This is a genomic window from Pseudomonas sp. (assembly GCF_036404235.1).
Taxonomy (GTDB): Bacteria; Pseudomonadota; Gammaproteobacteria; order Pseudomonadales; family Pseudomonadaceae; genus Aquipseudomonas.
In genome coordinates, this window is record NZ_DASWOT010000014.1 from 1 (window position 1) to 57,671 (window position 57,671).

Below are 57,671 nucleotides of genomic sequence, written 5' to 3' on the forward strand. Positions count from 1 at the left end.
CCCGACTTACAAACACCGATTGCCGATCCTAACAAGTTGAGCAACTACACCCAGACTTACAGCTACGACGCAGGCGCAAATCTGCTGCAAATGCGGCATGTCGGCGCCCAGTCATTTACCCGCACGATGAAGGTGGCGACGGACAGTAATCGCAGCCTGCCCGATGGCGATACATCGCTGGATTTGACTACCGGCTTTGACGCCAACGGCAATCTCCAGGAGCTTGTACGCGGCCAGTCCTTGACGTGGGATTTACGCAATCAACTGCGACAGGTGACCGCCGTAAAACGCGAGCAAGAGCCGGACGATACCGAGGTTTACGTGTACGACGGTGCAAACCAACGCTGTCGCAAAATACGCTCATCCCAAACCAGACACCGCACGTTGATCAGCGAAGTGCGGTATCTGCCGGGACTGGAACTACGCAGCGAACCCGATGGTGAAATCCTGGATGTCATCAGTGTCTCGGCTGGACGCCACGCTGTGCGGATTTTGCATTGGCAGGCCGCAAAGCCGCCGGAAATCGCCAACGATCAAATTCGCTACACCCTTGATGATCACCTGGGTTCTTGCACACTGGAACTCGATCAAGCAGGGAAGTTAATCAGCCAGGAAAGTTACTACCCGTTCGGCGGCACAGCCTGGTGGGCGGCGCGCAGCGCGATTGAGGCGAAATATAAAACTGTGCGTTATTCAGGCAAAGAGCGTGATGCGACCGGGCTTTATTACTATGGGTTTCGGTATTACGCACCTTGGTTGCAGCGGTGGGTCAGTCCGGATCCAACGGGAGATATGGATGGATTGAATCGATACCTCATGGTAGGAAACTCCCCCATCAGCCATGTGGACTATCAGGGATCCATTGCAGTCCCTTTCGACATCTTGGTCACCGATGTGGTGAACGTCATGAACGCATCAATCGGCACCGGCGAGTTTGAAGAACTGACATGGAACGACAACAGCAAATCATTAAGCAGTACAGGAACGGTGTACACACGAAACATGACGCAATTGGTAGACGCAACCCCCAGTTGGCAACCCTCAGAATATGGCAGCGCTGCGGCTATTTTTCGGGATGCTGACAATCGCCTGAGATTTTTCGTTAACGAGTACCAGCAGCACATGGGCATTCAACCGGGCATGGGGCTACCGCTGGCGGCAGGGGTTTTAAAAACAGATGTGCTCGACCCGAACCGTTTGGTCTTTGAGAACCATTCGGGGCATTACAAGCCCCCTTCGTCCATCGACGTCAGCGGTCTACTAAACGAATTTTCGCAACAGGCCGCAATCCGCTACCAGTCACTCAGCGAATTTGACACCGCTGAGCAGGTACTCAGAATTGACTCCATTGAATCTCCAGAAGCTTATGCCCAGCTAGTCGATAAATACAAAACCCAGGACAAGCACAAATTCATTGGTTATTTAAAAAACGTAGGCATTTGGGAGCAGGCTTTAGAACAGGGGGTGAGTTTTTACAGCTTTGAAGTGCTCAAGACGATGGAACCAGACAAAACAATGACCGCTGCGGCTGCAATGAATTTAATGTCAGGTACAACAGTCATCGCTGTGCCAGGCCCAATAGCACCAACCCCTGGCACATCAACTCGGGTTAAAAGAAACGCGATGGATCCATCTTTCGTATGGCCATCAAAACCACCATCACGAAGTTTGGCTAAAAGAGTCAGTGCTTTCTTTTCGCGCTCGTCCAAATAATGACCTCTTGGTATTTACTTCGCCTATGAGCGATCAGCACAGCCCTACACCCGCGTTGACGCGCCGCACACGTTAAAAGCAGCAGCCGTTGGTCACGTGCTCGGTCACAAGCACTGCGCAACACCCTGCGCCATCTAAACTCAATGGCGTGAACAGACAAGGAAGTCGCCTGCGTGAGCCTGCATACCCAAACCCCTCAACTGCACGTTATCGATCCCCGTGCCCTCCTCGTACGCCACGTCGCTTATTGCCGTGCGCAGGAGGGTGCAGTTGCCGAAGAACGCATCACCGGACATACCTGGGATGAGGCAGGTCGGCATGTCGCCGATCACGATCCGCGCTTGTGGAACATTGCATCGCTTTCCAACACCACCACCATTCACTCGTTAAGAAGCGCGTCACTGCGGCAAGAGAATGTCGACGCTGGGTGGAGGCTGACTCTGCGCAGCGCTGACGGGCAGTCACTGGACAGTTGGGACGGCAGAGGCAGTTTCAGTCACCTCGATTACGACGAGTTGCTACGCCCCGTGGCATTGACTGAAAAACTGGCCGACAGCCAGCAGCCAGTGATCGTCGAGCGCTTTATGTATGGCGACAGCTCGGCTGCATCAGCGCTGCACAATCAATGTGGCCGCCTGATCCGTCATGATGATCCCGCAGGCACCTCACAGGGACACGAATTCGGATTGGCGGGCGGTGTGCTCGTGGCCAACCGGCGATTCCTCCTGAGCGTGGAACTCCCCGACTGGCCACAGGATGTAACACAACGCGAACAACTGCTCCAAAGCGGCGAAGGCTATACCAGCTCAACCGCTGTAGACGCGACGGCAAGTGTCATTGAGCAGACTGACTCGAGGGGTAACCGGCGTACACCGTTGTATGGCGTTAGCGGCCAGCTTAAGGAAACCAGCGTTCAACTGGCTGGCGCATCCAGCGCTCTAACGCTAATCAGCGAGATCACCTACAACGCCAGCGGCCAAGTGGAAATAGAGCGTTTTGGTAACGGGGTGATTAGGAAAAGTTTCTACGATGCGGCAAGCGAACGTTTGACGCGGATTCTGGCTAACAAGCCCGATGGCACGCCGTTGCAGGATTTGAACTATCACTACGACCCGGTCGGCAACATCGTAGACCTAGAGGACGCCAGCCTGCCGACCTGCTTTGCGGCCAATCAAAAAATCGAGCCGATTAACCGTTATGGCTACGACAGCCTGTATCAGCTGATCCAGGCCAGCGGATGGGAAGTCTCGATTGGCCCCAGTCACGGGCCCGCCCTGCCCGACTTACAAACACCGATCCCCGATCCTAACAAGTTGAGCAACTACACCCAGACTTACAGCTATGACGCAGGCGCAAATATGCTGCAAATGCGGCATGTCGGCGCCCAGTCATTTACCCGCACGATGAAGGTGGCAACGGACAGTAATCGCAGCCTGCCGGATGATGATACATCGGTGGATTTGACTACCGGCTTTGACGCCAACGGCAATCTCCAGGAATGGGTCCGCGGGCAAACCATGCAGTGGGACTTGCGCAACCAGTTGAGCCTGGTCACGACAGTGCAGCGCGAGGCTGGGGCCAACGATGATGAAGTGTATATCTATGACGGTGGTGGGCAACGTTGCCGCAAGATCAGCAGTGTACAGACCGGGGAGCGAACACTTGTGTCCGAAGTCTCCTATCTACCGGGCCTGGAAATCCGCAGCCAGCCAGACGGAGAAATCCTTGAGGTCGTAACCATTCAAGCGGGCCGTGACAGCATGCGGATTTTGCACTGGTCAGCAAACAAACCAGAAGGTATCGATAACGATCAGGTGCGTTATGACCTTGGCGATCATCTGGGTTCAAGCACGCTGGAGCTGGACGATCAAGGTGGCGTGATCACTCAAGAAGGTTATTACCCGTTCGGTGGAACTGCCTGGTGGACAGCGCGCAGCGCGGTTGAAGCCAAATACAAGACCATTCGTTACTCCGGCAAGGAGCGTGATGCCACAGGGCTTTATTACTACGGCTTCAGGTATTACGCACCGTGGTTGCAGCGGTGGATTAATCCTGACCCGCAGGGCACTGCCGACGGTTTGAATGTTTACTGCTTCGTCGGCAATACGCCCATCAACAGAATCGATGCAAACGGATTGATCGGAATGGGTCCGCAAGAGGCCGCAATGGCCAGGTGGGTTGTCAGCAAATGGAGAGCCCCCATTAAAGTCAAAAGACTCACTGACAGCATCGTCAGCGTATCGATCAAAGGCCACAAATCTGTATTTGAAAGCGTCGGTATTAATCTTGATCGCGCAACAAAAGTGCCTAGAGAACTCACCTATCTCGCCCTGGATAACCGTCTTCAAGGAAAAGTATCGGGAGGAGACGCGCTGATAAAGCTCGGTGCTGCCAGCGGCGCCGAAGTTGAATCAGTTAGCGGCTCGATGCCGGCAGCCTATATAAACGGCGGCTACTTCAACATGGGCAGAAAAAAACCTAATGAAACGATTGCAGAGCATGCTTCGGTAGGCGAAAACTTGATAGATAACAGACAAAAACCGTTTGTTTTACCGCCTGATGATTACGCAGCAAAATACTCAAAGATTACGTTATCCGACGGATCGTACATTCATGTAGCCCCGAAACTTTCGATGAGAGGCATCCCTCAATTTTCGCGAAAAGACAGCCTTCTGGAAAAAAACATATATGGCGAAGAGACAAGCCATGTCGGCGCATTAGGCCATGCAAGTGATCCGAACGCACGCTCTGGCATTAGCCTGGCGGAGAACGACACAGCAAAAACTCGCCTGGCCGTAGTACTCAACCCAGGCAGAGGCACCTTTAGCAAAAATACCGATGAGCCTGGTTTCACCATGCTTGAATGGACGATAGTCATGACCCGCCTGGACAATCTTAATCCCAAGGACGAAGAAGGATTTCCTGCGGCGTCGTCCTGGAACCTCGATGGTGGCGACTCGTCAGTACTCGGGGTGCTTGATGAGACCGGAAAACACTTATTGAGAGTCAACACGTTGAAACTCGGGAGAGGCGTTAAACCCGCAAGACCCATCGGCAACTTCCTGTCATTCCACTAATACTGAAATGCAGTTGCTATTGAGAGTGTGGTCAACATAGCGCTACCCCCGCCGATCCAGCACATTGACCACCAACCGATCCAGCCAGCCCCACACCCGTTGCTGTATCCGGCGCCACAGCGGCCTGGCCTTCCAGTCTGCAAGGCTGACCTCGGTGCTGACGGTAAAGTCTTTTTCGAAGCTACGGGCGACGGCCAACGTCAGTTCGGGGTCAAGGGCTTCGAGGTTAGCTTCCAGGTTGAAGCGCAAGTTCCAGTGATCGAAGTTGCAAGAGCCGATACTCACCCAATCGTCAATGAGCACCATTTTCAAGTGCAGGAAACACGGCTGGTATTCGAAGATTTTCACCCCAGCCTTGAGCAAACGTGGGTAATAACGATGGCCCGCGTAGCGCACTGAAGGATGATCGGTGCGCGGCCCGGTCAGCAGCAAGCGCACGTCTACGCCTCGGGCAGCAGCACGCCTGAGTGCGCGACGGACTTTCCAGGTCGGCAGGAAATACGGCGTCGCCAGCCAGATGCGTTGCTTGCCGATGCTCAGCGCCCGCACCAACGATTGCAGGATGTCGCGATGTTGCCGGGCGTCAGCGTAGGCCACTCGCCCCAGGCCATGGCCGGTTACGGGCGCTGGGGGCAAGCGCGGCAAGCCGAAGTTTTGTGCCGGACGCCAGGCTGTGCGCCGTGGATTGGCGTGAAACTGTCGGTCGAACAACGCCTGCCAATCGAGCACCAGCGGACCGCGAATCTCGACCATGACCTCGTGCCACTCGCTGGTGTCGTGGTCCGGACGCCAGAACTCGTCGGTAACACCCGTGCCGCCAACCACCGCAAGCTCTTTGTCCACCAGCAGTAGCTTACGGTGATCGCGGTAGAAGTTACGGATGCCGCGTCGCCACCTCACCTTGTTGTAGAAGCGCAGAATGACACCGGCTTCAGTCAAGCGATTACGCAAGCTGAGCGTGAATGCCAACGCGCCAAAATCATCGAACAGACAGCGCACGATCACGCCGCGCCTGGCCGCATCCACCAGAGCCTGAACAACCGCTTCAGCGCACAACCCTGCTTCCACCAAATACAACTCAAGCTCGACTTGCAACTGCGCGCGCTCGATGGCGGCGATCATGCGCGGAAAAAACGCAGGGCCGTCGATCAGCAACTCAAAACGGTTGTCTTTGCGCCACGGGAAAATCGCGCCGGCCATATCAGCGCGTTGCTACTGTTGAAAAGAAATCGGGGCCCAGACAGGCAGGCGACGCGCTCGGCTGCGCAGACAGCGACACGGTGTCTGGCAGATCCAACAGCAGGCGGGGGAACGTGAGCATGCGAACTCCAGTTGAACGATTGGGGCAACCTTATCCGCCTGTCTGACCGCTGGCAAACCGCTATGTTCGAGCTGACCACAATCAAAACGCAGGGGCATGCCCCCGCCCCTTTCGCCAGCGACCGCCGCGCGTCATTAAGCGGCTGAGTCGGACCCGATATTTCCCACAGTGTTTCGTTCGCCGATGCCCCCTCATGAGAAGGCGCTTGCTCGCGACGATGTCGACGCAAGCAGCGCGCCTGCACGCTGTCACGCAACCATCACCAAAGCTTAACGTTGATGACACCCCCTCTAAATAGCCTGCCTAAGTGAAGCAATGGTTCAAACCATACAGTCGACCAGCCCCTAATCCATGGCTGGCCCACGGAGACTACGCATGACTCAGATCGCACGCATTCGAGACACCCGCTCCGAACGTCGCCTCCAAGCCGAACGCCTGATCGGCACAAAAGCCCTGCAGCAAGCCCAGGCTTTACGCTTCAGCGTGTTCAGTGGCGAGTTCAACGCCAAACTCAAGGGTGCCGAGCTGGGTCTTGATATCGACGATTACGACATCCACTGCGCGCACATTGGCGTACGGGATCTGGCGACCGGGCAACTGGTGGCAACCACTCGCCTGCTGGACCACAACGCCGCCAGTACGTTGGGCAAGTTCTATAGCGAAGAAGAATTCAGCCTGCACGGACTTGGCCATCTACAGGGGCCGATCCTGGAACTGGGTCGCACCTGCGTCGATCCGGCCTACCGCAACGGCGGCACCATCGCCGTGTTGTGGAGTGAACTGGCGGAGATCCTCAACGAAGGGGGTTACAGCTACCTGATGGGTTGCGCCAGCATTCCAATGCAGGACGGGGGGATTCAAGCCCACGCGATCATGCAGCGTTTGCGCGAGCGTTACCTGAGCACCGAACACCTGCGCGCCGAACCGAAAAATCCGCTACCCACTCTGGATCTGCCCAACAACGTGATTTGCGAAATGCCGCCGCTGCTCAAGGCGTATATGCGCCTGGGCGCGAAAATCTGCGGCGAGCCCTGCTGGGACGAAGACTTTCAGGTGGCCGACGTATTCATCCTGCTCAAGCGCGACGAGTTGTGCCCACGCTACGCTCGTCACTTCAAGGCAGCGGTGTGATGAGCACGCTGCGCAACTATGCGCGAGTCGCACGGGTCTTGTGGGTCATTGCTCTAGGGCTGACCATCGCTGGCACATTTACCCTCATGGAACGCCTGAAAATCGGCCACTCAATGGCCCGCCGGCAACGCTGGAGCAGTTGGTTCATGGCGCATTTGAGCGCTGCGCTGCCGTTTCGCGTGATTATCAGTGGGCAACGCCCGACACGCCCGATGCTGTGGGTCAGCAACCATGTGTCATGGACCGACATTCCATTGCTGGGCATGCTGGCGCCACTGTCGTTTCTGTCCAAGGCTGAAGTGCGCACCTGGCCAGTAGCCGGTTGGCTGGCACTCAAGGCAGGCACGCTGTTCATTCGGCGTGGTTCGGGCGACAGCACGTTGATCCAGAAGCAGATCGGGCAGCACTTGCTGGGCAACCATCCGTTGATGATTTTCCCGGAAGGCACCACCACTGACGGCCGCGCCCTGCGCACCTTTCACGGGCGTCTGCTGTTGAGCGCGGTAGAAACCGGGGTGCCATTGCAACCTGTGGCGATCCAATACCTGCGTAACGGCAAACCTGACCCTATCGCCCCGTTCATCGGTGACGACGATCTGCTTTCGCACTTGCGCCGCCTATTCGCCAACGAACAAGGCGATGTGCATATCCAGTTACTGACACCGATCGAAACACAGGGCAAAGAGCGCGCGGCATTGGCCTATGAAGCCCAACAAGCGGTTCAGGTGGCGTTGTTTGGTGCAGTCGATCCGGCGGTCGAGTCACGTCCGTCAGCCAAAGCGGCCTGAGCGAAGGCCTGTACCTGTGGATAAAATTCGCTGAAATCCTCGCTCAAAGGCTGGTACAGGCCGCGCAGTTCCTGCATCGCGCCTGCCAGCCCTTCGGGACGTGACAGGCGCCGGGAAATACCCGCCAACGCGTCGCCCACCACCTCAAAATCCCGATAAGAACCCAGCCAATCCTGAGCCGCCATGCGCGGCGCGATCAACGCCAAACGCTCCGGCAACTCAGGCTCGTCTGCCAGTACCCGGTAGACGTTCCCGGTGAATACATCCAGCGGGACGTCGGCATAACGCTCCCAATCGCGCCCCAGGCAGTGATCGAAAAACACATCCAGCACGATCCCGGCATAACGACGACGCCCTTGCGGGAAGCGACTCACCGCACGCTTGATCAGCGGATGTGCATCGGTGAACGCATCGATACGGCGGTGCAACCGTATCGCCGCTTCTATCTCTGGCGCAAAGCGGCCTGGCAACAGCCCTTTGACGAAATCGCCATACAAGCTGCCAAGCAGTTGCGACGGACGCTGGCCGCCGAGATGAAGATGCGCGAGATAATTCATGGAGATGGGTTACCTTTCCAAAACTGCCGACTGACCCACTGGCGAATATAAATCAGGTGGAACGCCGCCCGGCCTCGCTCCAACAGAATCTCTATTGACAATAAATACTGCGCCCGAGCCTACGCCCATTTGCGAGGTACGCCTATATCGATATAACCCGATATACCGTTTTACGCTGTCTTCAGCACGAAATCATATTTGTATATCGCGAAATACAAATATAAAGTTCGCTCCATCACGATATAGCGTTAAACCTCCCTATTGAGAACGACATGCCTATCGACCTCGACGAAATAATAAAAGCACTGGCCCATCCGGTTCGTCGCCAGATCCTCGGGTGGCTGAAAGACCCCCATACCTGCTTTCCCGATCAGGACCACTCGCTGGAAAACGGCGTCTGTGCCGGTCAAATCGACCAGCGCGCCGGTCTGTCCCAGTCGACTATTTCCGCTCACTTGGCGATCTTGCAACGTGCTGGGCTGATCAGTAGCAAAAAATACGGTCAGTGGCACTTCTTCAAACGCAACGACGACACCATTCAGGCGTTTTTGAAGGAACTGTCCGAACAGCTCTGACTCCACCATTGCTATTAAGGAGCGCCCCATGCCTCTATCGCTACTTATTCTGGCCCTGAGCGCCTTCGCTATCGGAACGACCGAGTTCGTCATCATGGGCTTGCTGCCCGATGTTGCCACCGACCTGAACGTTTCGATTCCTGGTGCCGGCTGGCTGGTCACAGGCTACGCACTGGGCGTGGCCATCGGCGCACCTTTCATGGCCCTGGCCACTGCGAAACTACCGCGTAAAGCTGCGCTCGTGACGCTGATGGGGATCTTCATCATCGGCAATCTGCTGTGCGCCCTGGCCGCCGATTACAACATTCTGATGTTCGCCCGCGTCGTGACGGCGCTGTGTCATGGCGCGTTCTTCGGTATCGGCTCGGTGGTCGCTGCTGGCCTGGTCCCGGACAACCGTCGCGCCTCTGCCGTGGCGCTGATGTTCACTGGCCTGACCCTGGCCAACGTACTTGGTGTACCGCTGGGTACCGCGCTCGGCCAGTACGCTGGCTGGCGCTCGACCTTTTTTGCGGTAACCGTGATCGGCGTCATCGCGCTGATGGGTCTGATTCGCTTCCTGCCGGCCAAGCATGACGAAGAAAAGCTCAACATGCGCGCTGAATTGGGTGCGCTCAAAGGCGTCGGAATCTGGCTGTCGCTGAGTATGACTGCGCTGTTTGCCGCCTCAATGTTTGCGCTGTTTACCTACGTCGCGCCGCTGCTGGGCGAAGTCACTGGCGTCTCACCAAAAGGCATTACCTGGACGCTGCTACTGATCGGTCTGGGCCTGACAGTAGGCAACATTATCGGCGGCAAACTGGCTGACCGGCGTCTGGCGGCAACGTTGATCGGGGTGTTCATTTCGATGGCCGTGGTGTCCACCGCACTCAGTTGGACCAGCGTCGCGCTGATCCCCACTGAAATCACGCTATTCCTCTGGGCCACCGCGGCCTTCGCTGCCGTGCCTGCTTTGCAGATCAACGTGGTGACGTTCGGCAAGGCGGCGCCAAACCTGGTTTCGACGCTCAATATCGGCGCCTTCAACGTCGGTAATGCGCTGGGGGCGTGGGTCGGAGGCTCGGTCATCGAGCAAGGTTTGGGCCTGACCCGAGTCCCACTCGCTGCGGCTGCGCTGGCTGTCGTCGCACTGGTGGTCACGTTGATCAATTTCCGCCAGCGCGATGAGGCCGAACTGGCTGCGGCAACCCACTGATTTCCAGCAATGCCCATTCTCACACTGACTGTTTCCTGAACTGACTGTAAGAGGACTTATCCGATGCCTACTATTTTTGACCCGATCAAGCTGGGCGACCTTGAACTACCTAACCGCATCATCATGGCTCCGCTGACTCGCTGCCGCGCCGACGAAGGTCGTGTCCCGAACGCAATGATGGCCGAATATTACGTTCAGCGTGCCTCGGCGGGGCTGATCATTACCGAAGCCACCTCGGTCACTGAAATGGGCGTCGGCTACCCCGACACCCCTGGCATCTGGTCCAACGATCAAGTGCGCGGCTGGAGCAACATCACCAAGGCCGTTCACAGCGCAGGCGGACGAATCGTTCTGCAACTGTGGCACGTGGGTCGTATCTCTCACCCTTCGTACCTGCACGGTGAAACACCGGTCGCCCCGAGCGCCATCGCCGCTAAAGGCCACGTCAGCCTGATGCGTCCACTGACCGACTACCCGACCCCACGCGCACTGGAACTGGCGGAAATCGAAGACATTGTCGACGCCTACCGCACGGGTGCGGAAAACGCCAAGGCGGCAGGTTTTGATGGCGTCGAGATTCACGGCGCCAACGGTTACCTGCTCGACCAATTCCTGCAAAGCAGCACCAACACCCGCACCGACCAATATGGCGGCTCGCTGGAAAACCGCGCTCGCCTGATGCTGGAAGTGACCGACGCGGTACTGGAAGTCTGGGACGCAGGCCGTGTCGGCATGCACCTGGCACCGCGTGCCGATGCCCACGACATGGGCGATGCCAACCTGGCCGAAACCTTCACCTACGTCGCTACCGAACTGGGCAAGCGCAAAATCGCATTCATCTGCTCGCGGGAACGTGAACTGGACGACAGCCTGGGCCCACGCCTGAAACAAGCGTTCGGCGGTGCATACATCATCAACGAGAAGTTCACCAAGGACAGTGCCAATGCCTGGCTAGCGGCAGGCAAGGCTGACGCCGTGGCCTTTGGTGTTCCGTTCATTGCCAACCCGGATTTGCCTGCGCGTCTGGCCAAAGATGCGCCGTTGAACGAACCGCACCCGGAAACCTTCTACGCTAAAGGCCCAGTGGGTTACATCGATTACCCAGCGCTGTAATCACGTCGTATTAAAAATACAAAAACCCCGATCTCCGTTAGTGAGAGCGGGGTTTTTATACAGTGGCAAGCAATGCTTAGTGCTGATAATCGGTCGCTAGAACATTATTATCCGCATCCAATACAGTGCCATCCGCAAGTTCCCAGGTACCGTCCGGATAACGGACAGAACCGTCAGCGGCCAGGAACGTGCCGTCAACATATAGATAACTACCGTCTGGATACCTGACATTGCCATCTGCATAGGCGATCGTTCCATCCGCGTATTGAACATTACCGTCCGCGTCTGTTACGGACTGGTTTTTTTCATCGCCGACTTGCCCGTCAGGAAGTGTGGTAGTCCCATCGCTGTTAACTTTGGAGGCGATGGGATAAACAAACGACGCAACGCCTGTGATGGTGTCGACCAGTGACAGGATTTCTTGCAGTTTCGCCGGAATCAATGGCCTGGGTGGCAGTGCAAGGGAAGCTGGGGGTATAACAGGCCCAGCCATCGCGGGCTTGGTTGGAACTTTGACATCCACGGGTTGGGGTTTAAGGCCAGGTTTCTTGGTGGGTGTAGTGCCCAACGGTGGTTTAGTATTGCCACCTACAGGATTCACAGGCTTGCCAATACCGCCACCTGGTTTGACCGGTTTTTCTGGAACACCTGGCTTGACAGGCTTGTTGGGAACGCCCGGTTTTACTGGCGTGCCTGGCTTGCTAACGCCACCTGGCTTTGGTGGCGTGACATCTACCGGCTTTTTAATCGGCAGTTTAATTGGCTTTTTCATTGCATTACGGGTAATGCCAGCACCACCGATGATGCCTGATGAACCAGCACTTGCCACTAAGCGTTGGAGAGAAGATTTATTATTGATTCCATTCATTTCAGTTCCTTAACGCCTGATTATTCCTTTCAGGCGATTCTAGTCATTTAATTTAACAACGTCTCAAAGCCCACACAAACATCAATATAAGGAGCTAAGTTTCTTACAGAAGCGCTTCTGAAATCGACCTTAAGCCAAGCGTTAAAAATGTGCAAACCGATAACTGAGGAAAACACTACAAAATCAAAAACACAGAAACCACCTACATCCAACACTCCAACTTCTACACGCCGAGTGCATATAACGTACGCTGCGGCGTGCGCATCAAAAGCCTGCAGCGTACGCCTACCGTCGCGCGTTGATCTGCTGAGACAGCGTCTGAATCTGACTTTGCAGGGTATTGATATTACGTGTCACCTGACCGCGAAACGCATCGAACTCAGCGGTCGTCGCGCCTGCTGTGGCAGCAGGACGGTTCTCCTGCTCGCTCTTGAGTACGATCATGTCCTGCTCAAGCCGGTCGATGGCCTGGCCTGGATTGCTCTTTTTCAGATTGGCGACGTCAGCAGCCACACTCTTGATCTCGGCATCCAGCTTGTCTTGAGCAGCTTGCGCAGACTTTATATCTGGCAGCGATGCTTTCAACGCAGCAAGTTCAGTCGACAGTGCTTTCAACTGCTCCTGCAATTGCGCATTGGTGGCCTGCTGTTGCGTGGTTTGGGTGGCTATCTGTTCCAGTCGCTTGTCCAATCCGCCTTGCAGGCCCACCACGCCTTGCTGCTGCTTGCTTTGATCGTCCAGCTTGTCTTGCAACTGCTTGATCTGCGCCTTGAGCGCTTCGCCACCGCTGTTGGCGACCGACTCAGTGGCCACGACCTTGCCGGAAATATCCTGCAAACGCCCTGCCGCTTCCTCACTGATGCGAGCGAAGCTTTCCTGGGTGGCAACCAGTTGCTGCCCCATCAACGTAACCTGCTGGAAACTCCACCACCCCAATCCACAGAAGGCAATGAACAGTGCGCCGACCAACGCCCATAATGCCCCGGTGCTCGGCGCTTTTACTTTGACCACTGGCGTGCTTCGCGAGTAAACCTTGGTGCGCTCATGGGCACCCGGCGTCAACAGAAAATCATCGTTGTCGTCTTTGGCGCTGAGGTTCGGGATGTCGTCAACATCGTCGTATGGGTCTTTGCGCATGAATGTACCTTTGCAAGCCGTTAAATCTGAATGAGGGGAAGTATAACCACGGATATCGGCACGGCCGAAACGCCGGCCATTACTGCTGCGCTTTCCACCAGCCGCAGAACTCATCCAGTGCCGTCCACAGACTGACATTGGGTTGATAGTCCAGATAATACTGGGCGCGGCTGATATCAAGGGTGAAATCCTTGCTCATCACCTGCATGCCTAATCTTGACAGCGTTGGTTCAGGGCGACCCGGCCACAGCATGCACGCCGCTTCATTGATGGCTGCGGCGCTGTATGCCAGACCATACGAGCGATAGCGCGTAACCTGGGGTAATTGCATCTGACGCATCACATAATTGATCACATCCCAGATCGGGATCGGCGTGCCGTTGCTGATGTTATAGGCCTTGCCCAATGCCGTCCCCGCCGCCAGCAAACCACTGAGAATGGCTTCATTGAGGTTCTGGATACTGGTGAAATCCACTTTATTCAGGCCGTTGCCGATGATCGACAGACGGTTCTTGCGCTGCATGTTCAGCAGCCTAGGGAAGATACTGGTATCGCCCGCGCCGGTGACCATGCGCGGGCGTAGGACGATGACTTCCAGACCGAACTCTTCAGCACCGAAGACTTTCTGTTCCGCCAGATACTTGGTGGCGGCGTAATGATTGTTGAAACGCTTGGGCACCTGTTCTTCCTTGATGCCCAGGTGCGAACGGCCATCGAAATAGATCGACGCCGAAGACAGATGCACCAGCCTGCGAACCTGCTGCTTGAGACAGCCTTCGACCACATTCTCGGTGACCTGAACGTTGCCCTGCTGGAAATCCTGACGCCGTCCCCATGCGCCAACGGAACCTGCGCAATGCACCACGGCTTCGACATCGTGACACAGACGCAGGACCAGATCGGGGTCGGTCAAATCCCCCTGAATGAACTCGGCGCCGCGTCGTACCAGATGTTCAACGCCCTGCGCACGACGGCCGTTGACCCGCACGTTCATGCCTTGCTCCAATGCGAAACGCGCAAAGCGTCCGCCAATAAAGCCGCTCGCGCCGGTGACCAGAATCTTCATTTACCGCTCCGTTTAGTTGCTTTATTACGTGTTGCGATTGTTATGACGCACCTCAACGACAAAAAGGCTGTTGGCAAGGCTTGGCCGCGAAGTCGCGCTACAGGCCTTCGCGGACAAGCCTTGCTCCAACATTGTGCAGCCAGTGAACTATCCACTGACGCTCAATTCAACCTGATCGGCACCAACCATTGCCCGGCTTTTTTCGCCAGATGCTCAGTCAGCCGCGTCAGCAATTGCCCACCATTGCGCCAATGATGCCAGTACAACGGCACATCGATGGGACGATCGGTAATCAACTCAACCAGTGTTCCCCGCGCAAGCTGGTCGCCCACCTGCAACTGGGGCACTAATCCCCAGCCCATACCGGCTTCGGTCATGCGGATGAAGCCTTCAGACGAAGGGCACAGATGGTGCTGAAAACCATCTTCCACACCCAGCGATGCCAAATAGCGATGCTGCAGAAAATCATCCGGGCCGTACACCAGCGCCGGGGTTTTGGCCATGCGTTGCGGGTCCACACCGAGAGGAAAATATCGAGCGATGAACGCCGGACTGGCCACGGCGCGATAACGCATGGCCCCCAACAGTACGCTGCGGGCACCTGCAACGGGCCGCTCGCTGCCACATAAACAGGCGGCAACTTCACCGGCTCGCATGCGTTTAAGCCCGACATCCTGATCTTCGATCACCAGATCAGTGAGCAAGCCCTGCTCAACACAAAAATCCCCCACCGCCAGCGCCCACCATGTCGCCAGACTGTCTGCGTTGAGAGCGATGCGCAGGCGTTCGGGCATGCCCTCGTCGTCCAGCGCCGGTACTTGGCTTTGCAGATCGCGCTCAAGCAGACGCACCTGCTGCACATGATTGAGCAAACGTCGACCAATGTCCGTTGGACTGGGTGGCGTTGCCCGCACCAGCACCGGCTGGCCGACACGCGCCTCCAGCAACTTGATGCGTTGCGACACCGCTGATTGCGATAACCCCAGGATTTGCGCGGCGCGCTCAAAACCAGCCTGTTCAATGACGGCAGCCAAGGCCGAAAGCAGTTTATAGTCGAACATCAGTTTTCCTAATGGGCGATGAGCAATATTGTTTTTCCTTATACAGCCGATGCCCGGACAATCGCCACATTCTTCTGTGTACAGCGTCGGAGTACTCATCATGTGGCAAAGCTATCTCAACGGTTTACTGGTCGCCGCCGGGCTGATCATGGCCATTGGCACGCAAAACGCATTCGTGCTGGCTCAGAGTTTGCGCCGTGAACATCATCTGCCGGTGGCGCTGCTATGCATTGCGTGTGACGCACTGTTGGTGGCAGCCGGGGTTTTTGGCCTGGCCAATGTATTGGCACAGAATCCGACGTTGCTGGCTGTGGCACGCTGGGGCGGGGTGGTGTTTTTGTTGTGGTATGGCCTTCAGGCGCTGCGTCGAGCCTGCTCGAAACAGAGCCTGCATCAGGGTGACGGCGCCGGGAGGCGGTCTCGTCGTGCCGTGTTGCTCAGCGCGCTGGCGGTGACTCTGCTCAACCCGCACGTTTACCTCGATACCGTATTGCTGATTGGCTCTCTGGGCGCACAACAAACTGTGCCCGGCGCCTACGTGGTCGGTGCGGCCAGCGCTTCTTTATTATGGTTTTCAACGTTGGCTATTGGTGCGGCATGGCTAGCGCCCTGGCTGGCACGCCCTTCGACCTGGCGCCTGCTGGATTTGATGGTTGCGGTGATGATGTTCAGCGTTGCGGCGCAACTTATCCGCGCGGCGTGAAACAAGCCTGAGTGATTATCCATGCGCCGCCGTTGAACAGTCTGATTGCCTTGGATCAATCACCTCGTTAAGCCCGATCAAAAATAGTCATGGCCTTCGCCGGATGCTCTGGAACCTCTATCCCATACAGTTGTTGCGTGGTTAAGGGCCCGGGCCGGTGCTATGATCCTGCCCCTACGCCGCAAAGAGTACAAACTCGACGGCGTGTTTGTCTGGCCGCCCGTGATCGGCCTTGCGCTTACCGCAACTGACCTGATTAGGAGAATTACCATGGCTTTTGAATTACCACCGCTGCCGTACGCACACGATGCTCTGGCACCGCACATTTCCAAGGAAACACTGGAATACCACCACGACAAGCACCACAACACCTATGTCGTGAACCTCAATAACCTGGTTCCAGGTACAGAATTCGAAGGCAAGACCTTAGAAGAGATCGTCAAATCTTCGTCGGGCGGCATCTTCAACAACGCAGCCCAGGTCTGGAACCACACGTTCTACTGGAACTGCCTGGCACCCAACGCTGGCGGCCAACCTACCGGCGCTCTGGCTGACGCAATCACCGCAGCCTTCGGCTCTTTCGATAAGTTCAAAGAAGAGTTCAGCAAAACCTCGATCGGCACCTTCGGCTCCGGCTGGGGCTGGCTGGTGAAAAAGGCTGACGGTTCCCTGGCCCTGTCCAGCACCATCGGCGCCGGCAACCCGCTGACCAACGGCGACACTCCGCTGCTGACCTGCGACGTCTGGGAACACGCTTACTACATCGATTACCGTAACCTGCGTCCAAAATACGTTGAAGCATTCTGGAACCTGGTTAACTGGAAATTCGTCGCTGAGCAGTTCGAAGGCAAAAGCTTCACCGCCTGATGTGCGCTTGCGATAAGAAAACCGGCATGGCCGTAATGCTGTTCACTTAAGGATCGCTGACTGATCCTTGAGCAGCCGGAAAATCCGGAATCTGCTGAAGATTCCGGATTTTTTTATGCCCGTAGCCCAGGATTCAAGTGCAGCCTTTAGGTACACCGCAGGCCATTGTCACGACCGGAGATGCAAGGCCGGGTTTTCGACACGTTAACAATCAACGGTTGATCTTGATCTCTACACGACGGTTGAGCGCACGACCTTCCGCGGTTTTGTTATCTGCCACCGGGCGCGTTTCGCCATCACCTTCCACCGATACGAAGGCACTGCGCGAAATACCGGCACCGACCAGATAATCAGTCACAGCACTCGCACGTCGTTGCGACAGTTTCTGGTTATAGGCATCGCTGCCCACGCTGTCGGTGTGACCGCTGACATGCAACTGCACGTTCGCGGCTTCGGCTTTCAGGCGGGTGGCGACATTGTCCAGTTGCGCTTTATCGGCAGATGTCAGTACAGCTTTATTGAACTCGAAATGCACATCACGAATGGTGATGATTTCTTCTTTCGGCTGAACCGTTGGTTCTACGACAGGTGCAGGTGCTGCTGGAACGATAGGGCAACCGGTCGCATCGACGGGCGTGCCTTTAGGCGTATCAGGGCACTTGTCGACGCTGTTCAACACACCATCGCCGTCATCGTCACCATCGCCGTGAACCCAACAATAAGCGCCGGCCATTACGCCGGTCGCTGCGCCCAGGCCCGCTGCGACAGAGGCCGTCTGAAACGCGCCAATCGCGGCACCGCTGAGCAAACCGCCCGCAGCGCACAGTGGCCAGTCGGTCTTTTGCAGGCCGGCACACCCTGTCAATACACTGGTAACCAAAATCAGAGGTAACGCTGTCCGAATCATGTTCATACAGTTGTTCTCCTTTGGTGTCGGCTGAAACCGACAGGAGTGGAGTAAAGACGGCACCCTGCCAGTTTTCCACTCCATCGCTGCTATGCATGCCAATACGGCGTTGAAAACTGCCTCACGAGGCTCGTTGACTGAAGCCGACTGCGCTTGGCCGACAATTCGTCCTGTCCTGGCCACGCTCATGAGGCTCTGAAGCTGGAAGATAATTTCCTTTCCTAATAGCCAATTCCCTTCACGCATACGGTTTGTCGTGGCGAGGTAAGGAAAAAGCTCATGCCCTAGGCCATCCTCGCTCGACAGGCTAGTCTTGCAGACCTAATTGAGGGATTTCGATGACTGACAGTTTTTCCACCCGCACGCCGCAGCAAGCCTTGGCAGCGTTGCTGGACCTGTACGCGCCCAAGCGTCTTTTGCTGATTGGCACTCAGACTTTTCCAGCGTTGCAGGCCTTTCAAGATGCTCATCCGGGGACTGAATTGTCGCAGGCAGCTCCAGGTCCACTGCCAGCAAAACTGGCTGCGCAGCGTTTCGACCTGGCGCTGGTTATCGATTGTCTGGAGCACATTCCAAAGCGCGAGGGCCTTGAGCTGCTTGCAGGGATTCGCAACCTGAACGCCAGCCGCATCGCCGTGTTGGCCGACCTCAAGGCAGCGGGATGGCAAACCACCGATTTTTACGCGTTGGCGCTTCAGCTCAATGAACGCTTCGCCCGCGAAGATCAAGTGTTGGCCTTGTTCACCTACGATCTGCTTGAATACAAACAAGTCCCGGATTGGCTAAACGCAAAATTTTGGGCTAATCCAGAGAACTTCGGTAAATACTGGTGGTGAGAAACGCATCATGAGCAGTGCAATTTGTCCCTGCGGCAGCGGTAATCTCCTCGACGCCTGCTGCGGTCATTATCACGCCGGTCAACCCGCGCCCTGCGCCGAAGCGTTGATGCGATCACGCTATAGCGCTTATGTGCTGGGGCTGATCGATTACCTGGTAGATACCACGTTGCCTGCGCAGAAAGCAGGGCTCGACCGGGCGTCCATCAGCCAATGGAGCGCGCAGAGCACCTGGCTGGGGCTGGACGTCGAGAGCACGCAAGTGTTGGGTGGAAAGCCCGAGCATGCGTTTGTGACGTTCACCGCGCGTTGGCATGACGACACGGGTGAACACAGCCATCGCGAGCGCTCGGCGTTCGTGCAACATCAGGGCCGCTGGTATTTCATCGACCCGACCGTGCCGCTCAAAGTGGGGCGCAACGACACCTGCCCTTGCGGCAGCGAGCAGAAATTCAAGAAATGCTGCTTTTCTTACATGAATTGAAGAACGACATGATCCTGTAGGCGCCGCAAAAAGCTGCGATCTCGGTGTATCAGACAGACCGTAATCGCAGCCGCGCCGGGGCTCGTCAGCTACAGGGGGCTGAGTTTGAGGTGTGAGGTGTCCGGCGCAGGCGCGGCGGCAGGTCGTTTGAGTGAATCGATGTCGCTACCGACGGGAGCCAGACTCAACCCCGACAGATCCAGGCGCGGTGCAAGTGGCGCGGGTTTCGCGTCCTGAACGTCACTGTCGAGCTCGGCAATGGAGAAGTCCGGTGCCTGCACATCAACGAACGCCGCCATGTAGACATCACGCGGCTTGACCTGCGTCTGGCGGGCGACGTTTTCCACTCGCGGGTGGCCGGCGCTGCGGGCCCAGCTCGGTTCGTCGGGCGGCGGAGCGAGTTCGACCTCCTCAACTTCAACCTCGGCCTGAACTTCAACCCTCATGGCAACGACTTCAACCAAGGCACCCGCGCGCTCCAGGGTTGAGCGGTACTTCTCAGCGCTCGCCGGATCCAAATTGTTTTTGAGCACCAGACGACGCCCGGAAAACAACAGTGCGATGCGTTGCGCGTCCGCCTGAAACAGCTTTGCCAGGTTGGCCTGTACCCTTTCCAGCTGAGCACCGCAAACCAATTGGCCGGAAAATACAATTTCGTATAGCTTCACGAGTCAATACTCCTTCGACACATCGCGTGAGTATGGCGCAGGCTCTGTGAGACAGCGAGTTGTCAGGTTGTCCTCTATCGGTCCATTGCTAAACTCAAGCCCGACGGGGAGTAAATGAATGTTTTCTCAGGCACGCGTTTTACAAGTGGTCGGCCTATCGCTGCTGCTGGGATTATCCGGATGCTCGACCTGGATCACCGGCGGCTATGAAGATCCTGACGTTCAGTTGATGAAGGTCGATGTGGTCAAGGCGAAACTGCTGCGCCAGGATTTCAAGCTGCGCTTTCGCGTCGACAACCCCAACGACTCAAGCGTGCTGGTGCGCGGGCTGCGCTACAAAATCCTGCTCAACGACATTCTGCTCAGCGAAGGCGAGCACAGCGACTGGTTTGTCGTCAAAGCCCACAGCCACAGAAACTTCTCGGTGCCGGTGCGCACCAATCTCTGGGAGCACCTGAAGGACATCTCTAAAATGCTGGGAAAACCGAACCAGCCTATTCATTACCGTCTGGAAGGCAAGCTCAAGACCGGATTTTTATTCGGGCATAGCGTGCGTCTTGGGCGTAACGGCGAGATAATCCCCGGCGATTTAATTCCGGAGTAACCCCGATGAACCAGCAAGCCCACGTGCATGGCCCTGATTGCAATCACGATCACGATCATGCGCCCGAGCATCACCACGACCACGGCCATGTACACGGCCCGCACTGCAACCATGAACCGCAAGAACCCGTGCGCAACGCATTGAAAGACGTAGGCCGCAACGATCCCTGCCCTTGCGGCAGCGACAAGAAATTCAAGAAATGCCACGGGGTCTGATCGCCGCATGCATTGCCAACGGCCTGTGAATCAGGCCGTTTTTATGCATTTGTTTTGACTGTGCGAAGCCGCTGCAAAAGGGTAAAACAACGGTCAGCCTGAAACGGCAGTTGTCATGACTCATTTGGAGCTTGCGATGATCGACCTGTATTACTGGACTACCCCCAACGGCCACAAGGTTTCCATCTTTCTGGAAGAAGCTGGCCTGCCGTACAAGATCTTCCCGGTGAACATCGGCAAAGACGAGCAGTTTGAGCCCGACTTCCTGAAAATCTCCCCCAACAATCGCATTCCGGCCATTGTCGACCACGAACCCACCGACGGCGGCGCACCACTGAGCCTGTTTGAGTCGGGCGCAATCTTGCTGTATCTCGCAGAAAAAACCGGAAAATTCATCCCCAAAGACTTACGCGGCCGCCAAGAAGTATCGCAATGGTTGTTCTGGCAGATGGGCGGTTTGGGCCCGATGGCCGGTCAGAACCATCACTTCAACCGCTTCGCCAAAGAAAAAATCCCGTATGCGATCACTCGCTATGTCAACGAGACGGCCCGCCTGTACGGTGTGTTGAACACGCGTCTGGCGGACCGCCCCTATGTGGCCGGCGAGCAGTACAGTATCGCCGACATGGCGATTTACCCATGGATCGTGCCGCACACCTTCCAGGAGCAAAACCTGGACGATTTCCCGCACCTCAAACGCTGGTTCGACAGCATCGCCAGCCGTGATGCGGTGAAACGGGCGTATGCGCTGGTCGAGAAAGTGAATCCGCCCAAGCCTTGATCTCTCGGCAATGCCTACAGGTCCGGCGCGCAGCGTGCGGCGCGCCATCTTCGTACTGTTTGAAACTTCTCGAAATAAACTACCGATCCCCGCTTGCGTGCTGCCCGCGCGCTCACTAACGTAGCGGCTTTCGTACGTCTACCCCGCAGGAGCTTCAACATGGCCTCGCCAGCCCTCTCATCTGTAAAAAACCGGTTCGGCGTTGCCGCTGCCATGACAGGGCTTTTAAGCCTTGCAGGTTGCCAGCTCAATGGGGGTGACAGCAGCACCCTGCCGCCTAGCAGCGGCGTGTTCGCCATCAAGGGGCTCGCGCAAAACGTCTCGGTACGCCGCAATAATCAAGGCATGCCGCTGATCGAAAGCAACACGTTCCACGACGCGCTGTTCACCCTTGGCTACGTGCATGCCAGCGACCGTATTACGCAGATGGTGCAAATGCGCCTGCTGGCCCAGGGTCGTCTGTCGGAAATAGCCGGCCCCGGCGCGCTGGATCTTGACCGGATGATGCGCGCCGCCAACCTCAAGCAGAACGCCAGTGAGTTGTACGCCGCCTCATCGCCGCGCCTCAAGCGCTTCTTCGAAGTCTATGCGCGCGGCGTCAACGCCTATTTGTTCCGCTACCGCGACAAGCTGCCGTCCGATCTGGCCGAATCCGGCTATCGCCCTGAATATTGGAAGCCGGAAGACTCAGCACTGATTTTCAGCCTGCTGAACTTCAGCTTTTCGGTGAACCTGCAGGAGGAAATTTCCTCGCTGGTACTGGCGCAAAAAGTCGGTGCCGACAAGCTCGCCTGGCTGTTGCCGACGTACCCCGACGAAGAATTACCGTTCGCCGAAGCCGAAAAACTCAAAGGCCTGAACCTGGGGACGCAGTTACCTGGCCTGAGCGAGCTGGACAAAGCCGCGATGCAACTCTCCGATCTCAACCTGCTGGGCGTCGCCGCGTCAAACAACTGGGCCATCGCGCCACAACGCGCACGCAGCGGCAAAAGCCTGCTGGCCACCGACAGTCAATTACCGACCACACTGCCCTCCATGTGGAGTTTCGTGCAGATCCGCGCGCCCAAGTATCAGGCTGCAGGCGTCACCGTGGCCGGTCTGCCGTTGGTGTTGTCGGGCTTTAATGGCAAGTTGGCGTGGGGCATGGGTCCGGTCATGGGCGACAACCAGGATCTGTTCCTGGAAAAGATCAAGCGCGAAAACAACCGCCTGATGTACATGGCCGACGGCAAGTGGTTGCCCGCGACGGCTCACGAGGAAACCTTCTTCGTCAAAGGTCAGCGCCCGGTACGTGAAGCAGCCTATGCAACTCGCCATGGCGCCTTACTCAATGGCGGTGCCGCACCACTGAGCAACGGACTTGGCCTGGCGCTGCAAACCCCTGATGCCAAGGACGACAAGACGCTCGACGCACTGTTTGACCTGACTCGCGCGCAGAACGTGGAGCGCGCATTCGATACCACCCGCGAGATACGCGCCATTACCCTGAACATGCTGTTTGCTGATGCCTCCAACACTGATTGGCAAGTCACGGGCAAATATCCGAATCGCCGTGAAGGGTTGGGACTGGTGCCTTCGCCGGGCTGGGACAGCCGTTTCGACTGGGATGGTTTTGCCGACTCGATGCTGCATCCCTACGATCAAGACCCGCAGTCGGGCTGGATGGGCAATGCCAATAACCGCACGGTGCCCAAGGGCTACGGCATGCAGCTGTCCAACTCGTGGGATTACCCAGAGCGCGCCGAGCGTATTGCCGAGCTCGCGAACAGCGGCAAGCAAGACAGCCGCAGCACCATCGCCATGCAGTACGACCAAACCACGACGTTTGCCGCCAAACTGAAGAAAATGTTCGAAGCGCCAGGCATGTCGGGGCCATTGAAAAAAGCCATCGACACGCTGCCAACCTTGGAGCGTGACAAAGCGCGCGAAGCCTATACACGCCTGATGGCCTTCGACGGCAAACTATCGGCGGCTTCGGCGGACGCTGCCGTGTATGAGTTGTTCTTGCAGGAAAGCGCCAAGCAGATATTCCTTGATGAGTTGGGCCCGCAAAGCAGCCCGGCATGGCAAGCGCTGGTGCAAGACGCCGACCTGTCCTACTCAGCCCAAGCCGACCATCTGCTGGGACGTGAAGACAGCCCTTACTGGGACGACGTAAAAACTGCGCAAAAAGAAGACAAACCGGCGATTCTGGCGCGCAGTCTGGCGGCAGCCATCACTGCTGGCGACAGTTTGCTGGGTGGCGATCACAAAGCCTGGCAGTGGGGCAAACTGCACCATTACGGCTGGACCAGCCAAAGCGCTCAGTTGGCAGCGGCGCTCAGTGGTAGCAAGGCAAACGTGTTCAAAGGCCCGATAGCAGCGGGCGGCGACCACACCACGCTGAATGCGTCGGGCTATCGCTGGGGGCAGGACTTCGATGCCGTGCAGGCCTCGACCTTGCGCATCATCGTCGACTTCTCGCAGCAGGAGCCAATGATGGGCCAGAACGGCGCAGGACAATCGGGCAACCCGGCCAGCCCCAACTACGCAGATGGCATCGATCCTTGGCTCAAAGGCCAGTACCTGTCGATCCCGATGCAACCTCAGAACTTTGAGAAGGTGTACGGCAAAGCGCGGTTGACGTTAACGCCAGGGAAGTAACGCCGACCACGATCCTATGGCGGCCTGACCGACGATCTGCCTAAACACATAAAAAACGACGCCTCGATGGGCGTCGTTTTTTATTTGCGTATAACGCTTACAACTGAACCTTCACCGCTCTCGACGCACGGGTTGCTTTGGCGCGGGCAGCTTCGATGGACTCATCGCGGGCCAGCGTCACCCCCATACGGCGCTGGCCGTTGACTTGTGGCTTGCCAAACAGACGCAGGGCAGTATCTGGTTCACTCAATGCCTGCTCCAAATTAGCGAAGGCGGTCTGAGTCGATTTGCCGTCGACCAGAATCACCGCCGAAGCCGATGGCCCAAACTGACGAATCAATGGAATCGGCAAGCCCAGGATGGCGCGGGCGTGCAGCGCAAACTGCGACAGGTCCTGAGAAATCAGCGTCACCAGGCCGGTGTCATGCGGGCGCGGCGACACTTCGCTGAACCACACCTGATCGCCTTTGATGAACAACTCGACGCCGAACAGGCCACGCCCGCCCAACGCGTCAGTCACGGCTTTGGCAACCCGCTCGGACTCAGCCAGCGCGACCGGGCTCATGGCCTGTGGCTGCCAGGACTCCTGATAGTCGCCGTTCTCCTGCCGATGGCCGACTGGCGAGCAGAAAGTGGTGCCGCCGACATGGCGCACGGTCAGCAAGGTGATTTCATAATCGAAGTCGATGAAGCCTTCGATGATCACCCGGCCTTTGCCAGCGCGACCGCCTTCCTGTGCGTGATCCCAGGCTTTCTGGATATCAGCGTCTGTTTTGAGCAGGCTTTGGCCTTTGCCCGACGAGCTCATCACCGGCTTGACCACACACGGGAAGCCGAGGTCCTTGACGGCTCTGCTGTAGGCCTCAAACGTGTCAGCGAAGTGATACGGCGACGTTGGCAGGTCAAGTTCTTCAGCAGCCAGACGACGAATGCCTTCGCGGTTCATGGTGAGCTGCGCAGCGCGCGCGGTCGGGATCACGGTGAAGCCTTCGGATTCCAGCTCGACCAGCGTCGCCGTAGCGATGGCTTCGATTTCCGGGACGATGTAATGCGGCTTCTCGGCCTCGATCACTGCGCGCAGGGCCGCGCCGTCGAGCATGTTGATCACATGGCTGCGGTGTGCGACCTGCATGGCCGGCGCGTTGGCGTAACGGTCGACGGCGATCACTTCAACACCCAAGCGTTGCAGTTCGATCACCACTTCCTTGCCAAGCTCGCCGCAACCGCACAGCAATACGCGGGTCGCGGTCGGCGACAGTGGAGTTCCGATTTGAGTCATCTCAGGTCCTCGGGGAGCAAATATCGAGGGCGACCCGCCTTGGGCGAGCAACCGCAGGGAAGAAAGGCGCGCAATTTAACACGAAGGCCCAAGAGCACGAAGCCAAGGGACTCGTCACTCAGTTCGGGCAGGCGTTTTTCCGCGCCCGCCAGGCCATGGCCAACCAGACCGCAGTCACGCCAGCGAACTTTGAGCCTAGCGCAGTGAGGATCACAGGTGGGGTCAGGGCGTCGATCATGCCGAAAAAAATGAAGGTATCCAGCGGAATGCTCAGGGCCGAACTGAGCCACAAACGATCATGCAGCGGGCGTTTGGTGACAGTGAAGACCAGCCAGTCGATGCATTCGGACACCGCGAACGCAGTGGCGCTGGCAAGGGCGATGGTCGGATCGGACGTGATGTAAGACAGCGCCAGCGCCGCCAGCATGGCGAAGATTGCACCGTGGCCGTAACGAGTTTGCACCATGTCCCGCAACACAAACACCAACCCGCCCCACGCCGACCAAATGATGTCCAGGTCCGGCGCGGTAGAAAAAGCGAAATTGATCAGCACGACACTGCCGATGTAGGTGATCAGGAAGAGCATGGGCTGTGAGGTCCGCAGGAAAGGTGGGCAATGTTAGCAGGACAGCAGGGCTGGATTGTCAGAACCAACGCCTTCTCGGACGGTAGGGATACTCAGGATTTCACGCCCAGCGTCCAGACCACCCCGCTCGCCCTTGCCCTTTGATGACACAGCCCCAACACCACACGCCGCGCGGCATTGTCCATGCGGCTCCAGCCGATAATCTCTGCAACGGTGCGCTGGCAGCCGAGGCAAATATCCTGATCATCCAACGCGCAGATGTTCACGCACGGCGAACGAACAGGCTTTTCAGGAACAGTGGCATCGACGCTCATCACTCTTCCTGCGGCGCCAGGTCCCGCGCATAGCGCTGGGCGTTTAGCACGTAATGCGCGGCGCTGGCCTCAAGCATCTTCTTTTGTACGTCAGTCAGCTCGCGCACCACCTTGCCCGGAGAACCCATGACCAACGAACCATCCGGAATCACCTTGCCTTCGCCGATCAGCGAATTGGCGCCGATGATGCAGTACTTGCCGATCCTGGCACCGTTGAGGATCACCGAATTGATGCCAATCAGCGTGTTGTCGTCCACCGTACAGCCATGCAGCATGACGTTGTGACCGATGGTGACGTTCTTGCCGATGTTCAGCGGCGAGCCCATGTCGGTGTGCATCACGGTGCCATCCTGCACGTTGCTGTTTTCACCAATGTGGATCAACTCATTGTCGCCACGTAACACCGCGCCAAACCACACGCTGGCGTTGGCTTCCAGCCTGACCTTGCCGATGAGTGTTGCGGTGGGCGCGACCCAGCTTTGTGGGTGGGTTTGAACACGGGAATCCCCCAGGCGGTATTTCATTTTATTGTCCTCATGGCGCAACGCTTGATGGCGCTATGGCTGCTGGCGAGCGTGTAGCTCTGACGTGAATGAAAGGATGTTTCAGGACTTAAGAATCTCGATAGAGGAACGTTGAGGCGGATGATTCAGGCTGATGTTGCTGTCGTAGAGCACGTTCATCAGTTCGACGATCATGATCGCGGTCAGCCCCCAGATTTTGTACTCGCCGAAGCGGTAACTTGGCACATACCAACTGCGGCCTTGGTAGTCGATGCGATGCGTATGCTCGCGGGCGTCCTGGCGAAAAAACTCCAGAGGTACGCTGAACACAGCGGCGATCTCGCCATCATTGGGGCGATATTCGACGAAATCGGGGATGATTCCGACATAAGGCGTCACCTTGATCCCGTGCTTGGAAATCAATGGACTCAGCGGCCCGATCACTTCCACAAGGCCAGGCGGCAAGCCTATCTCCTCTTCGGCTTCGCGCAACGCGGTGAACACCAGGTCGCGATCTTCAGGGTCTCGACGCCCTCCCGGAAAGGCTACTTCGCCACCATGGGTCGATAAGCCGCTGGCGCGCAGGGTCAGAACCAGTTCGGGTTCGTCACTGCGTGTGATGGGCAACAGCACAGCCGCCTCGGGGAAGCGTGCGTCAGTCTCCAGCGTGCCTGGTGTGTAGCTGCCAATTCGGCGAAGTAACTCGTCCAGCATGGGATGTCTCGATCTATTGCCTACCCAGCATCATGCACCAAAGCCGCGACCTGCCCAAGCCCCGGGACCTGTTGCAGGCTTATGCCGCTTGCCGACAACCCACAGCGCACGCCAAGATAGCCCCTGCCTTCAGTCATGCGGTTCGATCATGAAATTCTGCAGCCAGTGCGGCGAACAGGTCATCCAGCGTATTCCCGCAGGCGATAGCCGCCTACGTTATGTGTGCGAGCACTGCCATACCATTCATTACCAGAACCCCAATATCGTGGCGGGCTGTCTGCCGGTGTGGGAAGGCAAGGTATTGCTGTGTCGGCGCGCCATCGAACCACGCCTGGGATATTGGACGCTGCCAGCGGGTTTCATGGAGAACGGCGAAAGCATCGAACAGGCGGCTCGCAGGGAAACTGTCGAAGAAGCCTGTGCAACGCTGCGTAACGTGCATTTGTACATGCTGATAGACGTTCCACACATCAGCCAGGTCCACGTATTCTATCGCGCAGAACTAGCAAGCCTGGACTTTGCCGCAGGCGTGGAAAGCCTTGAAGTGCAGCTATTCGAAGAAGCCGACATTCCGTGGGGCGAGCTGGCTTTCCACACAGTCAGACGTACCCTAGAATGCTTCTTCATCGACCGGCGGGCCGGGGATTTTCCGGTTCATACCGATTGCCTGCCAGCGTCGCGTCCATTAAAAACCACTTGATCAGATGACCGACGCGCGAACACGCGCAGTCTTCAGGGATACCGTTTCGATGCGTTGGTTGCTTGCCGTTTTCTGTCTGTCGTTCGTTTCGCTGTCGCAAGCGTCGTTCACCCAGACCATCGTGCCCAAAGGCAGTGAACAAAAATTCATTGGCGACAAGGTCGTCAACACCCAGAACATCGCTGATCGCATAATCGATAAAGTGCTGGTGCTCAAGTCTGCGCATCAGTTGCAGCTGATCAGCAAGGGTGAAGCGCTCAAGACCTATCGTATTTCGCTGGGCAAGGTGCCCAAAGGCACGAAGCTGCAGGAAGGCGATCAACGCACCCCGGAAGGTTTTTACTGGCTGGACTGGCGCAAGACCAGTGATAGCTACAACCTGGCGATGCATATTTCCTACCCCAACCTCTCCGACTCCGCCCGCGCCCGCCGCGAAGGTGTGAATCCCGGCAGCATGATCATGATCCACGGCACTCCGGTGGATGAGGAATACCCAGAGTGGTATTTCCAGACCCTGGACTGGACCAACGGCTGCATCGCCATGAGAAACAGCGATATCCGTGAGGTCTGGGACCTGGTGAAGGATGGGACCATGATCGAGATTCGGCCGTAGCCGAACCAGTTAAATACCACTCCAAACGAAACCAAGCCCCTCGCTTGCCATAGGAGCCCCCTCGTCGTCCAGAGACCGCGCTGTCGCGCATCAAACAGGGCAGCGCCTACTGAATAGGCGAGCCCTGTCACAACCTGGTGACAACAAAACCAGCTCACCGCCTTGACGTGGTATCTAAGTGGTATTAGTTTTCGGGTCATTATCCGAAAACAACACCAAGCCACTGCGGGAACCGTACATGCACTCGATCCTGTCCCTGCGCCCTGACGACAGCCAACCAACGCCGCTTTATCTGCAATTGGCACGCAACCTGGAAGCGGCTATTCATGCGGGTCAATGGAAGGCCGAGCAGGCGCTACCCTCGGAGCGCAGCCTGAGCGAAACGCTGAACATCTCCCGCGTGACAGCGCGTAAAGCCCTGGAAATCCTGCTTGAACAAGGCCTGATTCGGCGCAACCAAGGCTCCGGCACGTTTATCACCCCGCGCCTTGAACAGCCACTTTCGCGCTTATCCAGCTTTAGCGAAATGCTCCGCCTCAAGGGTTTCACTCCCAGCTCGCAATGGCTGGAGCACGACATTGCTCTGCCGACGCATGAACAACTGATTCGCCTGAGCCTGTCACCGACCGAAAAAGTCGTGCGCCTGAAGCGTCTACGCAAAGCCGACGGCATCGTCATGGCGGTGGAGCTGAGCACCCTGCCCACTGCGTTATTGCCAGACCCCCAAGCCATTGGCGATTCGCTTTACGCGTATCTGGAAACCATTGGCCGCCCTGTCGTTCGCGCACTGCAACACATCCGCGCGATCAATGCCTCGGCAGAGATGGCCGAACAGGTAGGCATCGAAACCGGCACTGCGATGCTGTTGATGACGCGGATCGGCTATCTGGCCGACAACACCCCCATCGAACTGACCGACACCTATTGCCGCGACGACTATTACGACTTTGTCGCCGAACTGCGTCGCTAAGCCAGGTCGCCTCAAAAAACGGAGTCTGCATGCGCGAACACAACATTCTCACGAGCACCGGCTGGGTTCGCGGCCACCTTGAACACAGTGGCGGTCGCGTGACAGGTATTCACGGTAGGCCCTGCGACCCGCACACCAACGATCTGCCTTATGTCATGCCCGGTTTCATCGACCTGCATGTGCATGGCGGTGGCGGCAGCGACATCATGCAGGGCACGGACGGTTTCGAGACCATCGCCCGCACGCACTTGCGGTTCGGCACCACCTCGATGCTGGCAACCACCATGACTGCGCCAGCCGATGAGATCGAGCAAGTCCTGAGCCAACTCGACGTGTATTGCCAAACCCGCAAGCCCAAAACTGCCCGTGTACTCGGCGTGCATCTGGAAGGCCCCTACATCAATCCCGGAAAACTCGGCGCCCAGCCCAATCACGCACACACCGCGTTGCTGAGCGAAGTCGAACACTACCTGAGCCTGGCGCCGATCAAAGTCATCACCATGGCCCCTGAAATCGCCGGGCATTTTGAATTGATCCGAGCGTTATCCGAACGCGGCATACGCCTGCAAATCGGCCACACCCTGGGCAGTTACGAGGAAGGCGTCAAAGCGCTGCAAGCAGGCGCCAGCAGTTTTACTCACCTGTACAACGCCATGAGCCCGCTGCATCACCGAGAGCCCGGTATCGTCGGCGCGGCACTGGCCCATGCGCAATACGCCGAACTGATTCCCGACCTTCTGCATGTGCATCCCGGCGCGATTCGCGTGGCCCTGCGCTCGATTCCCTGCCTGTACTGCGTCACCGACTCCACCGCTGCAACCGGCATGCCGGACGGTGAATACAAGCTGGGCAGCCACACCGTGACCAAATGCCTGGGCGGCGTGCGCCTGGCCGACGGGACTCTTGCAGGCAGCACGCTGACGATGGATCAAGCGCTGCGCAATCTGGTGAAAATCGGCTTACCCCTGGCAGAAGCCTCACAACGCCTGTCGCAATTTCCTGCGGATTATCTCGGTCTTGCAGACCGTGGTCGTCTGCACAATGGCAGCTGGGCCGACGCCGTATTCCTTGATCGCGATCTGAAACTCCATGCTGTCATGGTTGAAGGAGAAACCATTGAACCCAAAAATGCTTGATGAAGCCCTGGCTTCAGGCGACGCGGTGCAGCGTCAATTGACGCTGACCGAGCCACACTTAATGTCACTGGCCAAACACTTGCGTCAGTTAGCACCTCACGTGGTGCTGACGGTGGCACGCGGCAGCTCCGATCACGCCGCCAGCTATTTCGCCTATCTGACCATGCAATTGATCGGCGTCCCCGTCGCCTCGTTGCCGATGTCGGTTGTCACGCTGCACAGCTCGCCCATGCAGGTAAAGAACCAACTCGCTGTTGCCTTCTCGCAGTCAGGACAAAGCCCGGACCTGGTCGACAGCCTCAAATCCCTGCGCGCGGGCGGTGCATTGACGGTGGCGATGGTCAACGCCGAAAGATCGCCCCTCGAACGAGCCTGTGAATACCTGCTGCCGTTGAATGCCGGCGCTGAACTCAGCATCGCGGCGACCAAAAGCTTTATCGCGACCTTGAGCGCCAGCGCCCGGTTGCTGGCTCACTGGACGCAAGATGCCGACTTGTTGGCTGCGGGCCAAACCTTGCCTGAACGCTTGCGCGAAGCGGCGCGCCAGGACTGGTCCCCTGCAATCAATGCACTCAAGGATTGCCAGCGCTTGATGGTCATCGGCCGTGGCCTGGGCTTTGCCATCGCTCAGGAAGCGGCACTGAAGTTCAAGGAAACCTGCGCGATACAAGCAGAAGCCTTCAGCAGCGCCGAAGTGCGTCACGGCCCCATGGCGCTGATCGACGAGCATTACCCAATGCTGGTGTTTGCCCCTCGCGGCGCTGAGCAGAACGGCCTGTTGAAACTGGCCACTGACATGCGCGAGCGTGGCGCACGGGTCTTGCTGGCAGCGCCCGCAGACATCGCCGAACGTGACCTGACGTTGAACTGCGCCGATCACCCCGCGCTTGATCCGATCCTCGCCATTCAGAGTTTTTACGTCATGGCCGCCGAGCTTGCACACGCACGCGGCCTGGACCCGGACCAACCCCGCCATCTGAGCAAAATCACCCGGACCCACTGATTCAAAACACGGCACAAGGACGACGTCATGCATAACAACAAAGAAATGACCCTCAGCGCCCCACTCAGTGGTCCCGTCATCACCCTGGCACAGGTGCCAGATCCGGTATTGGCCAGTGGCACGATAGGCGACGGCCTTGCCATCGACCCCCTCGACGATTGCTTGCACGCACCGTGCGCCGGAGTAATCGCCAATATCGCGCGCACCGGCCATGCCCTGACCTTGCGCGCCGAAAACGGTGCCGAATGGCTGATGCACATCGGCATCGACAGCATGGTCCTCAACGGCGACGGATTTAAAGCACTGGTCACCGAAGGACAAAGCGTCGCCGAAGGCCAGCCACTGCTGCGTTTTGATCTGGACAAAGTGGCGCGACACAGCCGCAGCCTGATCAGTGCAGTGATCCTGCTCAATGGCGAAGGATTCAAGCTGACGCCCATCGCCCACCTGAAATCGGTCAAGGTCGGCGATCCGTTTTTACACATCACGGCCCTCGCCGCCCCGGCCAGGACCGAAACCGCAAACGACGCACTCGCCCAGCCGTCACGCGGCAGTATTCGTGTCGCCCATAACGGCGGTTTGCATGCACGACCTGCGGCGCTGGTACGCCAGACAGCCAGGCAATTTACCAGCCGCGCCGAGCTGCATTTCGCAGGAGCAAGTGCCTCCACTGACAGCCTGACCGGCATCATGGGCCTTGGCGTCGCCGAGCACGACGAAGTACAAGTGATCTGCGTTGGTCACGACAGCGAAGTTGCGCTGCAAGCGTTGCTGAAAGCGCTATCGACGCCCATCCCCCATGAAGCGCCTTACCCTCGGCAGTCTTCGTCCCTACCGAAAGCAACACCCTACGTTGACGTTGAAAACGGCCTATTGCAGGGCATATCAGCGTCACCAGGCTTAGCCTGCGGTCCATTGTTCAGGCTCGACACAATTGAACTTGAGCAAGACCCTGGCAATCATTCGCCCAGCGAACAACGCTCACTTCTCAACAACGCGCTGGATCAAGTCCGCCTGCACATTAGCGTCACGCTGCAACAATCGCGCCCCACTGCGGACCCGCAAGCCGCCGCCATCTTCGCTACGCATCTGGCGATGCTGGATGACCCGGCCCTGCTGGACGCCGCGCATGCCGCTATCGAGCAGGGCCGTTCGGCAGGCCATGCGTGGAGTCAGTCGCTGCTTGCCCAATGCGACAAACTCCAGGCCCTCGACAATGCCTTATTGGCTGAACGCGCCAATGACCTGCGCGACCTGCGCCAGCGAGTATTGCGTGTACTGCTTGGCGCGGACCGAGCGCTCGACATCCCTCCCCAGGCCATCGTCATCGCTCACGAACTGACCCCTTCGGACCTGATGCTGTTGAGTGACCACAACGTCGCTGGGTTGTGCATGGCTGAAGGTGGCGCAACCTCCCATGTGGCGATTCTCGCTCGCGGCAAAGGCTTGCCTTGCGTGGTGGCATTGGGCTCGTCGCTGCTTGCATCGATTGATCAGTTGGCAGGCCAGGTAGTGGTGCTGGATGCAAACAGCGGGCGCCTTGAATTGAAGCCGGATCAAGCGCGCCTGGAGCAGGTCGCGACGTTTCAAACACAGCACCTGGAGCAGCACAACCGACTCCAGCAACAGGCACATCTACCTGCAACAACGGTTGACGATGTCACCCTCGACATTGCCGCCAATGTCGCCTCTGACGCTGATGCGCGACAGGCTCAGGCGATGGGTGCGGACGGTGTCGGCCTGCTGCGTACTGAGTTTCTGTTTATTGATCGGCGTACGGCGCCAACCGAAGACCAACAGCTAGCCGCATACCAATCGGTGCTCGACGCAATGGGTGCTAAACCGGTGATCATTCGCACCATCGACATCGGCGGCGACAAGCAGTTGGAGTATTTGCCGCTGCCGTTTGAGGCCAACCCGGTGCTGGGGTTGCGCGGTATCCGCTTGGGTCAGGCGCGCCCTGAGTTGCTCGATCAACAGTTACGCGCGCTGCTACGAGTCAAGCCGTTGAGTCGTTGTCGAATCCTGTTGCCGATGGTCAGTGAAGTCAGCGAACTCCTCGCGGTACGCCAACGGTTGGATGAACTGGCGTCAGACATGGGGATTACCGAACGTCCGAAACTGGGCGTGATGATTGAAGTGCCGTCAGCGGCGCTGATGGCTGAACAACTGGCCGAGCATGCGGACTTCCTGTCCATCGGCACCAACGATTTGTCGCAATACACCTTGGCGATGGACCGTGATCACGCAGGGCTGGCCGGGCGTGTCGATGCGCTGCATCCGGCGCTGCTGCGGCTGATCGCCATGACCTGTGCGGGCGCTTCGGGTAAATCATGTTGGGTGGGCGTCTGCGGTGCTCTTGCTTCTGAGCCGCTCGCCACCGCTGCGCTGATCGGGCTTGGGGTTCGCGAATTGTCAGTCAGCCCGCCGCAAATTGCCGAGATCAAAGCGCTGGTGCGTCAGTTGGACACACGTGAATGCGCAGCCCTGGCCCAGCGCCTGCTCAACCTGAGCAGTGCCCAGGCCGTGCGCGAAGCCTGCGCGACATTCCATTCGTCTGCATTGGCCCGCTAGGGCAATTTCCCACAACAATAATCAAGGAGAGATGCCGTGTATCAATATTTCATTGAGGGCTTACAGCGCCTTGGCCGCGCATTGATGCTGCCCATCGCGATCCTGCCCATCGCCGGGTTGCTGCTGCGCCTGGGCGATACCGACCTGCTTAATATCGCGGTCATCCATGCGGCGGGCAACGCCATTTTCAGTAACCTGGCGCTGATCTTTGCCATTGGCATTTCAGTAGGTTTCGCCCGTGACAACAATGGTACGGCGGGGCTGGCGGGCGCCATCGGCTATCTGGTGATGACTGCAACGCTTAAGGTGCTCGATCCGCACATCGACATGGGCATGCTGGCCGGGATCATCAGCGGCCTGCTGGCCGGCGGACTGTACAACCGCTTCAAGGACATCGCCCTGCCGGCGTATCTGGCATTTTTTGGCGGACGACGTTTCGTGCCCATCGCCACCGGCCTGTCGGCAGTCCTGCTTGGGCTGATCTTCGGGGTGATCTGGCCAGCGATCCAGCACAGTATTAATAGCCTGGGCCAGTTGATGATGGAAAGCGGCAGCATTGGCGCATTCTTCTTTGGCGTGATGAACCGGATTTTGATCGTTACCGGGCTGCACCACATCCTTAATAACCTGGTGTGGTTCGTGTTCGGCAGCTTTACCGACCTGCAAACCGGGCGCGTGGTCACGGGTGATCTGGCCCGTTACTTCGCTGGCGACCCAAAGGCCGGGCAGTTCATGACAGGTATGTTTCCGGTGATGCTGTTCGGTTTGCCAGCAGCCTGTCTGGCGATGTACCGCAATGCATTGCCGGGCCAGCGCAAGCTGATTGGTGGCGTACTGCTGTCCATGGCCCTGACTTCGTTCCTCACCGGCGTGACCGAGCCGATTGAGTTCGCCTTCATGTTCCTCGCGCCGCTGCTGTATGTGATTCACGCCCTGCTGACCGGTTTGTCCATGGCGCTGACCGACATGCTGAACATTCGCCTGGGCTTTACCTTCTCCGGCGGGGCTATCGACATGGCGCTGGGTTGGGGCAAGTCCACCAATGGCTGGATGATCTTTCCCGTGGGGCTGGTGTATTTCGCGGTGTATTACGTGGTGTTCGATCAGTGCATCCGGCGTCTGAACCTGAAGACGCCGGGGCGTGAACAGGTTGTGGTTAATGTGGCCCAGGTCTCGCGAAGTGACCGTGCCAGCGCTTATATCTCAGCCTTGGGCGGTGCCGAGAACCTGTTGAGCATCGACGCATGTACCACGCGCTTGCGTTTGCAACTGGCAGATCGCAACAAGGCCGATGACGCAGCACTCAAAGCGCTGGGCGCGATGGCCGTTGTCCGGCCGGGCAATGCGGGCAGTTTGCAGGTGGTGGTCGGTCCGATGGCGGACAGCATTGCCGACGAGTTGCGTAATGCCCTGCCCCATGCGACCAGTGTTTCGCCACAGGCTGACGGCGCTTTGCTGGCGAGCGCTGCGCAAGTCGATTCCAAACAAGCAGCTCAGTGGCTCAAAGCGTTGGGCGGAAACGGTGTCACGCATGTCGAATGCGTGGCACTGACCCGTTTGCGGGTCCAGCTAAAAGAGGGACAGCACATCGCCGCCAATCAACTGAATGTGCTGGGATGCCAAGGTGTGCGAAATGTGGGGAATGGAGCGTGGCATGTATTGGTGGGTGACCAAGCGCAGGGGTTGAGCGAGGCGCTCCAGGGGTTGGTCGCATCATCAGACGAAAAGTGAAAATCGTTCAAAAGTGGCTTAACTGACTGGCATTAGGGCAAGCCCGGCTTCTACATGGCGGGTCAGGGCCAGAGCGCACTGAACTGCGGACCATCCGTCTAGGCGGACCAGTGGCGGATATCTTCAGCACAGCAGTAGACCCGCTGTAGGAGTGAACTTGTTCGCGAGACGGTGTCTCAGGCACACCGCGTTGGTCGCCTCGCCAACAAGTTGGCTCCTACAGATTGAACTGCGGACCATTGGCGGATGCTTTCAACACAGCAGTAGACCCGCTGTAGGAGTGAACTTGTTCGCGAGACGGTGTCTCAGGCACACCGCGTTGCTAGAAATCTTCCAGCTTCCACACGTCATAAGCAGGTGTTTCGTAGGGATGGCTGTGCTTGAGCGCGGCCACTGCCTGCTGAATCAACTCATCGGCAACGACCAACTCGACCTTCCACTCTTGCACCTGCTCAATCTCGCCAGCCTGCCCAATGAATGGCTGGCTGCCATCCATTGGGCGGAACTGGCCTTGACCGAACACTTGCCATGCGCAGCAATCATAGGCCCCTATTCGCCCCGCACCGGCAGCGAATAAAGCGCTCTTGACCTGCTCCACATGGCTCGGCGGGACGAAGAAAGCGAGCTTGTACATCAGCTATCAGTTAACCCAAACCCGAGCGTTCCTGAACATGCGCAGCCACGCGCCGTCTTCTCTCCACTCCTCGGGATGCCACGAGTTGTTGACCGCGCGGAACACCCGCTCAGGGTGCGGCATCATGATGGTGACGCGACCGTCGAGCGTGGTCAGGCCGGTGATACCGCGCGGCGAGCCGTTCGGGTTGGCCGGGTAATTCTCGGTGACTTTGCCGTGGTTATCGACAAAACGCATCGCAACGGTGCCCGACACGTCGGTTTCCAGCAGCGATTCCGGGCTCTTGAATTCAGCGTGCCCTTCACCATGCGCAATGGCGATTGGCATGCGCGAACCGGCCATGCCTTGCAGGAAGATCGACGCCGACTCCTGGATCTGCACCATGGCCACGCGTGCTTCGAACTGCTCGGAACGGTTGCGCACAAAGTGCGGCCAGAACTCACTGCCGGGGATCAGTTCGCGCAGGTTGGACATCATCTGGCAACCGTTGCATACGCCAAGGGCGAAGCTGTCCTGGCGTGCAAAAAACGCCTGGAACGCATCGCGCGCACGGGTGTTGAACAGCGCTGATTTGGCCCAACCTTCACCCGCGCCCAGTACATCGCCGTAGGAGAAACCGCCGCAGGCCACCAGGCCTTTGAACGCGTTCAAGTCGACACGACCGGCGAGGATGTCGCTCATGTGTACGTCAACCGAGGCGAAGCCGGCCCGGTCGAACGCTGCCGCCATTTCGACCTGGCCGTTGACGCCCTGCTCGCGCAGAACGGCAACCTGTGGGCGAATGCCTTTCTTGATGTAAGGCGCAGCAATGTTGTCGTTGACGTCGTAGCCGAGCTTGACGCTCAGGCCTGGGTTGTCTTCTTCCAACAACGCATCGAACTCCTGATCGGCGCACTCCGCGTTGTCACGCAGACGCTGGATCTGGTAGCTGGTTTGCGCCCACTGACGCTGCAGCAAACGACGCTGCCCCGTGAACACTGACTCGCCGTTGTAATTAATGCGCACGTCGTCGCTGTTCACCGGCTGGCCAATGACCGCCACGCAGTCGCCGCCCAGGCCAGCAGCACTGAACTGCGCCAGTACGCCTGGGGTTGCATCCTGACGGACCTGAATCACGGCGCCCAACTCTTCGTTGAACAGGATCGCGGCGATTTCGGCTTTGTTTTCGGCCAGACCGTCCAGTTGCAGGTTCAAGCCGCAATGACCGGCGAAGGCCATTTCCAGCGCAGACACCAGCAGACCACCGTCGGAGCGGTCGTGGTACGCCAACAGGTGGCCGTCGGCATTCAGGCCCTGGATCACCGCGAAGAAGGCCTTGAGGTCTTCTGCGTCATCGACGTCCGGCGCCACTTTGCCCAGCTTGCCGTGGGTCTGCGCGAGAATGGATGCGCCCATGCGATTCTGGCCACGACCAAGATCGATGAGGATCAAGTCGGTCACGCCTTTGTCCATGCGCAGTTGCGGGGTCAGCGTGCCACGAATATCGGTGACTGGCGCAAAGCCTGTCACGATCAACGACAGCGGCGAGGTCACGGTTTTTTCGGTGCCTTCGTCGCTCCAGCGGGTCTTCATGGACATCGAGTCCTTGCCCACCGGAATGGTGATGCCCAACTCAGGGCACAACTCCATGCCAACCGCTTTCACAGTGTCGTACAGACGCGCATCTTCACCTGGGTGACCGGCAGCGGACATCCAGTTAGCCGACAGTTTGATGTCGGAAAGCTTGCCAATACGCGAGGCTGCGATGTTGGTCAGCGTCTCGCCAATTGCCATGCGCCCGGATGCCGGAGCATCCAGCAAGGCCAGCGGCGTGCGCTCGCCCATGGCCATCGCTTCGCCGGTGTACACGTCAAAGCTGGTCGCGGTGACAGCGACGTCAGCCACCGGCACCTGCCACGGACCAACCATTTGATCGCGGTTGACCAGCCCCGTGATGCTGCGGTCGCCAATGGTGATCAGGAAACTTTTGCTGGCAACGGCTGGGTGAAACAACACACGCTGCACGCTTTCTTCGATGTCGAGCGTGCTTGGGTCGAAATCGTCGCCCAGCTCGGCCTCACGAGTGGCCGAACGGTGCATGCGCGGGGCTTTGCCCAACAACACCTCCAGCGGCATATCGACAGGGCTGTTACCGAAGTGGCTGTCGGTGACGGTCAATTGTGGCTCTTGGGTGGCTTCACCCACTACTGCGTACGGGCAACGCTCACGCTCACAGATGGCTTTGAAGCGCTCGAAATTCTCGGCGCTGACCGCCAGCACATAACGCTCCTGGGACTCGTTGCTCCAGATTTCCAGCGGAGCCATGCCCGGCTCATCGTTCGGCACATTGCGCAGCTCGAAGCGCCCGCCGCGACCACCGTCGTTGACCAGTTCCGGGAAGGCATTGGACAAACCGCCAGCGCCCACGTCGTGAATGAATGCAATCGGGTTGTGATCGCCCAACTGCCAGCAGCGGTCGATCACTTCCTGGCAGCGACGCTCCATTTCAGGGTTTTCACGCTGAACGGACGCAAAATCCAGATCTGCCGAACTGGTGCCAGTGGCCATCGAGGACGCCGCGCCACCACCCAGACCAATCAACATCGCCGGGCCACCGAGCACGATCAGCTTGGCACCGACGGTGATTTCGCCTTTCTGCACATGGTCTTCGCGAATATTGCCCAAACCACCGGCCAGCATGATCGGCTTGTGGTAGCCGCGCACTTCTTCGCCGTGCGGGGTCACGATGGATTGCTCGAAGGTACGGAAATAGCCGGTCAATGCCGGACGACCGAATTCGTTGTTGAACGCCGCACCGCCCAGTGGGCCTTCGATCATGATGTCCAGGGGCGTCACGATGCGCTCAGGCTTGCCGTATGGCTTTTCCCACGGCTGGACAAAACCCGGAATGTTCAGGTTGGACACGGTAAAACCCGTCAGGCCCGCCTTGGGTTTGGCGCCACGGCCAGTCGCGCCTTCGTCACGAATCTCACCACCGGAACCAGTTGCGGCACCTGGAAACGGCGCAATCGCGGTCGGGTGGTTGTGGGTTTCGACCTTCATCAGGATGTGAACCGGCTCCTGAACGGCGCTGTATTCGCGGGTTTCAGCGTTCGGGAAGAAACGACCGGCAACGCTGCCGACGATCACCGAAGCGTTGTCCTTGTAAGCCGACAGTACGCCCTCGCTGTGCAAGACGTAGGTGTTCTTGATCATGCCAAACAGGCTTTTTTCCTGGCTCTGACCGTCGATGTCCCAACTGGCGTTGAAGATCTTGTGACGGCAGTGCTCAGAGTTGGCCTGGGCGAACATCATGAGTTCGATGTCGTGCGGGTTGCGTTTGAGGGTATTGAAGCTGGTGACCAGGTAATCGATTTCGTCTTCGGCCAGCGCGAGGCCCAACTCAACGTTGGCTTTTTCCAGCGCGGCGCGACCGCCACCCAGCACGTCAACAGCCGTCAACGGCTTGGGTTCGGCATGGCTGAACAAGCCTGCGGCCTGCTCCAGGGTGCCCAACACCAGTTGCGTCATGCGGTCGTGCAGGTTGTCGGCGATCAGTTGTGCATCGGCTTCGCTGAATTGACCTTCTACATAAAAGGCAATGCCGCGCTCAAGGCGCTGGATCTTGGTAAGGGCGCAGTTGCGGGCGATATCGGTGGCTTTGCTCGACCACGGCGAGATCGTGCCAAAACGCGGAAGCACCAGAAACAAACGGCCGCGTGGCTCTTGAACCGGCACGCTGGGGCCGTATTTCAAGAGGCGGGCGAGGACCTGCTGCTCTTCTTCGGTCAGAACGCCGGCAACCTCAGCGAAGTGGGCGAACTCAGCGTACAGGCCACTGACAGCCGGAACTTTATCGCTCAGTTGCTCAAGTAATTTCTTGTGGCGGAAAGCAGAAAGGGCGGGAGCACCACGCAGGATCAACATCGTCGGGACAGCCTCGGGGAAGGGGGTGTGCTTTGAGGCCGTGCATTCTAGCGTAAACCGCCACTTTCGGCACCCGAAACGACTGCATCGAACACACCCGAACGTCGGCGCGACACCCTGCGGTTTGTGAACGGGTCGCGAACTGGCGGCCTTATCAGACACGACCTCCGCTGTCGAGATATGGTGGTCAGGCTGCTTTGCGTATACTGCGTGGATGTTTTCCCAATCAGATTTCCGCCCACGCTGTGCCAAGTGGCTCATCGCAACCGGAATCTTCCTGCTGCTCGGTGCGTGTGTTGAGAAACCCAACACGCTTGAACGAGTCAAGGAGGATGGTGTTCTGCGCGTTGTCACCCGTAACAGCCCGGCGACTTATTTCCAGGACCGCAATGGTGAGACCGGTTTTGAGTACGAACTGGTGAAGCGTTTTGCCGATGACCTTGGCGTAGAGCTGAAGATCGAGACCGCTGACAACCTTGACGACCTGTTCGATCAGATGAATAAACCGGGCGGCCCGGTGATCGCCGCCGCAGGCCTGATCAGCACCGACAGACGTGCGCAACAGGTGCGTTTCTCGCATTCCTACCTCCAAGTGACACCACAGGTTATCTACCGAAACGGCCAAAACCGCCCGACCGACCCCAGTGATCTGGTGGGCAAACGCATACTTGTGCTCAAAGGCAGCAGCCACGCCGAGCAACTCGCGGCGCTAAAAGTAAAATATCCGCAATTGCAGTACGAAGAATCTGATCAGGTTGAAGTCGTTGACCTGTTGCGCATGGTCGACGAGGGCCAGATTGACCTCACCCTGGTCGACTCCAATGAACTGGCAATGAACCAGGTGTATTTCCCCAACGTGCGTGTCGCCTTCGACCTGGGCGATGCCCGCGATCAACGTTGGGCGGTGGCGCTGGGCGATGACAACAGCCTGCTGAACGAGATCAACGCGTTTCTCGATAAAGTGCAAAAAAACGGCATGCTGCAGCGGCTCAAGGATCGCTATTACGGCCATGTGGATGTGCTGGGTTATGTCGGCGCGTACACCTTCGCCCAGCACCTGCAAGAGCGTCTGCCCAAGTACGAAAAACACTTTCAGGCGTCGGCCAAGCAAGAACAGGTCGACTGGCGCTTGCTGGCTGCCATCGGTTATCAGGAATCGTTATGGCAACCAACCGTGACCTCGAAAACCGGTGTTCGCGGGATGATGATGCTGACTCAAAGCACTGCCCAGGCAATGGGTGTCGTCAACCGACTGGACGCGAAACAAAGCATACAAGGCGGAGCGAAATACTTTGCCTACGTGAAGGATCAGCTTGATGACAAAATTCAAGAGCCGGATCGTACATGGCTAGCGCTGGCTTCCTACAACATCGGCACGGGACATCTCGACGACGCACGTAAATTGGCGGAAAACGAAGGCCTGAATCCAAATAAATGGCTCGACGTAAAAAAAATGTTGCCGCGCCTGGCGCAGAAACAGTGGTACAGCAAAACCCGTTACGGCTATGCCCGCGGTGGCGAGCCAGTGAGCTTCGTCGCCAACATCCGCCGCTATTACGACATCCTCACATGGGTAACCCAGCCGCAGCTTGAAGGTAGCCAGGTCGCCGAAAGCAATCTGCATGTGCCGGGCGTAGACAAGACCAAGCCACCGGAAGAAACCCCACAGCTGTAACGGCTCAAATGAATCTGCGTGTACAAGCCGGGCTACGCGACAGTACGGCGCCTGGACGGCGGGAGTCCCCTACAGACAATTGCATCGTCCAGACATACATAAAAAAACCCGGACCTGAGTCCGGGTTTCTTATGCTGCCATCAACCAATCAATGCAGGATCTGACTGAGGAACAACTTGGTACGATCACTCTGCGGATTGTCGAAGAAGTCGTTCGGCGCGGCTTGTTCAACGATTTCACCTTTGTCCATGAAGATCACGCGGTTGGCCACGGTGCGGGCGAAGCCCATTTCGTGGGTCACGCAGAGCATGGTCATGCCTTCTTCTGCCAAGCCGACCATGGTGTCGAGCACCTCCTTGACCATTTCCGGGTCGAGCGCCGAGGTTGGCTCATCGAACAGCATGATTTTCGGTTTCATGCACAGCGCCCGGGCAATCGCCACGCGCTGTTGCTGACCACCGGAAAGCTGGCCCGGGAATTTATGCGCCTGCTCCGGAATGCGCACGCGCTCCAGGTAGTGCATGGCGATTTCTTCGGCTTTCTTCTTGGGCATCTTGCGTACCCACATCGGCGCCAGGGTGCAGTTCTGCAAGATGGTCAGGTGCGGGAACAGGTTGAAGTGCTGAAACACCATGCCGACTTCACGGCGGATGGTTTCGATCTGCTTCAGGTCCGAGGTCAACTCGGTGCCATCAACAACGATCTTGCCTTGCTGGTGCTCTTCCAGACGGTTGAGGCAGCGAATGGTGGTCGACTTACCCGAACCCGATGGGCCGCACAAAACGATACGCTCGCCCTGACGCACGTTCAGGTTGATGTCTTTGAGTACGTGGAACTGGCCGTACCATTTATGGACGCCTTCCATCCGGATCATGCCTTCGGCGCCCAGAGGCTTACTGATAACTTCACTCATGGCAAAACTCCTAACGCTTGTGGCCTGTGTCCAACTTACGCTCCAAGTGCATGGAGTAGCGGGACATACCGAAACAGAAGATCCAGAACACCAAGGCCGCGAAGACGTAGCCTTCGGTGGCCATACCGAGCCATTTAGGGTCGGCGGCAGCTTGTTTGACGCTATTGAGCAGGTCGAACAGGCCGATGATGATCACAAGGCTTGTGTCCTTGAACAACGCAATCACTGTATTGACCAGGCCCGGAATGACCAACTTCAGGGCTTGCGGCAGAATCACCAGGCCCATCCGGCGCCAGTAACCCAAGCCCATCGCAGCAGCGGCTTCGTACTGCCCTTTCGGGATTGCCTGCATGCCGCCGCGTACCACTTCAGCAACGTAGGCCGACTGAAATAGAATCACGCCGATCAACGCCCGTAGCAGCTTGTCGAAGTTCATGCCTTCGGGCAGGAACAACGGCAGCATCACAGAAGACATGAACAACACAGTGATCAACGGAACGCCACGCCAGAACTCAATGAAGGTCACGCATATCACGCGTACCGCTGGCATCTCGGAACGACGCCCCAACGCCAGAATCACACCCAGTGGTAGCGCGCCGGCAATACCGACCGTGGCGATCACCAGCGTCAGCATCAGGCCGCCCCACTGGCTGGTTGCCACCTGGGTCAGACCGAAGATATCGCCATGCAACAGGAAGAACGCGACAATTGGGTAAATGATCAGGAAGCTGAAACCGTACGTCGCCTTGCGCGGCATTGCTTTCACGAACAGTGGCGCTACACCGATGATCGCCAGCCAGACAGTCAAATCGACCCTCCAGCGCAGCTCGGCCGGGTAGTAGCCATACATGAACTGACCAATACGCTGCTCGATAAATACCCAGCAAGCGCCAGCCTTGGTGCAATCTTCGCGCGTGGTGCCAACCCAGTTGGCGTCGAATATCGCCCAGCTCAGCAGCGGCGGTACGACCAGCCAGACCAGGTAGATCGCGAACAGCGTCAGCAGCGTGTTCCACCAGTTGGAGAACAGGTTTTGCCGCATCCATGCCACCGGGCCGAAGACTTTGCTCGGCGGCGGCATATCAGGTTTGAAAATATGAGATGTCATGCGCGTTTCCTCACCGCTCGATCAGCGCAATGCGCTTGTTGTACCAGTTCATCAGCAGAGAAATGCTGATACTGATCGCCAGGTACACGCTCATGGTGATGGCAATGACTTCAATAGCCTGCCCCGTCTGGTTAAGCACAGTACCGGCAAACAACGAAACCATTTCCGGGTAACCGATACCGGCTGCCAGCGAAGAGTTCTTCGCCAGGTTCAGGTATTGGCTGGTCAGCGGCGGAATGATCACGCGCATGGCCTGCGGAATGATGACTTTGCGCAATGTCGGGCCGGGACGCAGGCCCAACGAACGCGCAGCCTCGGTTTGGCCGTGGCTGACCGACGTGATACCGGACCGTACGATCTCGGAGATGAACGCTGCGGTGTACACCGTCAATGCCAGGGTCAATGCGAGCAGTTCCGGGATCAATACCCAGCCGCCGACAAAGTTGAAGCCCTTGAGCTCAGGCATTTCCCAATGCACCGGGGCACCGAAAATCAGCGCGCAAAGCGCCGGAATCACGATAAATAGCGCAAGGCCGGCCCAGAACTTATGAAACGGCACGCCAGTGGCTTCGAACCGCTTGTTCGCCCAGTTAGCCATCAACTTGATCGCGACAATCGCCAAGACGATGCTGATCACGAACGGCCAGAAAGCATCCGTGGCAATAGCCGCCGGCATGTTGATGCCGCGGCTGCTGAGGAAGAAGCTGTTGGCGAAACCATGCGCCGCACGCGGCCCCGGCAGTGTCAGAAAGACTGCGAAATACCAGAACAGGATCTGCAGCAGCGGCGGGATGTTGCGAAAGACTTCCACGTAAACAGTGGCAAGTTTGTTGATAATCCAGTTGTTGGACAACCGGGCGACACCCACGACGAACCCTAGCAAGGTCGCCAGAATCACACCGATGAAGGTCACCAGAAGGGTGTTCAGCAGACCGATCAGAAATACGCGCGAGTAGGTATCCGATTCCGTGTAGGAAATCAGATGCTGCGCGATACCGAAACCGGCGCTGTTTTGAAGGAAATCGAAACCTGAGGTGATACCCCGGTGTTGAAGGTTGGTTTGCGTGTTATCGAACAGATACCAACCCATCGAGACTACTGCGATAACGGTGATTATCTGAAATAGCCACGCACGCACTTTCGGGTCGCTGAGGGATAACCTCTGCTTTGGTGCGCTGATTTGATTTTGCATGAATTGCCCCGGAATAAATGGAACGAAGCCCCCGGCCACTGATCAGGTGGCCGGGCGCAGGTCAATCAGCGCACGGGTGGTGCGTATTGAATGCCGCCAGCGTTCCACAAAGCGTTCTGACCACGGTCAATGGCCAAAGGTGTGGATTTACCCAGGTTTCTCTCGAAGATTTCGCCATAGTTACCGACTTGGGCAACAATCTTGACGACCCAGTCCTTAGGCAGTTTCAGTTGTGGACCGTAATCACCGTCAGCACCCAGCAGACGTGCTACGTCGGGGTTCTTGGTGGATTTGGCTTCGGCTTCGACGTTTTTCGAAGTGACACCGGCTTCCTCGGTATTGAGCAGAGCGTAGCCAACCCAACGAACGATGGTGGCCCATTCTTCGTCGCCGCGACGTACAACCGGCCCCAGAGGTTCTTTGGAGATGGTCTCAGGCAGAACGACATAGTCCTTCGGCGAGGCCAGCTTGGAGCGCTGTGCGTAGAGCTGCGACTTGTCGGAAGTCAGCACGTCGCAACGGCCGGATTCCAGCGATTTGGCGCTTTCGTCGGAGGTATCGAATGTGATCGGGGTGTACTTCAGGCCGTTGCCACGGAAGTAGTCGGATACGTTCAGCTCAGTGGTGGTACCGGCCTGGATGCAGATGGTTGCACCGTCCAGCTCCTTGGCACTTTTGACGCCCAGCTTGTTGTTAACCAGAAAGCCAATACCGTCGTAGTAAGTCACAAAGCCTGGGAACACCAGCCCCATGCCTGCATCACGGGAGCTGGTCCACGTGGTGTTACGCGACAGAATGTCGATTTCGCCGGATTGCAGCGCGGTAAAACGCTCTTTGGCGTTCAGTTGGCTGAATTTGACTTTGGTCGCGTCACCGAAAACGGCAGCGGCAACCGCGCGGCAGATGTCTGCGTCGATACCAACGATCTTGCCGCTGGCATCAGGCACCGAGAAACCTGGCAGGCCGTCGCTGACGCCGCACTGTACGAAGCCTTTCTTTTGGATGGCATCCAGTGTCGCGCCCGCCTGAGCGAAACTGCTGACACCGAGCACTGCTGCGGCGGCCACTACAGCCAGGGTGGATTTCAACATCTTCATTCAAACCTCCAGTTTGCTCTTTGTTGTGTAAGGAGCTTTAGTCCCGTCGCACCCTTGTGAGGCGTTAATGACCCGTGCTGGCGTATTTTTGGGTCATGCGACGCAAGACCGACACTCAAAAAACGGCGCGAGGTCTTCTCGTCACCCGCCCTTGAGCGTCATGTTCGGCCTGCGGACTGAAGCCCCCTGATGTTCCCCGACCCTTGGGGTCTGAGACGAACCGTGCCTGGAGCCCTCCCGAATGGGCTCCTTGCCGCCCCGGTCGGCACTATACAGTTACCTGCTAGTGTTACCGACAGAGGTGAGCGCTTTCACTCCGATGGATTTGTAGCAAAGCGCGTACCACCATGGTGGCATTGTCAAATTAGCGACAGGTCAAGCACTAAACTTGTAATCTTGCGACATCTTCTTTCATCCATCGAACAACTGGCCGCACCGCCTTGAAGCGCCACGCCAGACGCCTCGCACACAATTGGAGCACCTATGAGCGAACCCCTGATCCTGGAACCCGAAAAGGCCGCAGATGCTTGTGTTATCTGGCTGCACGGCCTGGGTGCAGACCGCTACGATTTCATGCCCGTTGCCGAGACGTTGCAGCGCTCGCTGCCGACAACTCGTTTTGTTCTGCCGCAAGCACCCACTCGGGCAGTCACTGTAAATGGTGGCTACCAAATGCCCAGTTGGTACGACATTAAAGCCATGAGCCCGGCACGCGCCATCGACCGCGATCAACTGGAAGCCTCGGCCCAACGGGTGCTTGACCTGATTGAAGCGCAGCGCGACGACGGCATCGACCCGGCGCGGATCTTCCTGGCGGGCTTCTCGCAAGGTGGCGCGGTGGTGCTGCATGCTGCATTTCTGCGCTGGCAAGGCCCGCTGGGTGGCGTGCTCGCGCTGTCCACTTACGCCCCCACATTCAGTGACGAAATGACGCTGTCGCCCAGTCAACAACAGATTGCGGTGTATTGCTTGCATGGGCAGCACGATGAAGTCGTACAAAATGCCATGGGACGAAGCGCTTATGAGCACTTGAAGGCGCAAGGCGTCACCGCGACATGGCAGGAATACCCAATGGGCCACGAAGTGTTACCGCAGGAAATTACCGACATAGGTGTCTGGCTCGGGGATCGGCTGCGCTAAGCAGCTACTTGCTCCTTTCAATTGCGCAGCAGATTTGGTATGGCACTACGCCGGGCCGACTTCTTGCTTTACACTGCCCGGCGTACATTCCCTAATCAATTGACGAGATGACCGTGCTCAAAGCACTCAAAAAAATGTTCGGAAAAAGCGAGGCTGAGCAGCTCGCGCCAAGCCCAGTCGCTCCCCTCCCCGCAGTCCAAAGCCCAAACGAAGGCGCACAGCGGGAACGCAGTGCAGGGCCTGTCGCCTCGGCAATCGAGACTCAACAGACCGTTCATAAGGCCACTGCCTCACAACAGGTAAAGGCTGAACGTCCACGTCAAGAACGCGCACCGAAGCCGCCAGTTATTCCTTGGAAACTCGAAGACTTCGTGGTCGAACCGCAAGAAGGCAAAACCCGTTTTCACGATTTCGATTTGTCCCCGGAACTGATGCACGCCATTCATGACCTGGGGTTCCCTTATTGCACGCCGATCCAGGCAGGCGTTCTGGGTTTCACGCTCAAGGGTAAAGATGCCATCGGTCGCGCCCAGACCGGAACCGGCAAGACTGCCGCGTTCCTGATATCCATCATCACCCAGTTGCTGCAAACGCCACCACCCAAAGAACGCTACATGGGCGAACCCCGTGCGCTGATCATCGCGCCAACCCGTGAGCTGGTGGTGCAGATCGCCAAAGACGCCGAGTTACTGACCAAGTACACCGGCCTAAACGTCATGACGTTTGTCGGTGGTATGGATTTCGACAAACAGCTCAAGCAGCTTGAAGCGCGTCATTGCGACATTCTGGTGGCGACACCGGGCCGCTTGCTGGACTTCAACCAGCGCGGTGAAGTGCATCTGGACATGGTTGAGGTGATGGTCCTCGACGAGGCCGACCGTATGCTCGACATGGGCTTCATCCCGCAAGTGCGTTCGATCATTCGCCAGACCCCGCACAAGGGCGAGCGCCAAACCTTGCTGTTCTCGGCGACCTTCACCGAAGACGTGATGAACCTGGCCAAGCAGTGGACGACCGATCCTTCCATCGTTGAAATCGAATCGCAAAACGTCGCCAGCGATAACGTCGAACAGCATATCTACGCCGTTGCCGCCGCCGACAAATACAAGCTGCTGTACAACCTGGTGACCGACAACGGTTGGGAGCGGGTAATGGTGTTCGCCAACCGCAAGGACGAAGTGCGGCGCATCGAAGAGCGCCTGGTGCGCGATGGCGTCAACGCCGCTCAGCTATCGGGCGATGTCCCGCAGCACAAACGGATCAAGACCCTGGAAGGCTTCCGCGAAGGCAAGATTCGAGTCTTGGTGGCCACTGACGTCGCCGGGCGTGGGATTCACATCGACGGCATCAGCCATGTGATCAACTTCACCCTGCCGGAAGTGCCGGACGACTACGTACACCGTATCGGCCGTACAGGTCGCGCGGGCGCTGACGGCGTGTCGATCAGCTTTGCCGGGGAAGATGACTCGTATCAGTTGCCGGCGATTGAAGAAAAGCTCGGACGCAAGATCAGTTGCGAGACCCCACCGACCCATCTATTGCGGCCCGTGGTGCGCAACAAGCCAGAACAGGTTGCGCCTGCGGCTGAGTGACACACACGTTGTCACTGAATAAAGACCGTTGAATCAAAAAGGATGGCCACTCACATGGACATCCTTTTTTTGGCACAGGTGGGGTCAGTCGGTGCCGTACTTCGGTGATCGTGGACCATACAACAGCCCCGCAGGACGTCCCGCCGACAGCAGACGCTGACTGGCGACTCCGGCAATCGGGTGGCTCGCATCCGTCGCACTGTTGATGATCTGTTTCACTGCGGCGGTGATCAGCATGCCGACCAGGCCACCACCACTGTTGTTACCGCCCTCATCACTCGACGCTGTCGCTGCACCGGTCCACAAGGCGGTGCCGGTGCGCAGATCAACCAGTTTGGCTGTGACCGTCACAATGGTCTGGCTGCTGATGACGATGTAGCTGGTGCCGTACTGCTTCACGGTGACGTACATCGCCGCATCGGCGCCAAAGATATCGCGCAACTTGGCCGGTGAAGTCGCCTGGATGTCATTCGCATCCGTGAGCCCGTTGTTGCGGAAGGTCTCATCCACCAGCGCCACGGGTAATACGTAGTAGCCGGCCTCCGCCAATGGGAACGTAACCTGCGACAACAGACTGTAAGTGGCCTTGACGTCTGGCGATTCGTTCACCGGAGGCAACACGAGGATCGAACGTGGCTTACTCTCTTTGAAGGCGGAGTAGTCGACTGTTGTTTTAGGCGTCGCACAACCGGCAAGCAAGGCCACCGCGAACAGGCCAGTTGCCCATTTAACAATACACACACTCATTTGATGACTCCTGTCTGGGTGTTTTTGAGCAGAAAGTCCATGTATGTCGCGGATTCGGGGAACAGTGCCTTTTCAGTGCGAAACTGCTGCACCATCTGGTCGTCCTTCCCCAGACTGCCGTACAGCATGCCTAACTGAGCGTGGTAGCCGGGCGGCGGATTGCTGTTGGTAGAACGGATTTTCTGCAAATCCTCTTCCAGTCCAGCCACCTGAGCTTCCTTGGATTCACCCTTGAAGTACTCATAAACCTGCGTTTGATAGCTGCCCCACTGATACAGCGTTTTCGGCTGCTGTACACAACCTGCCAACCATGCGCCTGCTACCACCATTGCGACTACACGCAACGAAACAGTTTTCGTAGCCATAACAATCAAAACTCCATTTAACGATTAGTTGGCAGTTGGCTTCCATGCACCGCTGTCCATGGCACGAACCATGTTATTGACGGCTTCACGCATCGCCAGGTCGAGTACCTTGCCATTGAGCGTTGAGTCATAGCTGGCGGTGCCCCCAAAGCCAATGACCTCGCGGTTCGACAACTGATACTCGCCTGCGCCCTGACTGGAAAAGACCACCTCGGAGGTGCTGATGTTGACAATGTTCAGCGCCACCTTGGCGTACGCCACCTGGGTCTTGCCGCGCCCTAACAGGCCGAACAACTGGTGGTCACCGACTTCTTTGCGGCCAAACTCTGTGACATCACCCGTCACCACGTAGTCCGCGCCCTTGAGATGCTGGGCCTGCGCCTTGATCGTCGCTTCTTGCTGTATTTCAGCCATATTGTCGCGGTCCAATACGCTGAAGCGATTGGTTTGCTGCATGTGAGTAATCAAGATGGTCTTGGCCTGGCCACCGAGGCGATCAACTCCATCGGAGAAAATCCCGCGCATGTAGCTTGAGCGGTTATCGAACTTACCTACGGCGATGGGGGTACGAATGCCAGCGTAGGCATAGGTCGCGCTTTCGACTTTCTCCACCGGCAGGACTCTGGAGCTCTCCGTTGCACAGCCACCGACCAGCGCCAGTGTCACTGCGGTCATCCCTGATACCCAAACCTGCTGCAGTCTTTTCACACCCACTCTCCATAACTTTCAAATGTTGAAACGTTGCCTGTTAAAGGGCTCGCAAGTTATCACGCGAACCCACGGGACAGTTAATGGCCTATTGCTATATCTGCCGAGTACACGTCATCAATAGGGGTGGGGCGAAATTTTTTTGATCAATAAGGTTCGCGCCACGGCAACCGCAGCGTATGAAAGGGTTTGGTTTTAGGGTCGTTCGATCAGAAGTACGCCAGCAAAGCCAACCTGGCGGCCTCGTCGATTGCTGTGTTGCCCCAGGAAAAGCTCACTCCCTGAGAAATATCATGTTGAAATTATTTTCGGAAGATCCTGTTTGCGCAGAGTGTCGACTTCAACGAGTGATGTGCTCGGGCTCACTCCCAACGCCTGGCCGCCGCCTGATCGCTGTCACGCCCTTGCACCCAGCGCGGGCCTTCTGGGGTGTTTTCCTTCTTCCAGAACGGCGCGCGGGTTTTCAGGTAATCCATGACGAAGTCGCAAGCCTCGAACGCGGCTTGGCGATGGGCGCTGGCGACACCGACAAACACGATAGGCTCGCCAGGCTCCAGCGCGCCGACCCGATGCACGACCTCAAGCTTGAGCAACGGCCAGCGTTGCTGCGCGTGTTCGATGATCTTGCCCAAGGCTTTTTCGGTCATGCCCGGATAATGCTCAAGGAACATCCCCGCCACGTCTCGACCGTCATTGAAGTCCCGCACATAACCCACGAAGCTCACCACAGCACCGACGCCGACATTGGCGGCATGCATGGCGTTGACCTCAACCCCCGGATCGAAAGCCGTTGCCTGAACTCGAACGCCCATGTTCAGCCTCCGGTGACGGTCGGAAAGAACGCCACCTCATCGCCCGGCTCAACGGGCTCATCCAACGAGCAGAGCTCCTGATTGCGGGCGCACATGATGTTTTGTTCAGCGAGCACTTCAAAGGCTCCGCCGCGCCCAAGCAAATGCTCGCGCACGGCCTTGACGGTGGAGAACGTCCCCTCCAGACATTCGCCATCAATACCGAGGGTTTCCCGATAACGGGCGAAAAACTGCACCTGAATGCTCATTTAACCTCCACCGGCTCGTCAGCGATGAAGTGACCACTTTTGCCGCCCAGCTTCTCCAACAGACGAACGCTCTCGATGACCATGCCACGATCAACCGCCTTGCACATGTCATAGATCGTCAGCGCAGCGACGCTGGCTGCGGTCAGCGCTTCCATCTCCACGCCTGTCTGCCCGGACAGTTTGCAGCGAGCGATGATATGGACGGCGTCTTCGCCCTCTGCGCTGAGTTCGACCTTGACGCTGGTCAGCATCAGCGGATGGCACAACGGAATGAGGTCACTGGTTTTCTTCGCGGCCTGAATACCGGCAATGCGCGCGACGGCAAAAACATCACCTTTCGGGTGGCCGCCGGAAACAATCATTTGCAGGGTTGCAGGAAGCATGCGCACGCGTGCTTGCGCCACGGCCTCACGGGACGTCACGGCTTTTTCGGTGACGTCGACCATATTGGCGCGACCTTGGGAATCGAGGTGAGTCAGCACAGCAGTACTCCAGGACAGGAGCGGCGATTGTAACGCGGATCAAAAGAAGCTGTATGTCCCTCAGGGGTTATGCGTTGTTGATCATCACCGCAGTGGACCTGCCACCACGGTGATGCATGTGGCTTAGCTTACAAATGGCTCTCCGCGTACTCCGCCAGAATCGAACGTGGCACCCCTTGCAGGGTGATGTGTACGCCATTGGGGAAATCCTTGAAGCGCTCCGTCAAGTAGGTCAGGCCAGAACTGGTGGCCGACAGGTAAGGGGTATCGATCTGTGCCAGGTTCCCCAGGCAGACCACTTTGGAGCCAGCGCCCGCACGCGTAATGATGGTCTTCATCTGGTGTGGGGTGAGGTTCTGGCATTCGTCGATCAGGATCAGGCTTTGCTGGAAACTGCGGCCTCGAATGTAGTTGAGGGATTTGAACTGTAACGGCACTTTGCTGAGGATGTAATCGACGCTGCCATGGGTGTTCTCGTCATCCATGTGTAGCGCTTCCAGGTTGTCGGTGATGGCGCCCAGCCACGGTTCCATTTTTTCCGCTTCTGTACCGGGCAAAAAACCAATCTCTTGGTCGAGCCCTTGCACACTGCGCGTGGCAATGATGCGGCGATAACGCTTGGTGACCATCGTCTGCTCAATCGCAGCTGCCAGGGCCAGAATGGTTTTACCGGAACCCGCAGCGCCGGACAGGTTGACCAGGTGGATATCCGGATCGAGCAACGCGAACAGCGCCAACCCCTGATAAATATCCCGCGGTTTGAGCCCCCAGGCCTCCTGATGCAACAGCGGCTCCTGATGCATGTCCAGAATCAACAGCTCGTCCGCCTTGATACCTTTCACCCAGCCGACAAATCCTTGTTCATCGATGATGAATTCGTTCATGTGCATGGGGGGCAAACTTTCGGTCAGTTGCACGCGATGCCAGGTCCGGCCGCGCTCTTGACGGGTTTCGACCTTGCTCACGCGGTCCCAGAACGAGCCAGTCATGTTCTGATAACCACGGGACAACAGCGAAACGTCGTCCACCAATTGGTCGGTGCTGTAGTCCTCGGCCGCAATCCCGCAGGCACGGGCCTTGAGGCGCATGTTGATATCTTTGGTGACCAGCACAATACGCAAGTCCGTTTTACGAGCGTGCAGGTCAATCAATTGGTTGATGATGATGTTGTCGTTCAGATGCTCGGGTAGCAGGCTATTGGGCTCTTCACGCTTGCTCATCAGGATCGACAGATAACCCTTGAAAATACCGGTGCCTCTGTCTATCGGTACGCCTTGTTCGACCTCCTCCGGGGTCGCTTCACCGAGTGTCTTGTCGATCAACCGAATGGCCTGACGGCATTCGGCAGCGACCGAGTGTTTGCCGGCCTTGAGCTTGTCCAGTTCTTCCAGGACCGTCATGGGGATCGCGACGTGGTGTTCTTCGAAATTCAGCAGGGCATTTGGATCATGAATCAATACGTTGGTATCGAGCACATAGAGGATTGGCTGGTTAGAGGAAGGGGTGCGTCCGTGGTCATCCATACTCGCTCACCTTTGTAGAAGCCAGATAACGCAGTACACGACGATGCTGCGCTACGAAAAGGCCGCCGAGGCTTTCTCCTTGAGGCAGAAGAAAAATGCGCAAAGTGGGGTCTGGGTGACGCCACCTGTGTTGCAGGGTTCGGCGGTCTGTTGTCGTAATACCGCAAAACCGATGACATAAAAAAGTGTTTTTCTGGTTTTTGAAGTTTATTTCACAGCGTGACGAATAGCCCTTGGCGGACGAGGCACACACGTTTACAGTCGGAAGTCCGGTCGGGGATAATTCCTCGGAAAATCCGCCTGTCGTACGCCTCCATTTCGCTCTACTCCCCTTGCTCTGCGGGCTTCTCAGCCTGTTCTGACGTATCCTCTGTCGACTCCTGTGCCTGTTCATCCGCCTCGTCGTTTTCCGACGACGAAGAACTGGATTCGTCCGACAGCTCCTGCGGATAAATATGACAGTCATCCCAGATCACGCCGGACTGCGCGGTGTTCGCCATCAGCCATGGCACCGCTTGCTGCGCGATACTTTGGGTGTCGTGAAAAACCACGTTGCCCTTGCGCCAGAGCAGCATCAGCGTTAACACACGCTGCGAGGTTTGTTCGGCATCCAACTGGCCACTCTTGTCTTGGGAATCAATGTTCCAGAGCGCCACTCGCAACTGCTGACTACGGAAAAACTCGGCACTGTCGTTGCGCCGATGACCATAAGGCGGGCGGAACAACGGGACGGCATTGTCTGGCACTACCTGCCGAACGAGGGCAACGCTGCGCGTGATGGAATCCTGCCAGTCGACCCAATGCGCATGAGACCGATACTCCCAGCCCTGCACGCCCACACACTGTTGTTTATAAAGTGCCTGCAAAGCGACAGGCGAACTGGCATCCAGACGCGCCTGTAGCGATTTCCCAAGCACATAAAAAGTGGCGTTGATCTTCTGCTGACGCATGAAATCGGCCAGCCAATCGGTGGCGCCATCAGCCACGGTCGGACCGCTGTCGAAATTGAGCAGGAACGTGCGATCAGGCATCTCTTCACCGCTCAGCTCATCGGAGTTGTAGCGTTCGATTTCACTGCTGGTGCCCGGAAACAAGGCCGCCATGTGCAACAGCTCATTCAGGTAACGCTGATTGAACGCAGCACTAGGCGCGGCCCACTTGGCGTAAAAGGAGTCGTCCGCCACCTGAAACTCTGCCGCCCGTTGACGCAGCATGGGCAGGTCGTCCACCAATACGCAGAACGAGGCATCCTGATCACAGCTTTGTTGAGCGAACTGATAATTGTCGAAAAGACGCGCCCACAAGCGATTGCGGATGACATTCACCGAGGCCAGATTGATCTGCCGCAGCCCAAGACGAGCACTGAGTTGCCCTTGCTCAAGGTTTTCGCTTTCCAGCAACTGATGCGCAAAACCGAGAATCTCGGCGCGTGAGGCCACATCGAACAATTGCGGCGTGATCAGCGCTTCAGGCCATACGCTGCGGTCGAGAGTCGCGACATCCACAGGCGCGGCGTGGACATTGAGCCCAAGCAGGCAGGCTGCAATCAACAAAGCTATGCGCAAAACAAAGACTCCCCAGCCCAATCATCGATCTCTGAAACAAGCGTCGCACTATAAGGGCAACAGATCCGAAAGGGCCAACTTGTTGGCGAGGTTCTAGGCGGTGTGTCAGTCAGGCCGTCTCGCGAATAAATTCGAGCCTACAAAATCCGGCACACAACCTCTAGAATCGCCCCACGATTAAAGGAGACGACCGCATGCTGATGGTGATTTCCCCAGCGAAAACCCTCGATTTTGAAACCCCGCCAACCACCCACCGTTTCACGCAGCCGCAGTATCTGGATCACTCCCAGGAGCTCATTACCCAGCTTCGGGAACTGACGCCAGCGCAAATCGGCCAATTGATGCACCTGTCAGACAAGCTGTCGGGCCTCAATGCTGCACGCTTTGGCAGTTGGAATCCGGCCTTCACGCCTGAAAACGCCAAGCAGGCATTGCTGGCCTTTAAAGGCGACGTGTACACCGGCTTGCAGGCTGAAACCCTAAGCGAGGCGGATCTTGACTACGCGCAAATACACCTGCGCATGCTTTCCGGCTTATATGGCCTGCTGCGTCCGTTGGACCTGATGCAGCCTTATCGCCTGGAAATGGGCACTCGGCTAGCCAACAGTCGCGGCAAGGATCTGTACGCTTTCTGGGGCACACGCATCAGCGAGTGGCTCAATGAAGCATTGGCCGAACAAGGTGATGATGTGCTGCTTAACCTGGCCTCCAATGAGTACTTTTCGGCCATCAAACGTTCTGCCTTGAACGCTCGCGTAATCGACACCGAGTTCCGCGACCTGAAGAACGGCCAGTACAAAATCATCAGTTTTTACGCCAAAAAGGCGCGCGGCATGATGAGTCGTTTTGTTATTTCACAGCGGATCAGCCATCCCAATGACCTAAAACAGTTCGATGAGCAGGGGTATCGCTTCAACTCGGAACAGTCCAAACCCGACAAATTTGTCTTTCTTCGAGACCATTCGATCGAGTGACAGCATTCAAATGGCGCGACGCATTGCTGTCGCGCATTTAATTTCCATACTAACTTCATCGCACAAAGACGTTTTTTGACGGGTTATTGGCGCCAATAATAAGTCGACTTTTCACCTCGCCTTGAATTCTCAAAAATTTAACACCTTATTTTAATGATGGCGCATTGATTTTTTGGAGTAGTGGCACTTTTCCATAGTTGCCTCCCAACTCCCTTATAACTAAGGGCTTCACGGAAAGTGCCATCACATTGCAACCACCTTATATCTAACCTATATTCCAAAAAATCTCAAAAAGAGGACGAGCGGCCCGGAACTTATCTAGAAATATGGCGCTCCTACATTCCGTAACAATTCTCGTCCTCGACGTAAGATATCTCTTACATGAAGTCGTGACGGATCTGGAAGTTGTCAGCGAAGTTAGACCTATCGGTCAATGTGCTACGTATAGGGAGACGACGCACCAAACTAGTTGAAGTACATCAGGCAAGCACCATACCGGGGCCTGAGTCACCAAACGGGCAAGACAGGCTGACCAGCCCGTTGCTCGACAGGCAGTT

Annotated in this window: 52 protein-coding genes and 1 pseudogene; 26 read left to right on the forward strand and 27 right to left on the reverse strand. The window is 57.4% G+C overall.

Going from position 1 to position 57,671, the window contains the following annotated elements; all coding sequences use genetic code 11:
* Nucleotides 1-1,713 (forward strand): RHS repeat-associated core domain-containing protein (locus VGC62_RS01245; protein WP_331185282.1); only part of this gene is annotated, 1,713 nt, incomplete at its 5' end.
* A 173-nt stretch (nucleotides 1,714-1,886) separates the two neighbouring features.
* Complete coding sequence (locus VGC62_RS01250) at nucleotides 1,887-4,790, forward strand: RHS repeat-associated core domain-containing protein (protein WP_331185283.1); 2,904 nt, start codon at nucleotides 1,887-1,889, stop codon at nucleotides 4,788-4,790.
* Between the two features lie 42 nt (nucleotides 4,791-4,832).
* On the opposite strand, the gene VGC62_RS01255 is transcribed toward VGC62_RS01250, so the two are convergent.
* Nucleotides 4,833-5,990, reverse strand: a complete 1,158-nt coding sequence (locus VGC62_RS01255; RefSeq protein ID WP_331185284.1) for a phosphatidylserine/phosphatidylglycerophosphate/cardiolipin synthase family protein — start codon at nucleotides 5,988-5,990, stop codon at nucleotides 4,833-4,835.
* 496 nt (nucleotides 5,991-6,486) lie between these two features.
* On the opposite strand from VGC62_RS01255, the gene olsB reads away from it, so the two are divergent.
* Together olsB and VGC62_RS01265 are read left to right on the forward strand one after the other, a co-directional pair.
* Nucleotides 6,487-7,242, forward strand: a complete 756-nt coding sequence (gene olsB / locus VGC62_RS01260) for an L-ornithine N(alpha)-acyltransferase (protein WP_331185285.1) — start codon at nucleotides 6,487-6,489, stop codon at nucleotides 7,240-7,242.
* Nucleotides 7,242-8,030, forward strand: coding sequence for a lysophospholipid acyltransferase family protein (locus tag VGC62_RS01265; RefSeq protein WP_331185286.1), 789 nt, complete (start codon nucleotides 7,242-7,244; stop codon nucleotides 8,028-8,030). The genes olsB and VGC62_RS01265 overlap by 1 nt, the downstream gene beginning before the upstream one ends.
* Here the strand turns inward: VGC62_RS01265 and VGC62_RS01270 are convergent.
* Nucleotides 7,964-8,587: an ACP phosphodiesterase gene (locus VGC62_RS01270; protein ID WP_331185287.1), complete on the reverse strand. Its 624-nt coding sequence runs from the start codon at nucleotides 8,585-8,587 to the stop codon at nucleotides 7,964-7,966. The two genes, VGC62_RS01265 and VGC62_RS01270, sit on opposite strands and share 67 nt — an antisense overlap.
* 272 nt (nucleotides 8,588-8,859) lie before the next feature.
* Here VGC62_RS01270 and VGC62_RS01275 point away from each other — a divergent pair, with 272 nt between their 5' ends.
* The 3 genes from VGC62_RS01275 to VGC62_RS01285 all read left to right on the forward strand — a co-directional run bounded on the left by VGC62_RS01275 (nucleotide 8,860) and on the right by VGC62_RS01285 (nucleotide 11,470).
* Nucleotides 8,860-9,162, forward strand: coding sequence for a helix-turn-helix transcriptional regulator (locus VGC62_RS01275; protein WP_331185288.1), 303 nt, complete (start codon nucleotides 8,860-8,862; stop codon nucleotides 9,160-9,162).
* Nucleotides 9,163-9,190: 28 nt separating this feature from the next.
* Nucleotides 9,191-10,357: an MFS transporter gene (locus VGC62_RS01280; RefSeq protein WP_331185289.1), complete on the forward strand. Its 1,167-nt coding sequence runs from the start codon at nucleotides 9,191-9,193 to the stop codon at nucleotides 10,355-10,357.
* A 63-nt stretch (nucleotides 10,358-10,420) separates the two neighbouring features.
* Entirely contained in the window at nucleotides 10,421-11,470 is a 1,050-nt protein-coding gene (locus VGC62_RS01285) for an alkene reductase (RefSeq protein WP_331185290.1), read from the forward strand.
* A gap of 76 nt (nucleotides 11,471-11,546) precedes the next feature.
* On the opposite strand, the gene VGC62_RS01290 is transcribed toward VGC62_RS01285, so the two are convergent.
* From VGC62_RS01290 to VGC62_RS01305, 4 genes are all read right to left on the reverse strand, one after another.
* Nucleotides 11,547-12,338: a hypothetical protein gene (locus VGC62_RS01290; RefSeq protein ID WP_331185291.1), complete on the reverse strand. Its 792-nt coding sequence runs from the start codon at nucleotides 12,336-12,338 to the stop codon at nucleotides 11,547-11,549.
* Between the two features lie 285 nt (nucleotides 12,339-12,623).
* Nucleotides 12,624-13,475: an ATPase gene (locus tag VGC62_RS01295; RefSeq protein ID WP_331185292.1), complete on the reverse strand. Its 852-nt coding sequence runs from the start codon at nucleotides 13,473-13,475 to the stop codon at nucleotides 12,624-12,626.
* A 79-nt stretch (nucleotides 13,476-13,554) separates the two neighbouring features.
* A complete protein-coding gene (locus VGC62_RS01300; protein WP_331185293.1) occupies nucleotides 13,555-14,541 on the reverse strand; it encodes an NAD(P)-dependent oxidoreductase in 987 nt (328 codons plus the stop codon).
* Nucleotides 14,542-14,702: 161 nt separating this feature from the next.
* Nucleotides 14,703-15,602 (reverse strand): LysR family transcriptional regulator ArgP, encoded by a 900-nt coding sequence (locus VGC62_RS01305; protein WP_331185294.1) that lies wholly within the window; start codon nucleotides 15,600-15,602, stop codon nucleotides 14,703-14,705.
* A gap of 100 nt (nucleotides 15,603-15,702) precedes the next feature.
* Here VGC62_RS01305 and VGC62_RS01310 point away from each other — a divergent pair, with 100 nt between their 5' ends.
* Nucleotides 15,703-16,305, forward strand: coding sequence for a LysE/ArgO family amino acid transporter (locus tag VGC62_RS01310; RefSeq protein WP_331185295.1), 603 nt, complete (start codon nucleotides 15,703-15,705; stop codon nucleotides 16,303-16,305).
* A gap of 270 nt (nucleotides 16,306-16,575) precedes the next feature.
* Entirely contained in the window at nucleotides 16,576-17,172 is a 597-nt protein-coding gene (locus VGC62_RS01315) for a superoxide dismutase (protein ID WP_331185296.1), read from the forward strand.
* Nucleotides 17,173-17,383: 211 nt separating this feature from the next.
* On the opposite strand, the gene VGC62_RS01320 is transcribed toward VGC62_RS01315, so the two are convergent.
* Nucleotides 17,384-18,085 (reverse strand): OmpA family protein, encoded by a 702-nt coding sequence (locus VGC62_RS01320; protein WP_331185297.1) that lies wholly within the window; start codon nucleotides 18,083-18,085, stop codon nucleotides 17,384-17,386.
* A gap of 332 nt (nucleotides 18,086-18,417) precedes the next feature.
* Here VGC62_RS01320 and VGC62_RS01325 point away from each other — a divergent pair, with 332 nt between their 5' ends.
* Both VGC62_RS01325 and VGC62_RS01330 read left to right on the forward strand, forming a co-directional pair.
* Complete coding sequence (locus VGC62_RS01325) at nucleotides 18,418-18,915, forward strand: DUF6231 family protein (protein WP_331185298.1); 498 nt, start codon at nucleotides 18,418-18,420, stop codon at nucleotides 18,913-18,915.
* A gap of 10 nt (nucleotides 18,916-18,925) precedes the next feature.
* Nucleotides 18,926-19,399 carry a YchJ family protein gene (locus tag VGC62_RS01330; protein WP_331185299.1) on the forward strand — a complete coding sequence of 158 codons (474 nt, stop codon included), beginning with the start codon at nucleotides 18,926-18,928 and terminating at the stop codon, nucleotides 19,397-19,399.
* A gap of 89 nt (nucleotides 19,400-19,488) precedes the next feature.
* Here VGC62_RS01330 and VGC62_RS01335 read toward each other — a convergent pair whose 3' ends face one another.
* A complete protein-coding gene (locus VGC62_RS01335) occupies nucleotides 19,489-20,067 on the reverse strand; it encodes a hypothetical protein (protein ID WP_331185300.1) in 579 nt (192 codons plus the stop codon).
* 118 nt (nucleotides 20,068-20,185) lie between these two features.
* Here VGC62_RS01335 and VGC62_RS01340 point away from each other — a divergent pair, with 118 nt between their 5' ends.
* From VGC62_RS01340 to VGC62_RS01355, 4 genes are all read left to right on the forward strand, one after another.
* Nucleotides 20,186-20,671 carry an LEA type 2 family protein gene (locus tag VGC62_RS01340; RefSeq protein WP_331185301.1) on the forward strand — a complete coding sequence of 162 codons (486 nt, stop codon included), beginning with the start codon at nucleotides 20,186-20,188 and terminating at the stop codon, nucleotides 20,669-20,671.
* A gap of 5 nt (nucleotides 20,672-20,676) precedes the next feature.
* Complete coding sequence (locus VGC62_RS01345) at nucleotides 20,677-20,886, forward strand: SEC-C metal-binding domain-containing protein (RefSeq protein ID WP_331185302.1); 210 nt, start codon at nucleotides 20,677-20,679, stop codon at nucleotides 20,884-20,886.
* 136 nt (nucleotides 20,887-21,022) lie between these two features.
* Entirely contained in the window at nucleotides 21,023-21,667 is a 645-nt protein-coding gene (locus VGC62_RS01350; protein WP_331185369.1) for a glutathione binding-like protein, read from the forward strand.
* Nucleotides 21,668-21,826: 159 nt separating this feature from the next.
* Complete coding sequence (locus tag VGC62_RS01355) at nucleotides 21,827-24,310, forward strand: penicillin acylase family protein (protein ID WP_331185303.1); 2,484 nt, start codon at nucleotides 21,827-21,829, stop codon at nucleotides 24,308-24,310.
* A gap of 97 nt (nucleotides 24,311-24,407) precedes the next feature.
* On the opposite strand, the gene purT is transcribed toward VGC62_RS01355, so the two are convergent.
* From purT to VGC62_RS01380, 5 genes are all read right to left on the reverse strand, one after another.
* Nucleotides 24,408-25,589 carry a formate-dependent phosphoribosylglycinamide formyltransferase gene (purT, locus tag VGC62_RS01360; protein WP_331185304.1) on the reverse strand — a complete coding sequence of 394 codons (1,182 nt, stop codon included), beginning with the start codon at nucleotides 25,587-25,589 and terminating at the stop codon, nucleotides 24,408-24,410.
* A gap of 118 nt (nucleotides 25,590-25,707) precedes the next feature.
* Nucleotides 25,708-26,175 (reverse strand): VUT family protein, encoded by a 468-nt coding sequence (locus VGC62_RS01365; RefSeq protein WP_331185305.1) that lies wholly within the window; start codon nucleotides 26,173-26,175, stop codon nucleotides 25,708-25,710.
* Nucleotides 26,176-26,267: 92 nt separating this feature from the next.
* Nucleotides 26,268-26,489: a DUF1289 domain-containing protein gene (locus VGC62_RS01370; RefSeq protein ID WP_331185306.1), complete on the reverse strand. Its 222-nt coding sequence runs from the start codon at nucleotides 26,487-26,489 to the stop codon at nucleotides 26,268-26,270.
* Complete coding sequence (locus VGC62_RS01375) at nucleotides 26,489-27,013, reverse strand: gamma carbonic anhydrase family protein (RefSeq protein ID WP_331185307.1); 525 nt, start codon at nucleotides 27,011-27,013, stop codon at nucleotides 26,489-26,491. The genes VGC62_RS01370 and VGC62_RS01375 overlap by 1 nt, the downstream gene beginning before the upstream one ends.
* Before the next feature lie 81 nt (nucleotides 27,014-27,094).
* On the reverse strand, nucleotides 27,095-27,706 hold the full coding sequence (locus VGC62_RS01380; RefSeq protein WP_331185308.1) for a CoA pyrophosphatase: 612 nt from the start codon (nucleotides 27,704-27,706) through the stop codon (nucleotides 27,095-27,097).
* 148 nt (nucleotides 27,707-27,854) lie between these two features.
* Between VGC62_RS01380 and VGC62_RS01385 the strand changes: the two genes are divergently transcribed.
* The 7 genes from VGC62_RS01385 (at nucleotide 27,855) to nagE (ending at nucleotide 36,433) form a co-directional block, all read left to right on the forward strand.
* The gene (locus VGC62_RS01385) at nucleotides 27,855-28,406 is read left to right on the forward strand and encodes an NUDIX hydrolase (RefSeq protein WP_331185309.1); all 552 of its coding nucleotides are present in this window, start codon (nucleotides 27,855-27,857) and stop codon (nucleotides 28,404-28,406) included.
* A gap of 49 nt (nucleotides 28,407-28,455) precedes the next feature.
* Complete coding sequence (locus tag VGC62_RS01390; RefSeq protein WP_331185310.1) at nucleotides 28,456-29,019, forward strand: L,D-transpeptidase family protein; 564 nt, start codon at nucleotides 28,456-28,458, stop codon at nucleotides 29,017-29,019.
* A gap of 238 nt (nucleotides 29,020-29,257) precedes the next feature.
* Nucleotides 29,258-29,989, forward strand: a complete 732-nt coding sequence (locus tag VGC62_RS01395; RefSeq protein ID WP_331185311.1) for a GntR family transcriptional regulator — start codon at nucleotides 29,258-29,260, stop codon at nucleotides 29,987-29,989.
* A gap of 29 nt (nucleotides 29,990-30,018) precedes the next feature.
* Nucleotides 30,019-31,125, forward strand: a complete 1,107-nt coding sequence (gene nagA, locus VGC62_RS01400) for an N-acetylglucosamine-6-phosphate deacetylase (RefSeq protein WP_331185312.1) — start codon at nucleotides 30,019-30,021, stop codon at nucleotides 31,123-31,125.
* Nucleotides 31,118-32,128 carry an SIS domain-containing protein gene (locus VGC62_RS01405; RefSeq protein WP_331185370.1) on the forward strand — a complete coding sequence of 337 codons (1,011 nt, stop codon included), beginning with the start codon at nucleotides 31,118-31,120 and terminating at the stop codon, nucleotides 32,126-32,128. Before nagA ends, VGC62_RS01405 begins: the two co-directional genes overlap by 8 nt.
* A 27-nt stretch (nucleotides 32,129-32,155) precedes the next feature.
* Complete coding sequence (gene ptsP / locus VGC62_RS01410; RefSeq protein ID WP_331185313.1) at nucleotides 32,156-34,702, forward strand: phosphoenolpyruvate--protein phosphotransferase; 2,547 nt, start codon at nucleotides 32,156-32,158, stop codon at nucleotides 34,700-34,702.
* Between the two features lie 84 nt (nucleotides 34,703-34,786).
* Nucleotides 34,787-36,433, forward strand: a complete 1,647-nt coding sequence (nagE, locus tag VGC62_RS01415; RefSeq protein WP_414705728.1) for an N-acetylglucosamine-specific PTS transporter subunit IIBC — start codon at nucleotides 34,787-34,789, stop codon at nucleotides 36,431-36,433.
* A gap of 322 nt (nucleotides 36,434-36,755) precedes the next feature.
* Here nagE and VGC62_RS01420 read toward each other — a convergent pair whose 3' ends face one another.
* On the reverse strand, nucleotides 36,756-37,067 hold the full coding sequence (locus VGC62_RS01420) for a YqfO family protein (RefSeq protein WP_331185315.1): 312 nt from the start codon (nucleotides 37,065-37,067) through the stop codon (nucleotides 36,756-36,758).
* 6 nt (nucleotides 37,068-37,073) lie between these two features.
* On the reverse strand, nucleotides 37,074-40,973 hold the full coding sequence (gene purL, locus VGC62_RS01425; RefSeq protein WP_331185316.1) for a phosphoribosylformylglycinamidine synthase: 3,900 nt from the start codon (nucleotides 40,971-40,973) through the stop codon (nucleotides 37,074-37,076).
* Between the two features lie 214 nt (nucleotides 40,974-41,187).
* On the opposite strand from purL, the gene mltF reads away from it, so the two are divergent.
* Nucleotides 41,188-42,648, forward strand: coding sequence for a membrane-bound lytic murein transglycosylase MltF (gene mltF / locus VGC62_RS01430; protein WP_331185317.1), 1,461 nt, complete (start codon nucleotides 41,188-41,190; stop codon nucleotides 42,646-42,648).
* Nucleotides 42,649-42,796: 148 nt separating this feature from the next.
* Here the strand turns inward: mltF and VGC62_RS01435 are convergent, their stop codons facing one another.
* From VGC62_RS01435 to VGC62_RS01450, 4 genes are all read right to left on the reverse strand, one after another.
* Nucleotides 42,797-43,561 (reverse strand): amino acid ABC transporter ATP-binding protein, encoded by a 765-nt coding sequence (locus tag VGC62_RS01435; RefSeq protein ID WP_331185318.1) that lies wholly within the window; start codon nucleotides 43,559-43,561, stop codon nucleotides 42,797-42,799.
* A 10-nt stretch (nucleotides 43,562-43,571) separates the two neighbouring features.
* The gene (locus tag VGC62_RS01440; RefSeq protein ID WP_331185319.1) at nucleotides 43,572-44,669 is read right to left on the reverse strand and encodes an amino acid ABC transporter permease; all 1,098 of its coding nucleotides are present in this window, start codon (nucleotides 44,667-44,669) and stop codon (nucleotides 43,572-43,574) included.
* A 10-nt stretch (nucleotides 44,670-44,679) separates the two neighbouring features.
* Entirely contained in the window at nucleotides 44,680-45,861 is a 1,182-nt protein-coding gene (locus VGC62_RS01445; RefSeq protein WP_331185320.1) for an amino acid ABC transporter permease, read from the reverse strand.
* 65 nt (nucleotides 45,862-45,926) lie between these two features.
* Entirely contained in the window at nucleotides 45,927-46,958 is a 1,032-nt protein-coding gene (locus VGC62_RS01450; protein WP_331185321.1) for an amino acid ABC transporter substrate-binding protein, read from the reverse strand.
* Between the two features lie 483 nt (nucleotides 46,959-47,441).
* On the opposite strand from VGC62_RS01450, the gene VGC62_RS01455 reads away from it, so the two are divergent.
* Nucleotides 47,442-48,098: an alpha/beta hydrolase gene (locus VGC62_RS01455; RefSeq protein WP_331185322.1), complete on the forward strand. Its 657-nt coding sequence runs from the start codon at nucleotides 47,442-47,444 to the stop codon at nucleotides 48,096-48,098.
* Between the two features lie 107 nt (nucleotides 48,099-48,205).
* Entirely contained in the window at nucleotides 48,206-49,690 is a 1,485-nt protein-coding gene (rhlB, locus tag VGC62_RS01460) for an ATP-dependent RNA helicase RhlB (RefSeq protein WP_331185323.1), read from the forward strand.
* Nucleotides 49,691-49,774: 84 nt separating this feature from the next.
* Here the strand turns inward: rhlB and VGC62_RS01465 are convergent, their stop codons facing one another.
* From VGC62_RS01465 to VGC62_RS01500, 8 genes and pseudogenes are all read right to left on the reverse strand, one after another.
* Complete coding sequence (locus tag VGC62_RS01465; RefSeq protein WP_331185324.1) at nucleotides 49,775-50,437, reverse strand: DUF799 domain-containing protein; 663 nt, start codon at nucleotides 50,435-50,437, stop codon at nucleotides 49,775-49,777.
* On the reverse strand, nucleotides 50,434-50,802 hold the full coding sequence (locus tag VGC62_RS01470) for a DUF4810 domain-containing protein (protein ID WP_331185325.1): 369 nt from the start codon (nucleotides 50,800-50,802) through the stop codon (nucleotides 50,434-50,436). Before VGC62_RS01470 ends, VGC62_RS01465 begins: the two co-directional genes overlap by 4 nt.
* Before the next feature lie 24 nt (nucleotides 50,803-50,826).
* Nucleotides 50,827-51,477 carry a CsgG/HfaB family protein gene (locus VGC62_RS01475; RefSeq protein ID WP_331185371.1) on the reverse strand — a complete coding sequence of 217 codons (651 nt, stop codon included), beginning with the start codon at nucleotides 51,475-51,477 and terminating at the stop codon, nucleotides 50,827-50,829.
* A 395-nt stretch (nucleotides 51,478-51,872) separates the two neighbouring features.
* Complete coding sequence (gene moaE, locus VGC62_RS01480) at nucleotides 51,873-52,322, reverse strand: molybdopterin synthase catalytic subunit MoaE (protein ID WP_331185326.1); 450 nt, start codon at nucleotides 52,320-52,322, stop codon at nucleotides 51,873-51,875.
* 2 nt (nucleotides 52,323-52,324) lie between these two features.
* A complete protein-coding gene (locus VGC62_RS01485) occupies nucleotides 52,325-52,570 on the reverse strand; it encodes a MoaD/ThiS family protein (protein WP_331185327.1) in 246 nt (81 codons plus the stop codon).
* Entirely contained in the window at nucleotides 52,567-53,052 is a 486-nt protein-coding gene (gene moaC / locus VGC62_RS01490) for a cyclic pyranopterin monophosphate synthase MoaC (RefSeq protein ID WP_331185328.1), read from the reverse strand. Before moaC ends, VGC62_RS01485 begins: the two co-directional genes overlap by 4 nt.
* Before the next feature lie 128 nt (nucleotides 53,053-53,180).
* Nucleotides 53,181-54,575: a PhoH family protein gene (locus VGC62_RS01495; protein WP_331185329.1), complete on the reverse strand. Its 1,395-nt coding sequence runs from the start codon at nucleotides 54,573-54,575 to the stop codon at nucleotides 53,181-53,183.
* Between the two features lie 407 nt (nucleotides 54,576-54,982).
* Nucleotides 54,983-56,140 (reverse strand): annotated as a pseudogene (locus tag VGC62_RS01500) (polysaccharide deacetylase family protein); the annotation flags it as partial.
* A 194-nt stretch (nucleotides 56,141-56,334) separates the two neighbouring features.
* Here VGC62_RS01500 and yaaA point away from each other — a divergent pair.
* Entirely contained in the window at nucleotides 56,335-57,114 is a 780-nt protein-coding gene (gene yaaA, locus VGC62_RS01505; protein WP_331185331.1) for a peroxide stress protein YaaA, read from the forward strand.
* Nucleotides 57,115-57,671: the final 557 nt, after the last annotated feature.

Coding starts and splice junctions, on each gene's coding strand:
- VGC62_RS01255 (WP_331185284.1), bottom strand. CDS start 5,990: ATGGCCGGCGCGATTTTCCCGTGGCGCAAAGACAACCGTTTTGAGTTG.
- olsB (WP_331185285.1), top strand. CDS start 6,487: ATGACTCAGATCGCACGCATTCGAGACACCCGCTCCGAACGTCGCCTC.
- VGC62_RS01265 (WP_331185286.1), top strand. CDS start 7,242: ATGAGCACGCTGCGCAACTATGCGCGAGTCGCACGGGTCTTGTGGGTC.
- VGC62_RS01270 (WP_331185287.1), bottom strand. CDS start 8,587: ATGAATTATCTCGCGCATCTTCATCTCGGCGGCCAGCGTCCGTCGCAA.
- VGC62_RS01275 (WP_331185288.1), top strand. CDS start 8,860: ATGCCTATCGACCTCGACGAAATAATAAAAGCACTGGCCCATCCGGTT.
- VGC62_RS01280 (WP_331185289.1), top strand. CDS start 9,191: ATGCCTCTATCGCTACTTATTCTGGCCCTGAGCGCCTTCGCTATCGGA.
- VGC62_RS01285 (WP_331185290.1), top strand. CDS start 10,421: ATGCCTACTATTTTTGACCCGATCAAGCTGGGCGACCTTGAACTACCT.
- VGC62_RS01290 (WP_331185291.1), bottom strand. CDS start 12,338: ATGAATGGAATCAATAATAAATCTTCTCTCCAACGCTTAGTGGCAAGT.
- VGC62_RS01295 (WP_331185292.1), bottom strand. CDS start 13,475: ATGCGCAAAGACCCATACGACGATGTTGACGACATCCCGAACCTCAGC.
- VGC62_RS01300 (WP_331185293.1), bottom strand. CDS start 14,541: ATGAAGATTCTGGTCACCGGCGCGAGCGGCTTTATTGGCGGACGCTTT.
- VGC62_RS01305 (WP_331185294.1), bottom strand. CDS start 15,602: ATGTTCGACTATAAACTGCTTTCGGCCTTGGCTGCCGTCATTGAACAG.
- VGC62_RS01310 (WP_331185295.1), top strand. CDS start 15,703: ATGTGGCAAAGCTATCTCAACGGTTTACTGGTCGCCGCCGGGCTGATC.
- VGC62_RS01315 (WP_331185296.1), top strand. CDS start 16,576: ATGGCTTTTGAATTACCACCGCTGCCGTACGCACACGATGCTCTGGCA.
- VGC62_RS01320 (WP_331185297.1), bottom strand. CDS start 18,085: ATGAACATGATTCGGACAGCGTTACCTCTGATTTTGGTTACCAGTGTA.
- VGC62_RS01325 (WP_331185298.1), top strand. CDS start 18,418: ATGACTGACAGTTTTTCCACCCGCACGCCGCAGCAAGCCTTGGCAGCG.
- VGC62_RS01330 (WP_331185299.1), top strand. CDS start 18,926: ATGAGCAGTGCAATTTGTCCCTGCGGCAGCGGTAATCTCCTCGACGCC.
- VGC62_RS01340 (WP_331185301.1), top strand. CDS start 20,186: ATGTTTTCTCAGGCACGCGTTTTACAAGTGGTCGGCCTATCGCTGCTG.
- VGC62_RS01345 (WP_331185302.1), top strand. CDS start 20,677: ATGAACCAGCAAGCCCACGTGCATGGCCCTGATTGCAATCACGATCAC.
- VGC62_RS01350 (WP_331185369.1), top strand. CDS start 21,023: ATGATCGACCTGTATTACTGGACTACCCCCAACGGCCACAAGGTTTCC.
- VGC62_RS01355 (WP_331185303.1), top strand. CDS start 21,827: ATGGCCTCGCCAGCCCTCTCATCTGTAAAAAACCGGTTCGGCGTTGCC.
- purT (WP_331185304.1), bottom strand. CDS start 25,589: ATGACTCAAATCGGAACTCCACTGTCGCCGACCGCGACCCGCGTATTG.
- VGC62_RS01365 (WP_331185305.1), bottom strand. CDS start 26,175: ATGCTCTTCCTGATCACCTACATCGGCAGTGTCGTGCTGATCAATTTC.
- VGC62_RS01370 (WP_331185306.1), bottom strand. CDS start 26,489: ATGAGCGTCGATGCCACTGTTCCTGAAAAGCCTGTTCGTTCGCCGTGC.
- VGC62_RS01375 (WP_331185307.1), bottom strand. CDS start 27,013: ATGAAATACCGCCTGGGGGATTCCCGTGTTCAAACCCACCCACAAAGC.
- VGC62_RS01380 (WP_331185308.1), bottom strand. CDS start 27,706: ATGCTGGACGAGTTACTTCGCCGAATTGGCAGCTACACACCAGGCACG.
- VGC62_RS01385 (WP_331185309.1), top strand. CDS start 27,855: ATGAAATTCTGCAGCCAGTGCGGCGAACAGGTCATCCAGCGTATTCCC.
- VGC62_RS01390 (WP_331185310.1), top strand. CDS start 28,456: ATGCGTTGGTTGCTTGCCGTTTTCTGTCTGTCGTTCGTTTCGCTGTCG.
- VGC62_RS01395 (WP_331185311.1), top strand. CDS start 29,258: ATGCACTCGATCCTGTCCCTGCGCCCTGACGACAGCCAACCAACGCCG.
- nagA (WP_331185312.1), top strand. CDS start 30,019: ATGCGCGAACACAACATTCTCACGAGCACCGGCTGGGTTCGCGGCCAC.
- VGC62_RS01405 (WP_331185370.1), top strand. CDS start 31,118: ATGCTTGATGAAGCCCTGGCTTCAGGCGACGCGGTGCAGCGTCAATTG.
- ptsP (WP_331185313.1), top strand. CDS start 32,156: ATGCATAACAACAAAGAAATGACCCTCAGCGCCCCACTCAGTGGTCCC.
- nagE (WP_414705728.1), top strand. CDS start 34,787: ATGCTGCCCATCGCGATCCTGCCCATCGCCGGGTTGCTGCTGCGCCTG.
- VGC62_RS01420 (WP_331185315.1), bottom strand. CDS start 37,067: ATGTACAAGCTCGCTTTCTTCGTCCCGCCGAGCCATGTGGAGCAGGTC.
- purL (WP_331185316.1), bottom strand. CDS start 40,973: ATGTTGATCCTGCGTGGTGCTCCCGCCCTTTCTGCTTTCCGCCACAAG.
- mltF (WP_331185317.1), top strand. CDS start 41,188: ATGTTTTCCCAATCAGATTTCCGCCCACGCTGTGCCAAGTGGCTCATC.
- VGC62_RS01435 (WP_331185318.1), bottom strand. CDS start 43,561: ATGAGTGAAGTTATCAGTAAGCCTCTGGGCGCCGAAGGCATGATCCGG.
- VGC62_RS01440 (WP_331185319.1), bottom strand. CDS start 44,669: ATGACATCTCATATTTTCAAACCTGATATGCCGCCGCCGAGCAAAGTC.
- VGC62_RS01445 (WP_331185320.1), bottom strand. CDS start 45,861: ATGCAAAATCAAATCAGCGCACCAAAGCAGAGGTTATCCCTCAGCGAC.
- VGC62_RS01450 (WP_331185321.1), bottom strand. CDS start 46,958: ATGAAGATGTTGAAATCCACCCTGGCTGTAGTGGCCGCCGCAGCAGTG.
- VGC62_RS01455 (WP_331185322.1), top strand. CDS start 47,442: ATGAGCGAACCCCTGATCCTGGAACCCGAAAAGGCCGCAGATGCTTGT.
- rhlB (WP_331185323.1), top strand. CDS start 48,206: ATGACCGTGCTCAAAGCACTCAAAAAAATGTTCGGAAAAAGCGAGGCT.
- VGC62_RS01465 (WP_331185324.1), bottom strand. CDS start 50,437: ATGAGTGTGTGTATTGTTAAATGGGCAACTGGCCTGTTCGCGGTGGCC.
- VGC62_RS01470 (WP_331185325.1), bottom strand. CDS start 50,802: ATGGCTACGAAAACTGTTTCGTTGCGTGTAGTCGCAATGGTGGTAGCA.
- VGC62_RS01475 (WP_331185371.1), bottom strand. CDS start 51,477: ATGACCGCAGTGACACTGGCGCTGGTCGGTGGCTGTGCAACGGAGAGC.
- moaE (WP_331185326.1), bottom strand. CDS start 52,322: ATGGGCGTTCGAGTTCAGGCAACGGCTTTCGATCCGGGGGTTGAGGTC.
- VGC62_RS01485 (WP_331185327.1), bottom strand. CDS start 52,570: ATGAGCATTCAGGTGCAGTTTTTCGCCCGTTATCGGGAAACCCTCGGT.
- VGC62_RS01495 (WP_331185329.1), bottom strand. CDS start 54,575: ATGGATGACCACGGACGCACCCCTTCCTCTAACCAGCCAATCCTCTAT.
- yaaA (WP_331185331.1), top strand. CDS start 56,335: ATGCTGATGGTGATTTCCCCAGCGAAAACCCTCGATTTTGAAACCCCG.